The sequence below is a fragment of the Mesorhizobium sp. B2-3-12 genome (assembly GCF_006442205.1).
GTDB lineage: Bacteria > Pseudomonadota > Alphaproteobacteria > Rhizobiales > Rhizobiaceae > Mesorhizobium.
The window spans coordinates 1-57,671 of record NZ_VFVR01000011.1; the positions used below are offsets into that span (position 1 = coordinate 1).

At 64.4% G+C, this 57,671-nt stretch carries 50 protein-coding genes and 1 tRNA gene (1 of these 51 running past the window's edge); 29 read left to right on the forward strand and 22 right to left on the reverse strand.

The genetic code is table 11. The features are described from left to right. Positions 1–20 precede the first annotated feature (20 nt). The 4 genes from FJ948_RS25535 to FJ948_RS25550 all read right to left on the reverse strand — a co-directional run bounded on the left by FJ948_RS25535 (position 21) and on the right by FJ948_RS25550 (position 3,370). Positions 21–830, reverse strand: a complete 810-nt coding sequence (locus FJ948_RS25535; protein WP_140709358.1) for an ABC transporter permease — start codon at positions 828–830, stop codon at positions 21–23. Next, positions 830–1,495 (reverse strand): ABC transporter permease, encoded by a 666-nt coding sequence (locus FJ948_RS25540; protein WP_140709537.1) that lies wholly within the window; start codon positions 1,493–1,495, stop codon positions 830–832. The genes FJ948_RS25535 and FJ948_RS25540 overlap by 1 nt, the downstream gene beginning before the upstream one ends. Before the next feature lie 204 nt (positions 1,496–1,699). Next, positions 1,700–2,497 (reverse strand): transporter substrate-binding domain-containing protein, encoded by a 798-nt coding sequence (locus FJ948_RS25545; RefSeq protein ID WP_140709360.1) that lies wholly within the window; start codon positions 2,495–2,497, stop codon positions 1,700–1,702. A gap of 57 nt (positions 2,498–2,554) precedes the next feature. Further along, positions 2,555–3,370 (reverse strand): ABC transporter ATP-binding protein, encoded by an 816-nt coding sequence (locus FJ948_RS25550; protein ID WP_140709361.1) that lies wholly within the window; start codon positions 3,368–3,370, stop codon positions 2,555–2,557. A 213-nt stretch (positions 3,371–3,583) separates the two neighbouring features. Between FJ948_RS25550 and FJ948_RS25555 the strand changes: the two genes are divergently transcribed. From FJ948_RS25555 to FJ948_RS25570, 4 genes are all read left to right on the forward strand, one after another. Further along, positions 3,584–4,456, forward strand: coding sequence for a dimethylarginine dimethylaminohydrolase family protein (locus FJ948_RS25555; protein WP_140709362.1), 873 nt, complete (start codon positions 3,584–3,586; stop codon positions 4,454–4,456). Further along, positions 4,426–5,097 carry a TetR family transcriptional regulator C-terminal domain-containing protein gene (locus tag FJ948_RS25560; protein ID WP_140709363.1) on the forward strand — a complete coding sequence of 224 codons (672 nt, stop codon included), beginning with the start codon at positions 4,426–4,428 and terminating at the stop codon, positions 5,095–5,097. Before FJ948_RS25555 ends, FJ948_RS25560 begins: the two co-directional genes overlap by 31 nt. A gap of 15 nt (positions 5,098–5,112) precedes the next feature. Further along, on the forward strand, positions 5,113–6,693 hold the full coding sequence (locus tag FJ948_RS25565) for a 5-guanidino-2-oxopentanoate decarboxylase (protein ID WP_140709364.1): 1,581 nt from the start codon (positions 5,113–5,115) through the stop codon (positions 6,691–6,693). A gap of 234 nt (positions 6,694–6,927) precedes the next feature. Continuing rightward, positions 6,928–7,635 (forward strand): SDR family NAD(P)-dependent oxidoreductase, encoded by a 708-nt coding sequence (locus FJ948_RS25570; RefSeq protein ID WP_140709365.1) that lies wholly within the window; start codon positions 6,928–6,930, stop codon positions 7,633–7,635. On the opposite strand, the gene FJ948_RS25575 is transcribed toward FJ948_RS25570, so the two are convergent. The 4 genes from FJ948_RS25575 to aroA all read right to left on the reverse strand — a co-directional run bounded on the left by FJ948_RS25575 (position 7,620) and on the right by aroA (position 13,796). Continuing rightward, positions 7,620–9,596, reverse strand: a complete 1,977-nt coding sequence (locus FJ948_RS25575) for a hypothetical protein (protein WP_246677624.1) — start codon at positions 9,594–9,596, stop codon at positions 7,620–7,622. The two genes, FJ948_RS25570 and FJ948_RS25575, sit on opposite strands and share 16 nt — an antisense overlap. A gap of 28 nt (positions 9,597–9,624) precedes the next feature. Continuing rightward, entirely contained in the window at positions 9,625–11,322 is a 1,698-nt protein-coding gene (gene rpsA, locus FJ948_RS25580) for a 30S ribosomal protein S1 (RefSeq protein ID WP_140709367.1), read from the reverse strand. A 204-nt stretch (positions 11,323–11,526) separates the two neighbouring features. Then, the gene (cmk, locus tag FJ948_RS25585) at positions 11,527–12,177 is read right to left on the reverse strand and encodes a (d)CMP kinase (protein WP_140709368.1); all 651 of its coding nucleotides are present in this window, start codon (positions 12,175–12,177) and stop codon (positions 11,527–11,529) included. A 260-nt stretch (positions 12,178–12,437) separates the two neighbouring features. Then, positions 12,438–13,796: a 3-phosphoshikimate 1-carboxyvinyltransferase gene (aroA, locus tag FJ948_RS25590; protein WP_140709369.1), complete on the reverse strand. Its 1,359-nt coding sequence runs from the start codon at positions 13,794–13,796 to the stop codon at positions 12,438–12,440. A gap of 207 nt (positions 13,797–14,003) precedes the next feature. On the opposite strand from aroA, the gene FJ948_RS25595 reads away from it, so the two are divergent. Continuing rightward, positions 14,004–14,396 (forward strand): TIGR02300 family protein, encoded by a 393-nt coding sequence (locus tag FJ948_RS25595; RefSeq protein ID WP_140709370.1) that lies wholly within the window; start codon positions 14,004–14,006, stop codon positions 14,394–14,396. Positions 14,397–14,568: 172 nt separating this feature from the next. Then, positions 14,569–14,644: transfer RNA gene (locus FJ948_RS25600), tRNA-Ala, on the forward strand. A 176-nt stretch (positions 14,645–14,820) separates the two neighbouring features. On the opposite strand, the gene dgoD is transcribed toward FJ948_RS25600, so the two are convergent. Both dgoD and FJ948_RS25610 read right to left on the reverse strand, forming a co-directional pair. After that, positions 14,821–15,969: a galactonate dehydratase gene (gene dgoD, locus FJ948_RS25605; protein ID WP_140709371.1), complete on the reverse strand. Its 1,149-nt coding sequence runs from the start codon at positions 15,967–15,969 to the stop codon at positions 14,821–14,823. 8 nt (positions 15,970–15,977) lie between these two features. Next, positions 15,978–16,667 carry a FadR/GntR family transcriptional regulator gene (locus FJ948_RS25610; RefSeq protein ID WP_140709541.1) on the reverse strand — a complete coding sequence of 230 codons (690 nt, stop codon included), beginning with the start codon at positions 16,665–16,667 and terminating at the stop codon, positions 15,978–15,980. Between the two features lie 252 nt (positions 16,668–16,919). Here FJ948_RS25610 and FJ948_RS25615 point away from each other — a divergent pair, with 252 nt between their 5' ends. The 6 genes from FJ948_RS25615 (at position 16,920) to FJ948_RS25640 (ending at position 23,900) form a co-directional block, all read left to right on the forward strand. Next, positions 16,920–17,909, forward strand: a complete 990-nt coding sequence (locus FJ948_RS25615; RefSeq protein WP_140709372.1) for an arabinose ABC transporter substrate-binding protein — start codon at positions 16,920–16,922, stop codon at positions 17,907–17,909. Between the two features lie 71 nt (positions 17,910–17,980). After that, complete coding sequence (gene araG / locus FJ948_RS25620) at positions 17,981–19,504, forward strand: L-arabinose ABC transporter ATP-binding protein AraG (protein ID WP_140709374.1); 1,524 nt, start codon at positions 17,981–17,983, stop codon at positions 19,502–19,504. Continuing rightward, positions 19,501–20,451, forward strand: coding sequence for an L-arabinose ABC transporter permease AraH (gene araH / locus FJ948_RS25625; protein ID WP_140709375.1), 951 nt, complete (start codon positions 19,501–19,503; stop codon positions 20,449–20,451). The genes araG and araH overlap by 4 nt, the downstream gene beginning before the upstream one ends. A 25-nt stretch (positions 20,452–20,476) precedes the next feature. After that, a complete protein-coding gene (locus FJ948_RS25630; RefSeq protein WP_140709376.1) occupies positions 20,477–21,256 on the forward strand; it encodes an SDR family oxidoreductase in 780 nt (259 codons plus the stop codon). 14 nt (positions 21,257–21,270) lie between these two features. After that, entirely contained in the window at positions 21,271–22,983 is a 1,713-nt protein-coding gene (gene araD, locus FJ948_RS25635; RefSeq protein WP_140709377.1) for an L-arabinonate dehydratase, read from the forward strand. 11 nt (positions 22,984–22,994) lie between these two features. Continuing rightward, positions 22,995–23,900, forward strand: coding sequence for a dihydrodipicolinate synthase family protein (locus FJ948_RS25640; RefSeq protein WP_140709378.1), 906 nt, complete (start codon positions 22,995–22,997; stop codon positions 23,898–23,900). A 6-nt stretch (positions 23,901–23,906) separates the two neighbouring features. On the opposite strand, the gene FJ948_RS25645 is transcribed toward FJ948_RS25640, so the two are convergent. The 3 genes from FJ948_RS25645 to FJ948_RS25655 form a co-directional block, all read right to left on the reverse strand. Next, positions 23,907–24,653 (reverse strand): SDR family NAD(P)-dependent oxidoreductase, encoded by a 747-nt coding sequence (locus FJ948_RS25645; RefSeq protein ID WP_140709379.1) that lies wholly within the window; start codon positions 24,651–24,653, stop codon positions 23,907–23,909. Between the two features lie 57 nt (positions 24,654–24,710). Continuing rightward, entirely contained in the window at positions 24,711–26,222 is a 1,512-nt protein-coding gene (locus FJ948_RS25650; RefSeq protein WP_140709380.1) for an altronate dehydratase family protein, read from the reverse strand. A gap of 108 nt (positions 26,223–26,330) precedes the next feature. After that, positions 26,331–27,005, reverse strand: a complete 675-nt coding sequence (locus FJ948_RS25655) for a GntR family transcriptional regulator (protein ID WP_140709382.1) — start codon at positions 27,003–27,005, stop codon at positions 26,331–26,333. 334 nt (positions 27,006–27,339) lie between these two features. Here FJ948_RS25655 and FJ948_RS25660 point away from each other — a divergent pair, with 334 nt between their 5' ends. The 14 genes from FJ948_RS25660 to FJ948_RS25725 all read left to right on the forward strand — a co-directional run bounded on the left by FJ948_RS25660 (position 27,340) and on the right by FJ948_RS25725 (position 43,090). After that, entirely contained in the window at positions 27,340–28,842 is a 1,503-nt protein-coding gene (locus FJ948_RS25660) for a sugar ABC transporter ATP-binding protein (protein WP_140709383.1), read from the forward strand. After that, entirely contained in the window at positions 28,839–29,834 is a 996-nt protein-coding gene (locus FJ948_RS25665; protein WP_224536585.1) for an ABC transporter permease, read from the forward strand. The genes FJ948_RS25660 and FJ948_RS25665 overlap by 4 nt, the downstream gene beginning before the upstream one ends. Next, entirely contained in the window at positions 29,834–30,829 is a 996-nt protein-coding gene (locus tag FJ948_RS25670; protein ID WP_140709384.1) for an ABC transporter permease, read from the forward strand. Before FJ948_RS25665 ends, FJ948_RS25670 begins: the two co-directional genes overlap by 1 nt. A gap of 32 nt (positions 30,830–30,861) precedes the next feature. After that, complete coding sequence (locus FJ948_RS25675) at positions 30,862–31,797, forward strand: sugar ABC transporter substrate-binding protein (RefSeq protein ID WP_140709386.1); 936 nt, start codon at positions 30,862–30,864, stop codon at positions 31,795–31,797. Positions 31,798–32,026: 229 nt separating this feature from the next. After that, positions 32,027–33,214, forward strand: a complete 1,188-nt coding sequence (gene ssuD, locus FJ948_RS25680) for an FMNH2-dependent alkanesulfonate monooxygenase (RefSeq protein ID WP_140709388.1) — start codon at positions 32,027–32,029, stop codon at positions 33,212–33,214. Continuing rightward, positions 33,211–34,659, forward strand: a complete 1,449-nt coding sequence (locus FJ948_RS25685; RefSeq protein WP_140709390.1) for an FAD/NAD(P)-binding protein — start codon at positions 33,211–33,213, stop codon at positions 34,657–34,659. Before ssuD ends, FJ948_RS25685 begins: the two co-directional genes overlap by 4 nt. A gap of 161 nt (positions 34,660–34,820) precedes the next feature. Next, complete coding sequence (sfnG, locus tag FJ948_RS25690) at positions 34,821–35,924, forward strand: dimethylsulfone monooxygenase SfnG (protein ID WP_140709392.1); 1,104 nt, start codon at positions 34,821–34,823, stop codon at positions 35,922–35,924. 117 nt (positions 35,925–36,041) lie between these two features. Continuing rightward, positions 36,042–36,995: an ABC transporter ATP-binding protein gene (locus tag FJ948_RS25695; RefSeq protein ID WP_140709393.1), complete on the forward strand. Its 954-nt coding sequence runs from the start codon at positions 36,042–36,044 to the stop codon at positions 36,993–36,995. Next, on the forward strand, positions 36,992–37,891 hold the full coding sequence (locus FJ948_RS25700) for a branched-chain amino acid ABC transporter permease (RefSeq protein WP_140709395.1): 900 nt from the start codon (positions 36,992–36,994) through the stop codon (positions 37,889–37,891). The genes FJ948_RS25695 and FJ948_RS25700 overlap by 4 nt, the downstream gene beginning before the upstream one ends. A gap of 3 nt (positions 37,892–37,894) precedes the next feature. Continuing rightward, positions 37,895–38,935 (forward strand): branched-chain amino acid ABC transporter permease, encoded by a 1,041-nt coding sequence (locus FJ948_RS25705; RefSeq protein WP_140709397.1) that lies wholly within the window; start codon positions 37,895–37,897, stop codon positions 38,933–38,935. 72 nt (positions 38,936–39,007) lie between these two features. Continuing rightward, positions 39,008–40,345: an ABC transporter substrate-binding protein gene (locus FJ948_RS25710; protein ID WP_140709399.1), complete on the forward strand. Its 1,338-nt coding sequence runs from the start codon at positions 39,008–39,010 to the stop codon at positions 40,343–40,345. 66 nt (positions 40,346–40,411) lie between these two features. Further along, a complete protein-coding gene (locus tag FJ948_RS25715; protein ID WP_140709401.1) occupies positions 40,412–41,203 on the forward strand; it encodes an ABC transporter ATP-binding protein in 792 nt (263 codons plus the stop codon). A gap of 24 nt (positions 41,204–41,227) precedes the next feature. Then, complete coding sequence (locus FJ948_RS25720) at positions 41,228–42,475, forward strand: SfnB family sulfur acquisition oxidoreductase (RefSeq protein ID WP_140709403.1); 1,248 nt, start codon at positions 41,228–41,230, stop codon at positions 42,473–42,475. Positions 42,476–42,604: 129 nt separating this feature from the next. Then, the gene (locus FJ948_RS25725) at positions 42,605–43,090 is read left to right on the forward strand and encodes a hypothetical protein (RefSeq protein WP_140709405.1); all 486 of its coding nucleotides are present in this window, start codon (positions 42,605–42,607) and stop codon (positions 43,088–43,090) included. A 16-nt stretch (positions 43,091–43,106) separates the two neighbouring features. Here FJ948_RS25725 and FJ948_RS25730 read toward each other — a convergent pair whose 3' ends face one another. The 5 genes from FJ948_RS25730 to FJ948_RS25750 all read right to left on the reverse strand — a co-directional run bounded on the left by FJ948_RS25730 (position 43,107) and on the right by FJ948_RS25750 (position 48,800). Further along, positions 43,107–43,640 (reverse strand): hypothetical protein, encoded by a 534-nt coding sequence (locus tag FJ948_RS25730; protein WP_140709407.1) that lies wholly within the window; start codon positions 43,638–43,640, stop codon positions 43,107–43,109. Beyond that, positions 43,633–46,506, reverse strand: coding sequence for a sarcosine oxidase subunit alpha family protein (locus tag FJ948_RS25735; protein ID WP_140709409.1), 2,874 nt, complete (start codon positions 46,504–46,506; stop codon positions 43,633–43,635). Before FJ948_RS25735 ends, FJ948_RS25730 begins: the two co-directional genes overlap by 8 nt. Further along, positions 46,503–46,769: a sarcosine oxidase subunit delta gene (locus FJ948_RS25740; protein ID WP_140709411.1), complete on the reverse strand. Its 267-nt coding sequence runs from the start codon at positions 46,767–46,769 to the stop codon at positions 46,503–46,505. The genes FJ948_RS25735 and FJ948_RS25740 overlap by 4 nt, the downstream gene beginning before the upstream one ends. A 27-nt stretch (positions 46,770–46,796) precedes the next feature. After that, positions 46,797–48,050, reverse strand: a complete 1,254-nt coding sequence (locus tag FJ948_RS25745; protein WP_140709413.1) for a sarcosine oxidase subunit beta family protein — start codon at positions 48,048–48,050, stop codon at positions 46,797–46,799. Between the two features lie 90 nt (positions 48,051–48,140). Next, positions 48,141–48,800 (reverse strand): TetR/AcrR family transcriptional regulator, encoded by a 660-nt coding sequence (locus tag FJ948_RS25750; protein ID WP_140709545.1) that lies wholly within the window; start codon positions 48,798–48,800, stop codon positions 48,141–48,143. A 274-nt stretch (positions 48,801–49,074) separates the two neighbouring features. Between FJ948_RS25750 and FJ948_RS25755 the strand changes: the two genes are divergently transcribed. The 3 genes from FJ948_RS25755 to FJ948_RS25765 all read left to right on the forward strand — a co-directional run bounded on the left by FJ948_RS25755 (position 49,075) and on the right by FJ948_RS25765 (position 52,228). Beyond that, complete coding sequence (locus FJ948_RS25755; protein WP_140709415.1) at positions 49,075–50,514, forward strand: aldehyde dehydrogenase family protein; 1,440 nt, start codon at positions 49,075–49,077, stop codon at positions 50,512–50,514. A 60-nt stretch (positions 50,515–50,574) separates the two neighbouring features. Next, positions 50,575–51,150, forward strand: coding sequence for a DUF1349 domain-containing protein (locus FJ948_RS25760; RefSeq protein WP_140709547.1), 576 nt, complete (start codon positions 50,575–50,577; stop codon positions 51,148–51,150). Between the two features lie 79 nt (positions 51,151–51,229). Next, positions 51,230–52,228, forward strand: a complete 999-nt coding sequence (locus tag FJ948_RS25765) for a hypothetical protein (protein ID WP_181173824.1) — start codon at positions 51,230–51,232, stop codon at positions 52,226–52,228. Here FJ948_RS25765 and FJ948_RS25770 read toward each other — a convergent pair. The 4 genes from FJ948_RS25770 to FJ948_RS25785 form a co-directional block, all read right to left on the reverse strand. Next, positions 52,211–53,785, reverse strand: a complete 1,575-nt coding sequence (locus tag FJ948_RS25770) for a glycosyltransferase (RefSeq protein ID WP_140709417.1) — start codon at positions 53,783–53,785, stop codon at positions 52,211–52,213. The genes FJ948_RS25765 and FJ948_RS25770 overlap by 18 nt on opposite strands. A gap of 7 nt (positions 53,786–53,792) precedes the next feature. Next, positions 53,793–55,061, reverse strand: a complete 1,269-nt coding sequence (locus FJ948_RS25775; RefSeq protein WP_246677625.1) for a glycosyltransferase family 4 protein — start codon at positions 55,059–55,061, stop codon at positions 53,793–53,795. 164 nt (positions 55,062–55,225) lie between these two features. After that, the gene (locus FJ948_RS25780; protein ID WP_140709419.1) at positions 55,226–56,755 is read right to left on the reverse strand and encodes a mercuric reductase; all 1,530 of its coding nucleotides are present in this window, start codon (positions 56,753–56,755) and stop codon (positions 55,226–55,228) included. Next, positions 56,745–57,671: the 3' portion of a glucoamylase family protein gene (locus FJ948_RS25785; RefSeq protein ID WP_140709421.1), read on the reverse strand. The gene runs 414 nt beyond the window's last position; the window shows 927 of its 1,341 coding nt (coding positions 415–1,341); the start codon falls outside the window, past its right edge — the gene reads right to left on this strand; it ends in the stop codon at positions 56,745–56,747. The genes FJ948_RS25780 and FJ948_RS25785 overlap by 11 nt, the downstream gene beginning before the upstream one ends.

Here is a 57,671-nt window from a genome sequence, read left to right on the forward strand (position 1 = left end):
CCTACTCCCCTACTCCCCTACTAACCGATCTTGACCGGAATCCGCGCCTCGATCCGGCTGAAGGCGAAAACCAGAATGCCGGTGATCGCCATATAGATCAACGCCAAGAGCAGCAGGGGCTCGTAGGTGAGATAGGTGTCCTGCCGCACCTTGGACGAGACCGCGAAGATGTCGATCACGCTGATGGTCGCCACCAGCGGCGTCGATTTCAGCTGCAGCACGGTTTCGCCGGTCAGCGTCGGCAGCGCCCGGAAGAAGGCCTGCGGCAGCCAGATGCGCCGGAAGATCTTCCAGCGGCTCATGCCGAAGGCGCGGGCGGCTTCCAACTGCCCCTTGGGCACGCCGGCGAAGGCGCCGCGCATCACCTCGCCCTCGTAGCCGGCGAAGGACAGGGTCAGCGCCAGCACGCCATACGGCCAGGCCTGCCTGAGATAGGGCCACATCCAGGATTCGCGGATCCATGGATATTGCGGAAACAGCGAGCCCAGCCCGTAATAGAGCAGCCATAGTTGCAGAAGCAGCGGCGTGCCGCGAATGACGGTGCAGAAGACTTTTGCCGGTGCGGCGACCCAGATCGAGCCGGCCGCCTGCGCCAGCCCGACCGGCACGGCGATCGCGAAACCCAGCGCGCAGGTGACGGCCAGGATCCACAGGGCACGCCAAATGCCCATCAGCCCCATTTCCCAATATTGCGGCAGCCAGTCCCAGCGCATGAAGAAGGCGGCAGACGCCACCAGGCCCAGCGCGATCAGCATCAGCACGATGCGATGCGGCTGCAGCCACAGCGATGCACGCGCCACCGTGTCGATGATGGCTGTTTCGCTGGCCATCAGTGTGCCTCCTTGAGCGAAGGCATGCCGCGCCGCGCCCATTTCTCGGCGCGGCCGAGCAGGAAGTTCGAAACCAGCGTCACGCAGAGATAGAGCACGCCGGCGGCGAGGAAGAAAACCAGATAGGCCTTGGTGACGCCCGCCGCCTGTCGTGTCGCCAGCGTCAGTTCGAAGAAACCGACGACGGCCAGCAGCGCGGTGTCCTTGGTGGCGATCAGCCACAGATTGGCGAGGCCCGGAATGGCGAAAGGCAGCATCGCCGGCAGTGTGATGCGCCGCAGTAGAAGACCGGGAGACATGCCGAAGGCGCGGGCGGCTTCGATCTGGCCCTGCGGAATGGCGAGGATCGCGCCGCGGATGACTTCCGTCGAATAGGCGCCCTGGACGAAGCCGAGCACGGCGATGCCGGCCACCAGCCCGCTTATGTCGACACGCTGGTAACCCATCGCGGTCAGCACCTGGTTTATCAGGTCGGTTCCGGCGTAGTAGAGCAGCAGGATCAGCACCAGTTCCGGTACGGCGCGCACCACGGTGGTGTAGACCGCGAACAGGTCGCGCACCACGGGTCCGCCGTAAAGCTTGCCATAGGCACCCCAGGTTCCAATCAGCAGGCCGACGATGGTGGCGCCGACCGCAATCTCGAGCGAATGCAGGAGCCCGACCAGGAGCGTCCCGCCCCAGCCGACGGGCGCGGGCGAGAGAAGTTCGATGATGCCGGCCGCCGAGGCCGGAAGAAAGGATTCGATCAGCGTCGCCCCCGTATTGCTGGCTCGGTCCGCCGGTCCCTCACGGCCGGCGGCAAGCATGCGTGGACAGGCCGGCCGAAGAACAGGGCGTCAGCGCCCTGTCCTCCAGCCATGCGAGGGTCGTCAGTTCGACTGCGTGGCGCCGCCGTAAATGTCGAAATCGAAGTATTTCTTCGAGATCTCGTCATATTTGCCGTTGGCGCGGATCGCCTTGATGCCGGCGTTGATCTTCTCTTTCAGATCGGTGTCTTCCTTGCGCACGCCGGCGCCGACGCCCGGCCCGAGCACTTCGTCATCGGGGGCAACCATGCCCTTGAGGTCGCAGCAGGCCTTGCCCTGGTCGGTCTTGAGGAACTCCTTGAGCGCGATGGAATCGGCCTGCACCGCGTCGAGGCGGCCGGCGGCAAGGTCGTTGTTGGCTTCGTCCTGCGTCTGGTATTCCTTGATCTCGGATGCGGTCGGGCCGAAGTGCTTCTTGGCGTAGACGGCATGCACCGTCGACACCTGGACGCCGAGGACCTTGCCCTTGAGATCATCGGGCGTGGCGCCGAACTTCTGGTCCTTGGGGCCGATGATCGCGGTCGGCGTGTTGTAGTACTTGTCGGAGAAGTCGATGGTCTTCTTGCGTTCGTCGGTGATCGACATGGACGAGACGATGAGGTCGATCTTCTTGGTGGTCAGCGCCGGGATGATGCCGTCCCAGGCGACAGGGGTGATGACGCAGTCGAGCTTCTCCTCGGCGCACACGGCGTCGATGAATTCGATCTCCCATCCGACCCATTTGCCCGAAGCGTCGGGCGAGGTGAAGGGCGCGTAGGGTTCGGCGGCGACGCCGATCTTGACCGGATCGGCCTTGGCCACGCCCATGGCGGCGACGCCGAGCAGCAGCGCCGCGGCGAATGTCTTCAGAACAGTCTTCATTTTCAGAACTCCCAGTTTGTTGTTGGTTCCCGGTTTTCTTCCGTCCCGGCTTGTTCCCTAGCCGATGTTGCGGATGAACTGTTTGAGCCTTTCGGACTTGGGCGCGCCGAAGATCTGCTCCGGCGGGCCTTCCTCCTCGACCAGCCCGTTGTAGAGGTAGACGACGTGGGTCGCGACCTCGCGGGCGAATTTCATTTCGTGGGTGACCAGCACCATGGTGCGGCCTTCGCGCGCCAGGTCGCCGATCACCTTCAACACTTCCCCGACCAGTTCGGGATCGAGCGCCGAGGTCGGTTCGTCGAACAGCATGACGCGCGGATTGATGGCGAGCGCGCGAGCGATCGCGGCGCGCTGCTGCTGGCCGCCAGACAGATAGGCCGGATAGACATCGCGCTTCTCGGCCAGCCCGACGCGCGCCAGCAGCTTTTCGGCCTGGGCGATAGCTTCGTCGCGCTTCACGCCCAGCACGTGCACGGGAACCTCGATGACGTTTTCGATCAGCGTCATATGGCTCCACAGATTGAAGTTCTGGAACACCATGCCTAGCTTGGAGCGGATTCGTTCGATCTGCCTGCGGTCGGCCGGAATGGTGTGGCCGTGGCTGTCCGCCTTGAGCTTGATCTCCTCGCCATTGACCCGGATGATGCCGCTGGTCGGGTTTTCCAGGCAGTTGATGCAGCGCAGCAGTGTCGATTTGCCGGAGCCCGAGCCGCCGATGATGGCGATGACCTCGCCGTCGCGCGCCGACAGCGACACGCCCTTCAGCACATGCAGCTGACCGAATTTCTTGTGCAGGTTCTCGACATGGATGGCTTCTGCGGCGCCGTCCCGCGCCTCGCCGGATGGAACTTTGGCAGCTGCCACAGCGCTCACCAAATGACCTCCACATGACGGCCGCCGGTTCGTCGAACGTCTATCCGGCTAATCAACATACGCTGTACTGCCCCGCTCCAGACTTCAAGCATGGACCCAACAGAGCGAGCCCGTCAATCCCGCTCATTACGGCACTTGCGGGCTTGTTGTGCAAGTGTATAAATAGCCTCTCATGAAATTTTTTCGATTTTTTTCAGCTAAAAAAGGGCATCGATGAGCGCTTTCGGGTCACAGTCCATGGCGGCGCCGCTGCGGCGCGTGCTGATGCGGTCGGCGGCCAATGCCATGCGGGGCGCCGACAGGGCTCAATGGCATTATGGCCCGGGGTTCGATCCGGCGAAAGCGGCCTCCCAGCACGCGGCCCTTGCTGAACTGGTGGCGGCTTCCGGCGCCGAAATCGAGTGGATCGAGGACAAGGCCGACGGACTTTCGGATTCGGTGTTCACCCACGATCCCTCGCTGATGACCGACCGCGGCGCGCTGATCCTGTCCATGGGCAAGCCGTTGCGCGCCAGGGAGCCCTCGTTGCATGAGGAAACATATAAAAGACTGGGCATCCCGATCCTTGGCCGCGTCGAGGCCCCCGGCCAGGTCGAGGGCGGGGATTGCGTATGGATCGATGGCCGCACGCTGGCGATCGGGCGGGGCGCCCGCTCCAACCAGGAAGGCATCCAGCAGGTTTCCAACCTGCTGACGCCGCTGGGCATTTCCGTCTACGGCTTTGATCTGCCGCTGTGGCAGGGCGAAGAAGCGTGCCTGCATCTGATGTCGGTGATCAGCCCGCTGGCCGACGACCTCGCTCTGGTCTATTCGCCGCTCTTGCCGGCCCCCTTCTACCAGACGCTGAGGGCGCGCGGCATCCGGTTGGTCGAGGGCGACGCCGAGGAGTTCGCCGCGTCCAACGGCCTCAGCCTGAACGTACTGCCGACCAGCCCGCTCGAGGTCATTGCCGTTGCGGGCTTTCCCAGGACCAGGGCCGCGATGGAAGCCGCCGGCTGCACGGTTGAAATCTTCGAGGCGGATGCGCTCTGCATCGCCTGCGAAGGCGGGCCGACATGCCTGACGCGGCCGATCCTGCGCCGATGAATGCGCGCCGCAAGTTCCGTCGCGAGGGCGAGGGGCGGCGGCGGCAGGATCTGATCGAGGCTACTCTCGACAGCGTGGCGGAATATGGCCTGCAGGGCGCTAGCCTGCGCACCATCGCATTGCGTGCCGGCGTCACCGCCGGGCTGATCCGGCACTATTTTCCCGGCAAGGAAGAATTGCTGCAGGAGGCCTATACGGCGCTGGTCGGCCGCATGACCGAGCAGGCGAAAGCGGCATTGGTCATGGATGATGCCTCGCCGCGCCAACGCCTCGCGGCTTTCGTCACCGCCAATCTCAACGCGCCGATCATCGACGCCCGGGTGTTTTCGCTCTGGGCAACCTTCATCGGCCGCGCCAGTGCAGACCCTGCCTTGGCCCGTGCCCACCGCGACGGCTACCTTGGCTTTCGCAACGAGGTGGAAGCAGTCGTGGCCGAAGTGCTCGCCGCCGAACGGCACCAGCCGGACGCGAGCGCGCTGCGCCACCATGCCATCGCGATCAACGCGATCATCGACGGGCTCTGGATCGAAGGCTGCCTGGCCGGCGAGATGTTCTCGCCCGGCGAATTGGCGGCGATTGGCATCAAGGCTGTCGAGGCCGAGCTCGGCCTCGTGCCGCTGAAGCATGATGCCGAAAAGTAGGAAGGGGAGAAACCAATGACCACCATCGGGGAAGCGTTGATTTCGCTGCTCGAAGCCCATGGCGTCGACACTGTGTTCGGCATTCCGGGCGTTCACACCGTCGAACTCTATCGCGGCCTGGCGCGCTCGAAGATCCGCCATGTCACGCCGCGGCATGAACAGGGCGCCGGCTTCATGGCCGATGGTTATGCGCGCGCCAGCGGCAGACCGGGCGTCGCCTTCGTTATCACCGGGCCGGGGCTGACCAACACCATCACAGCCATGGGCCAGGCGCGCGCCGATTCGGTGCCGATGCTGGTGATCTCCGGCGTCAACGCCACCGACACGCTCGGCAAGGGGCTCGGCTTCCTGCATGAGCTTCCCGACCAGCATGGCATGATGGAGAAGGTGGCGCTGTCGTCGCAGCGCGTGACCGAGGCCAGCGAATTGCCGGGTGCGCTGGCGCGGGCTTTCGCGTTGTTTTCGTCCGCGCGTCCAGGACCGGTGCACATCGAAATTCCGACCGACGTCATGGTCAAGCCAGCCGACGGTCTTGCGGCCGCGCTGAGCAATGCCGCCCCGCCCGCACCGGAAGCTACGGCAATTACCGACGCGGCAAAGCTAATCAAGCTAGCGCGCCGTCCGTTGATCCTCGCCGGCGGCGGCGCCAGGAAAGCCGAATCCCCGCTGCGGCGCCTCGCCGAAAGGCTGGGCGCGCCGGTTGTCGAGACCACCAACGCACGCGGCCTGATGCATGGTCATCCGCTCTGCGTACCGGCGAGTCCCAGCCTGAAGGCGGTTCGCGCGCTGATGGCCGAGGCCGACCTGGTGATCGCCGCCGGCACCGAATTCGGCCCGACCGACTATGATGGTTACGGTGACGGCGGTTTCGTGCTGCCTTCGAACCTGATCCGCATCGACATCGGTGCCGACCAGCTTGCACGGCGCCCGGTGACGGTCGCCATCCAGGCCGATTGCGCCGAGGCGATCGAGGCCCTGCTTGCGGCGATCGGGCCAGCCGACGGCGCCGTCGAAGACGGCCATGGCCGGGCCGCGGCCGGGCGAAAGGCCGCCTTTGCCGAGCTGAGCCCGGCCTATGCGGCGCAGGTGCATGCCGTGGAAATGATCCGTGATACCTTGCCTGGTGCCATCATCGTCGGCGACTCGACCCAGCCTATCTACGCCGCCAATCTCTATTACGACCATGACCGGCCGGGCGGCTGGTTCAATGCCGCGACCGGGTTTGGCGCGCTGGGTTACGGCCCGCCGGCAGCGATCGGCGCCGCCCTTGCCATGCCGGGCACGCCGGTCGTCTGTATCACCGGCGATGGCGGTTTCCAGTTCACGCTGCCGGAACTGGGCGTGGCGCTCGATTCCGATGCGCCGGTCATCTTCGTCGTCTGGAACAACAGGGGCTATCGCGAGATCGAAACCTCGATGCTCGACGTCGGCGTTGAACCTGTCGGCGTGTCGCCGGCGCCGCCGGATTTCTGCAAGCTCGCCGAAGCCTATGGCATATCAGCCGAAAGGCTGGCCGACATCGATGCCTTGCCACGGGCGTTGAAACAAGCCCGGGCGACGGGACTGCCGCGCATCATCGAAATCACGGTCGTTTGAATCATCCAGGTCGGCCTTGGTTCCTCAAGCGGAAGCGACCATTCGCCGGCTTATTCTTGCGAGGCGCGAGCCGCGTCTACGCGGCTTTGCTATTCGACGGCGTCATGACGCATGCAAAGACGTGACGGCTGCCATGTCGAGATATCAGTTGAGTGATCGCTCAAAAGGGGCGACGCTTCGCGTCGGCGCGGCAACCGATGACAAAAATCATAAAAATGACAGGAGCGGTCCAGGATGACGGAAACACTTGAAGGCAGGCATATCGTTGTGACCGGCGGCACCGGCGCGCTCGGTGGGGCGGTGGTCGGCAGACTGCTGGAGCAGGGCGCGATCTGCCACGTGCCGAACGCGCACGCCGCGGCGCCTCAGCACTTTCCCTTCACCACGCATGACAATGTGAAGCTGGCGCACAATGTCGACCTGTCGGACTCCGCCAAGGTCGAAGCGTTCTACAGCCAGGTTCCTGGCTTGTGGGGATCGATCCATCTGGCCGGCGGCTTTGCCATGGCGCCGGTGGAAAAGATCGAATCGGCATCCTTTGCCGAGATGATGGACACCAACGCCCGCACCACCTTCTTGTGCAGCCGCGCCGCTATCCGTTCGATGCTGGCGTCGGACACACCAGGCCGCATCGTCAATGTCACGGCACGCGCCGGGCTCGACCCCAGGCGCGGCGCCGGCATGGTCGCCTACACCGCCAGCAAGGCGGCGGTGGCGGCGATGACGGTAGCGATGGCCGAAGAGCTCAAGGCGAGTGGCATCCTGGTCAATGCCGTGGCTCCGTCGACGCTCGACACGCCGGCGAACCGCGCCGACATGCCGGATGCCGATTTCACCAGATGGGTCAGCCTTGAAGCCGCGGCCGAGGCAATCGCATATCTCGCCTCGCCGGCCAACCAGGCGATGAGCGGAACGCTGGTGCCGCTCTATGGCCGGGCTTGAGCGGCGGGGGTCGAAGTCGGGCACACCGCGTCCGATCCATCGGCGTTGCGATAGCTGTAGATTCGCAGCGACGATGAAGCGTCCGTGGGGCACTCCCGCAACCATGTCGGCGGCCGGCCTTCAATCAGCCCCGCCGTGAATGGATAGGCGGCTTCCAGCCCCGGCAATGGCGGGCCTCGCCAGGCGCAAATCGCGACATGCGTTGCCTTGGAGGCATCGAGTATCGCGCGTGGGTCGGCGGTCGCCGGATCCAGAAAGCGATAGCTGCGCTCGATTCCCTTGGCTGACGGGTGATTGGGGATCGTCACCACCTTGGGCCCTTCGGCGAGCGCCACGAAACGCGCGCCGATCAGCGGGGGAGAAAGAACGACGGCGCCAGACGGCCAGTTCTGCTTCGGTTCAAAACGGCTCGAAAAGCAGCTATCGGCGAACTCGGCGGCGGGAACCGCCGCTTCGGACGGCTTTACCGATAGGTGATACAGCAGCATCGCCCCGGACAAAACGAGACCGGGCAGGATCAATGCGTATCTGTTCGATGCCGCCGGCACCGGAGATTTCAAATAGCGACCCAACCTCGTATTCGGCAGGAGGCTCGCCAGCGCGAAAATGAGGCCGATGCCTGAGAAGATCGGAAGGTAGGGGTAGTAGCGGACATAACCGATCGCAAGCGCCAGCGAGAGCAGCGAAAACAGCGCCAAAATGACGATGGGCCGACTTCGACCTTGCGGCTTGGCGCAGATGACGGCTGGCGCAAGCGCGCCGATAAACAGCAGCGCCATGCTGAAAAAATCTGTCGACAGGACGACATCAGGGCGCCGGAACAGGCTCAACTCCTGAAGAATCCTGTTGATCATGTTGTCACGAACATAGGCATCGAGCGGGGCATAGGGGCTGGCCAGGCATTGCGGGTACAACTTCGCCAGCGCCACCGCGCTGGCCGCCGCGAACGCCAGCAGAATGGCGGTGCGCATCGGCCATCCTCCACGCCGGCCCGCAAGCAAGGGCACGATGGCGAATGAGAGCCCGGCCGCGGCCAGTGCCGTCACATGCGGCGTCGAATAGGTGTCGCATCTGACCGCGTCATAGGCGGAGGGGGGCACGATTGCCGCGAACAGGCCGATTGCGCCGGCGGTCAAGGCCAGCCCGAAACCGGCGATCCTGTTTTCACCGCCCTCGCGGTCGAAGATCCAGTCAAAGGCATAGACCGCCATCACCAGGGCATAGAACGGCGCGAACTCGCTGCTGATGGCGATTGCCAGTGCCGTCAGCACCCCGTTGACGAAGGCGGAGAGGCGGCTCCGCGACAGCATCAACACCAGGGCCGCCAGCAGAAGCAGGATTTGCAGATTGTGGTAGTCGATCCGTCCGGGGGCGAATTCGAAAAAAGTGCGCGCGGCAAAGATCAAAGCCAACGGGAATGCAACGGCCGGATAGGCAAAGCCGACGGCGGTCATCAGCCGGTTGTAGAAATAAAGCGCGGGTGCGAGCAGAAGCAGCGGGCCGGCGAAGCATGCCAGCATCAAGGCCGGCTCTGAGCCGGCAAACGGGGCGAACAGGCGCACGAACGCCGCGTAGGGCAGGTCGACGATCCACGGCCAGTGTGAGACATAGGGTTCGGGCTGGACAATACCGGGCAGCGTGCGGTCGAAGATGTTGCCCGTTTCAAGCAAGGTACGGATTTCGTGCAGCTTGAGGAGATCGTCGGCGTCATTGTTGAGCCGGAAGCCCAGGGACCACAGAGCGGTCATCAGGATCGCCATTCCGAAAAAGCAGAACAGCACCGGCGAGCTGGTATAAAGGCCTGGCAACCACGAAGGTCGCGCAGCGGCGTCGGCGTCGGCGTCGCCATTGCTCATGGAAGTATTCCGTTGGACCGCCAGCAAATACGCGAGGAAGTTTATGTTCCCGTAAAGAAAAAGACCCGCCGGATCGCTCCGGCGGGTCTTTTTTGTAGGCGGCACGCGAGGCGTGCCGCCGATGGCTGACGCCTTAGCTGCCCTGCTTCTTCAGCGCGGCACCCAGGATGTCGCCCAGCGAAGCGCCGGAGTCGGTCGAGCCGTACTGTGCGACCGCTTCCTTCTCTTCGGCGATTTCCAGCGCCTTGATCGAGACCTGCAGCTTGCGGGTCTTCTTGTCGAAGGCGATGACGCGGGCGTCGACCTTCTGGCCGACGGTGAAACGCTCGGGGCGCTGCTCGTCGCGATCACGGCTGAGGTCGGAGCGCTTGATGAAGGTCTCAATGCCGCTGTCGACCAGCCGCACTTCCAGACCGCCATCCTTGACGCCGATGACTTCGCAGGTGACGACCGCGTTCTTGCGCAGTTCGCCTGAAGTCGCCGCCTCGCCGACCGTATCCTTGGCCAGCTGCTTGATGCCGAGCGAGATGCGCTCCTTGTCGATGTCGACGTCGAGCACCTGCGCCTTGACCATGTCGCCGCGATTGTACTCTTCGATGACCTGCTCGCCCGGACGGGTCCAGTCGAGGTCGGAGAGGTGAACCATGCCGTCCACATCGCCTTCGAGGCCGATGAACAGGCCGAACTCGGTCTTGTTCTTGACCTCGCCCTCGACCTGGCTGCCGACCGGATGGCTCGAGGCGAAAGCCTGCCACGGATTCTCCAGCGTCTGCTTGAGGCCGAGCGAGATGCGGCGCTTGGCCGGATCGACCTCGAGCACCACCACGTCGACTTCCTGCGTCGTCGACAGGATCTTGCCGGGGTGCACGTTCTTCTTCGTCCACGACATTTCCGAAACGTGGATGAGGCCTTCGATGCCCGGCTCCAGCTCGACGAACGCGCCGTAGTCGGTGATGTTGGTGACCGTACCCTTGATCTTCTTGCCGATCGGGAACTTGGTGCCGATCTCGGACCACGGATCGCTCTCGAGCTGCTTCATGCCGAGCGAGATACGGTGGGTTTCCTGGTTGATGCGGATGATCTGCACCTTGACCGTCTGACCGATATTGAGGATTTCGGTCGGATGGTTGACGCGGCGCCATGCCATGTCGGTGACGTGCAGCAGGCCGTCGATGCCGCCGAGGTCGACGAACGCACCGTAGTCGGTGATGTTCTTGACGACGCCTTCGACCACCTGGCCTTCTTCGAGGTTCTGCACGATTTCCGAACGCTGCTCGGCGCGGCTCTCCTCGAGCACGGTGCGGCGCGACACCACGATGTTGCCGCGGCGGCGATCCATCTTGAGGATCTCGAAGGGCTGCGGGTTGTGCATCAGCGGGGAAACGTCGCGGATCGGGCGGATATCGACCTGGCTGCGCGGCAAGAAGGCCACGGCGCCGTCGAGGTCGACGGTGAAGCCGCCCTTGACCTGGTTGAAGATGACGCCTTCGACGCGCTCACCCTTGGTGAACTTTTCTTCGAGACGGACCCAGCTCTCTTCGCGGCGAGCCTTCTCGCGCGACAGCATGGCTTCGCCCAGCGCGTTCTCGATGCGCTCGACATAGACTTCGACGGTGTCACCGACCTTGAGGGTGGTGTCCTTGCCCTTGACGCCGAATTCCTTCAGCGGCACGCGGCCTTCGACCTTGAGGCCGACGTCGATGATGGCCATGTCCTTTTCGATCGCGGTGATCGTGCCCTTGACGACCTGGCCTTCGCCGGAGTGGCCGGCGGTGAATGATTCTTCGAGCAGGCTCGCGAAATCATCGCGAGTGGGATTTGCAACTGACATTGTTTCTCCTGGAGTGTCCCGGGTTTTCGAGCGGGACGGGCGCCGTGGTTAGCGTTGCGTTGGCCTGCCGGCGTTCCGGGCTAAAAGGCCCTCGGCCGCTTTTCGAGCGGCAATTCCGGCGCATGAAGAATGCTGGCAGGCTGGTTCGTGCCCGATATGGGTATTTTCTTCGCCTCCGGCAACGGAAACGCGAGAAAACCTAGATCAGGCCTTGTTTCTCTTGGCCAGCACGTCGTCGATGACAGCCATGGCCGCGAGAAACGCGGCTTCTATAGCCATTTCGCTGGTATCAAGCAAGTGCGCGTCGGCGGCCGGCTTCAGCGGCGAGTCGATCCGGCCCATGTCGCGCTCGTCGCGGCGCACGATATCGGCGAGGATTTCGGCGAAATTGGCCGTGCCGCCGATGCTCTCGATCTCGGCCAGCCGGCGCTTCGCCCGCACTTCGGCGCTGGCCGTCACATAGAGTTTTATGTCGGCGTCGGGGCAGACGACAGTGCCGATGTCGCGCCCGTCAAGGACCGCGCCCGGCGGTGCCTTGGCGAAGTCGCGCTGCTTATCGACCAGGATGTGCCGCACGGTGGGAAACACCGCGACCTTCGAGGCAGCCTCGCCGACCGCATGCGCTGACAGCACCGCGCGGTCGAGCTTTGCCAGGTCGACCTGGCGGGCGGCGGTTTCGGCGGCCGAGACGTTGTCGAGCGGCAGGCCGAGCCGCAGCAGTGCATGGGCCACCGCGCGGTAGGTGAGGCCGGTGTCGAGGAGATTCAGGCGATAGTGATCGGCGAGACGCCGGGCCAGCGTGCCCTTGCCGGCACCGGCGGGGCCGTCGATGGCGATGGTGAAGACGTGGGTCATTGGCGGGCGGTCGATCCCAACACGTTCGTCATCCCAGGGCGGAGCAGGAGCGAAGCTCCGTCGCGGAGACCCTGGGATCCATGCCGTGTCGTCAGCCGAGGGATGCGGCGGAGCAGAATATTGAACCGTTGCGGAGCGTTTGTGTCACGGCATGTATCCTGGGGTCTGCGCCGCGTCGCTCCGCTCCTTGCTTCGCCCCAGGATGACGAAGGGAGGGATGTCGGCATCCAATCTCCGAGGTTTGCAATTGCCATCGACAATCACCCGATCTCCGCGCCCAGCCCCGTCATCAGCCCCATGAACTCGGGAAAGCTCGTCGCGATCATATTGGCGTCGTCGATGGTCACAGGTTTTTCCGTCGCCAGCCCCATCACCAGAAAGCTCATGGCGATGCGGTGGTCGAGATGGGTCTGCACGGTCGTATCCAGGCCGTTGGGATTGCCGCCCAACCCCTTGCCGCCGGGCTTGCCGCGCACGGCGAGTGAAGCTTCGCCCTCGGTGCAGTCGACGCCGTTGAGCTTCAGCCCGTTGGCCACCGCCGACAGCCGGTCGGATTCCTTCACCCGCAGCTCTTCCAGTCCCTGCATCAGCGTCTCGCCCTCGGCGAAACTCGCGGCAACCGCCAGCACCGGATATTCGTCGATCATCGACGGCGCCCGCTCCGGCGGGACGGTAACGCCTTTCAGCTCGGAGTAACGCACGCGCAGGTCGGCGACATCCTCGCCGCCGGCATTGCGGGGGTTAAGAATGTCGATCTGGCCGCCCATCTCCTGCAGCGTCAGAAGCAGCCCGGTGCGGGTCGGGTTCATCAACACGTTCTCGATCACGATGTCCGAGCCCGGCACGATCAGCGCGGCCACCAGCGGGAAGCCCGCCGAGGACGGGTCGCCGGGCACGGCGATTGTCTGGCCGGTCAGCTTGCCCTGGCCTTCGATGAAGATATGGCGCACGCCGCGCTCGTCGGTCTCGACCGACAGATTGGCGCCAAATCCCTTGAGCATCTTTTCTGTGTGGTCGCGCGTCATCACCGGTTCGATGACGGTGGTGATTCCAGGCGTGTTGAGACCGGCCAGCAGCACCGCCGACTTCACCTGCGCCGAGGCCATCGGCACGCGGTAGGTAATCGGAGCGGCGTGCTTGGGGCCATGCAGCGTGATCGGCATGCGGTCGCCGGGTGTCGCCTTCAGCACCTGCACGCCCATCTGGCGCAACGGTTCGAGCACCCGGCCCATCGGCCGGCCGGACAGCGAGGCGTCGCCGATGAAGGTCGTCTCCATGTCATAGGTGCCGACGAGGCCCATGGTCAGCCGCGAGCCGGTGCCGGCATTGCCGAAATCGAGCGGGCCTTCCGGCTGCAGCAGCGCGCCGTTGCCGGTGCCGCGGATCACCCATTCGTCGCCGCGCTTTTCGATATGCGCGCCCATTGCCTTCATGGCGGCACCGGTGCGCATCACGTCCTCACCCTCGAGCAGGCCGGTGATGCGGGTCTCGCCGGAGGCGAGCCCGCCGAACATGAAGGAGCGGTGCGAGATCGACTTGTCGCCCGGCACCCGTGCCGTGCCGGAAAGGGCGGATGATTTGCGGGCGGTGGCCGGCTTGGCAGCGGCGGCGTGAGACATGGAATTTCCCTGGACGGAATGCCGGCGTGCCGGCGCTTTTTCATTTGTTGCGGCGGTCTCGTATCACGGCGGGGCGAAATGGTCATCCCCATGCTCGTCACTTGGCGCGAGGCCTTTCAATGCATGGTTTTGTGACGCCGGCTTTTGGCTTTGACAGAGCCGCAAACAGTGGTTAAGGGGACCACTCTTTTATTGACGAGGCTTGCCGTGGCAAAAACCGAACTTGGCACAAAGCGTGTCGACCCTGAAACGGGTCGAAAATTCTACGACCTGAACAAGGACCCGATCGTCTCGCCCTATACCGGCAAGACCTATCCGCGTTCCTATTTCGAGGATGGCAAGGTCGCCGCCCTCGAGGAGGACGAGGAAGTGGCCGAGAAGGAAGTGGATAGCGAGGAAGAAGAGGGCGCCGAAGTCGTTTCGCTCGAAGAGGCCGATGACGAGGCCAAGGGCGGCGACGATATTCCCGATCTGGGCGACGACGAGGACGATGTCGATCTTGGCGACGACGAGGATGACACGTTCCTCGCCGACGAAGAGGAAGAAGACGACGACGTTTCCGACATGATCGGCGTCGGCGACGACGACGACGAGGTCTGACAAGGCCGCGAAAAGCGGGCATTTGCCCGCTTTCGCAACATCGGAATAAAAAGCCGGTATTCAGGCTTGATATCTGGGAAGGGCGGGGTTAGAAGCCGCCTGCACTAACGGCGCGGTCTTCCAACCCGCGCCGATCTCTCGCCGGAAACGGCGCCGGCTGACTGCCGGGAGTGGGGCCATAGCTCAGTTGGGAGAGCGCTTGAATGGCATTCAAGAGGTCGTCGGTTCGATTCCGATTGGCTCCACCAAGTCCTCTAGAGTTTCAGCTTTTTGTAACTGGCCCGTTGCCCTTTCGGCGGGGTGGCACAAGTCAATGCGACACGGTGGTCGGATTACACTCGCTCTTGCTGGGTTGGCGCTGGCGAACGGCGTCGGTGACGCGCCCGAAGATCATTGCTCGACAATGCTGAGAAGACCCGTCACATCACCACTCGGCGAAGGAGCCGTCCTTGTGACGCCAGATCGGGTTGTGCCAATTGTGGCCTTCCCTGGCCCGCTCCTTGACATACTCCTCGTTGATCTCGACGCCGAGGCCCGGGCCGTCGGGGATGGCGACATAGCCATCCTCGTAGCGGAAGACATCCTTGTTGGCGGCGTAGTCGAGCAAATCGTTGGCGGCGTTGTAGTGGATGCCCAGACTCTGTTCCTGGATGAAACAGTTGTAGCTCACGGCATCGAGTTGCAGGCAGGCGGCGAGCGCGATCGGCCCCAGCGGGCAGTGCGGCGCCACCGCCACGTCATAAGCCTCCGCCATCGCCGCGATCTTGCGGCACTCGGTGATGCCGCCGGCATGCGACAGATCGGGCTGGATGATGTCGACGACGCCTTCCTCGAACACGGATTTGAAGTCCCAGCGGCTGTAGAGCCTCTCGCCTAGCGCGATCGGCGTCGAGCCAAGAGCGGCGATTTCCTTCAGCGCCTCGCGGTTTTCGCTGAGCACCGGCTCCTCGATGAACATCAGCCGGTAGGGCTCCAATTCCTTGACGAGGATGCGGGCCATAGGACGGTGGACGCGGCCATGGAAATCGACGGCGATGCCGATATTGGGCCCGACCGCCTCGCGCACCATCGCGACGCGCTCGATGGCCGCATCGATTCTGTCGTGGCTGTCGACGATCTGCAGCTCCTCCGTGCCATTCATCTTGAGCGCCAGGAAACCGCGCGCGACCACTTCCTTGGCGCCCGCCGCCACCTCTGCCGGCCGGTCGCCGCCGATCCAGGAATAGACCTTGATGGTGTCGCGCAGCCTGCCGCCGAGCAGTTCATGGACGGGCACGCCGAGCGCCTTGCCTTTGATGTCCCACAGCGCCTGGTCGATGCCGGCGATGGCGCTCATCAGGATCGGCCCGCCACGGTAGAAGCCGCCGCGATGCATCACTGTCCAGTGATCCTCGATCAGGCGAGGATCCTTGCCGATGAGATAGTCGCCAAACTCCTTGACCGCCGCTTCGACGGTCAACGCGCGACCCTCGACCACCGGCTCTCCCCAGCCGGTGACGCCGGCATCGGTCTCGATCTTCAGGAACAGCCAGCGTGGCGGAACGATGTAGGTGGTGAGCGAGATGATTTTCATGCGCGGTCTCAGTTGTTCTTGAGTTTCTTGGCGCTGACGAGGTCGCGCGCCGCGAGGTCGAGGATCCGGTTGGCGGCACCACGCGCCGCCTCGGCCTCGCGCATGCGCAGTGCCTCCACCACTTCGCGGTGCGCCGCCACGGCTTCCATGCGGCGGTCGAGCGAAATGGTCGCCGTCGCTTCCAGCGAGAATTTCAGCCCGGTGTCGATCAGATTGCCGATCTGGCGAAAGATCGGATTGTGGCTCGCGGCATAGACGATCTGGTGGAAGGCAATGTCGCTGCGCGAGAAGGCGGCGAGGTCCTCGCCGGCATTGGCCATGCCACGCCACGCGGCTTCCAGGTCGGCGATCTCCTGCAGTGTCGCGCGCGTGGCGGCCAGTTCCGCGACCAGCGGCTCGATCGCCCGGCGTGTCTCCAGTATGGCATCGAACAGCTTGTCGTCCAATGCGTGCGGCGCATGCCAGGCCAGCACCTGCGGGTCGATGATGTTCCAGTCGTCCTCGTTGCACACGATGGTGCCGACGCGCGGCCGCGACAGCACCAGCCCCTTGGCGGCGAGAACCTTCAGGGCCTCGCGAATGACGGTGCGGCTGACGCCATACTCGACGCCGAGTTCGTTTTCGGTGGGCAGGGAGGAGCCGGCCGGATAGCGTCCGGAAAAGATGTCGGAGGCCATAGCCTTCGTCACATCGGGCATGACGCGCGGGCGGCGCGTGTCGGCTGAAGCCTTCTTAGACGTTTCGGTCACCTCAGCCCTCCTCCAAGGCGGCGAACCCACTGATTTCGCACAGCCGGCCCGGCCTTACCGGATGCGGATGATTTGCGCCAGCGATCCTTGGTCAGAGCATGTAGCTCAATTATCATACCAGATCAATTGACGAGTATGATGAAAGCGAATACAGACTCCGGCATCCGGGCCGAGCGTCCGGCCTATCGCTGGGAGGTAATCATGCGACTTTTGAAAACCGCGCTCGTCGCGGGCGCGCTTGCCGTGCTGTCCGTCACGACCATCGCTGCATATGCTCAGGACACCAAGATCGGCTTCATCGTCAAACAGCCCGAGGAGCCATGGTTCCAGGACGAATGGAAGTTCGCCGACCAGGCCGCCAAGGAAAAGGGTTTTACCCTCGTCAAGATCGGTGCCGAAGACGGTGAGAAGCTGATGTCGGCGATCGACAATCTCGGCGCCCAGGGCGCGCAGGGCTTCATCGTCTGCACCCCTGACGTGAAGCTCGGCCCCGGCATCGTCGCCAAGGCCGCCGCCAACAATCTCAAGCTGATGACCGTCGACGACCGTCTGGTCGGTGCCGACGGCAAGGCGCTGGAAGACGTTCCGCATATGGGCATCTCGGCCACCAAGATCGGTGAGGCTGTCGGCCAGGCGATCGTCGATGGGATGAAGGCGCGCGGCTGGAAGGCCGACGAAGTCGGCGCGATCCGCGTTTCCTATGACCAGTTGCCGACCGCCGTCGACCGTGTCGAAGGCGCCATCTCGGTGCTGAAGGCCAACGGCTTCAAGGCCGAGAACATTTTCGACGCTCCCCAGGCCAAGACCGACACCGAAGCAGCCCTCAATGCCGCGACCGTGGTGCTCAACGCCCATGCCGACATCAAGAAATGGGTGTCCTTCGGCCTCAACGACGAAGCGGTGCTCGGCGCCGTGCGCGCATCCGAAAGCGTCGGCATTCCAGCTGACGGCATGATCGGCGTCGGCATCGGCGGCGCGGATTCGGCGATCAACGAATTCAAGAAGCCGACCGCCACAGGCTTTGTCGGCACGGTGATCATCTCGCCGAAGCGCCATGGCTACGAGACGGCGCTCAACATGTATGACTGGGTCGCCAACAACAAGGAACCGGAGAAGCTGATCCTGACCTCCGGCGCGCTTGCCAAGCGCGACGACTACCAGAAGGTCCGCCAGGGCCTCGGCATCGAATAATCCTCCCTGTACAAACAGGCGGCGGCTCATGCCGCCGTCTGTTTGCCGTGGCATAAGAAGGATCGACGCCCGTGTCCTTTCTCGACTTCTCGCGCATCACCAAGACCTATCCGGGCGTCAAGGCGCTGTCGGATGTCTCGTTCGGCGTCGGCAAGGGCGCCGTGCATGGCCTGATGGGCGAGAATGGGGCCGGTAAATCCACCCTCATAAAAATCCTGTCCGGCGATCAGCATGCCGACGAGGGCGAGATCCGCATCGACGGCAAGGTCCAGGCCTATGCCTCTACAAGGGATGCCTTCGACAATGGTGTCATCGTCATCCATCAGGAATTGCAGCTCGTGCCGGAACTCACCGTCGCCGAAAACTTGAGCCTCGGCCGCTTTCCCGCCAGCGCCGGCGTCATCGCGCGCGGCAAGATGCTGGAGGATGTCGGCGCCAAGCTGAAATCGGCCGGCATCGACATCGATATCAGCCGCAAGGTCAAGACGCTGTCCATCGGCGAACGCCAGATGGTCGAGATCGCCAAGGCGATCATGCTCGATGCGCGTGTCATCGCGCTGGACGAGCCGACCTCTTCGCTGTCTTCTCGCGAGAGTGAAATCCTGTTTGCCCTGATCGATCGCCTGCGCGGCGAGGGCAAGGTCATCATCTATGTCTCGCATCGGCTCGACGAGGTGTTCCGTCTCTGCGATAGCCTGACCGTGCTGCGCGACGGCAAGCTCGCGGCGCACCACGCATCACTGAAAGGCGTCACCCGCGACCAGGTCGTCGCCGAAATGGTCGGCCGCGAAATCTCCGACATCTGGGGTTTTCGGCCACGCAAGGCCGGCGATGTCAGGCTGAAGGTCGAAGCGATCTCCGGAGAAAAACTGAAGGCGCCGGCCAGCTTCGAGGCCCGCGCTGGCGAAATCGTCGGCTTCTTCGGCCTCATCGGCGCAGGCCGCTCGGAACTGATGCGGCTGGTCTTCGGTGCCGACCCGCGCTCGGGCGGCACCATCATTGTCGATGGCAAGGCGATCCATGCCGCTGACCCGCATGGCGCGATCCGCGCAGGCATCGTGCTGTGTTCGGAAGACCGCAAGCATGACGGCATCATCCAGGGCCGTTCGATCGAGGAGAACATCAACATCTCCTCGCGGCGCCATCACGCGCGCTTCGGCATCCTGAACCGCGCCAGCGAGATCGCCACGGCCGAAACCTTCATCAAGAAGCTTAAGGTGCGCACGCCGTCGCGAAAACAGGACATCATCAACCTGTCCGGCGGCAACCAGCAGAAGGTCATCCTTGGCCGCTGGCTGTCGGAGCAGGGCGTCCGGGTGCTCATCGTCGACGAGCCGACACGCGGCATCGACGTCGGCGCCAAAGCGGAAATCTACGAACTGCTCTACCAGCTTGCCGAGGATGGCATGGCGATCGTCGTCGTCTCGTCCGAACTACCGGAGGTGATGGGCATCTGCGACCGCATCCTGGTGATGTGCGGCGGGCGCGTCAGCGCTGAACTTTCCCGCGACCAGTTCGACGAGAAGGCGATCCTGGCCGCGGCACTTCCCGACACCAAACCCCCGACGCCATCGCATCCTGAGGACCTGACATGACCGATCAGCTGAAGAAGATCCTGCTCGGCGAACAGGGCCTCGTCGTCATTTTCGTCGTTGCCTTCGCGCTGGTCTCGCTGCTGGTTCCCAATTTCCTCACAGACCGCAACATGCTTGGCCTGCTCCAGTCGGTGGTTACCGTCGGCATCGTTGCCTGCACCATGATGTTCTGTCTCGCGGCGCGCGACTTCGACCTGTCGGTCGGCTCCATCGTTGCCTTCGCCGGCATGGTCGCGGTGATGGCGTCGAACTACACAGGTTCGATCCTGCTCGGGCTGCTGGCGGCGATCGCCTGCGGTGCCTTTGTCGGCTTCATCAACGGTGTCGTCATCGCCAAATTCCGCATCAACGCGCTGATCACGACGCTGGCGACCATGCAGATCGTGCGCGGCCTTGCGCTGATCGCGTCCGATGGCCGCGCCGTCGGCATCAACAGCCCGGATTTCTATCAGCTCGCGCTGTCGAAATTCCTCGGCATACCGACGCCTGTCTGGGTGCTGGCACTTCTGTTCTGCATTTTCGGCTTCGTGCTCAACCGCACCGTCTTCGGCAAGAACACGCTGGCCATTGGCGGCAATCCCGAAGCGTCGCGACTGGCCGGCGTCAACGTAGACAGGACCCGCATCTGGATCTTTGCACTGCAAGGCGTCGTCTGCGGCATCGCCGGCATCCTGCTGGCGTCACGCATCACCTCCGGACAGCCAAACGCGGCAGTCGGGCTCGAACTCTCGGTCATCTCGGCCTGCGTGCTCGGCGGCGTGTCGCTTGCCGGCGGCCGCGCCACCATGTCCGGTGTCATCGTCGGGGTGCTGATCATGGGCATTGCCGAAAACGCCATGAACCTGCTCAACATCCCGGCCTTTTACCAGTATATCGTGCGCGGCGTGATCCTGCTGCTCGCCGTGCTGCTCGACAATCTGCGTTCGTCGGCCTTGGGCCGGCGTTGATCCGTCTTCCAGGGGAGTGACAGCGATGGCTGAGCGCCTGTCCGGCAAACGCATCTTCCTGACGGGCGCCGCGCAGGGCATCGGTCTTGCCATCGCCGAGGCCTGTCTGGCCGAGGGTGCGAAATTGTTCCTCGTCGACCAGGACGGTACGTTGCTGGACAAGACCATCGCGGACCTCGCGGCACCCGAGGGGCATGTCGGCCATGCGACAGCCGACATCAGGGACGAGGCCGCGATAAAAGCAGCCGTTGCCCGTGCGACCGCCCAGATCGGCCCGATCAACGCGTTGATCAACAATGCCGGGATGAATGTCTTCTCGACGCCGCTCGAGGCCACCGAAGAAGAGTGGAACCGCAATTTCGACGTCAACGTCAAGGGCGCCTGGAATTGCAGCAAGGCGGTGCTGCCGGGCATGCTGGCGAATGGCGGCGGGGCGATCCTCAACATCGCCTCGACCCATGGCTTCACCGTCATTCCGCACACTTTTCCCTATCCCGTGGCCAAGCACGCCCTGCTTGGGCTGACCAAGTCGCTGGCGCTCGAATATGCCGGGCAGGGGGTACGCGTAAACGCGCTGGCGCCCGGCTATGTCGAGACGCGGAAGGCCATCGACTACTGGAACAGTTTTCCTGATCCGGCGGCAGCGCGCGCCAACACCATGGCGTTGCATCCCAGCGGCCGCATCGCCTCGGCGGGCGAGATCGCCCTTGCCGCCGTGTTCATGATTTCCGACGAGTGCCCGTTCATGAACGCGGCGACCCTCGTCGTCGATGGCGGGCTTAGCCAGCTCCAGCATCCCGCCTGAATACGGGAAAGACCATGACCAAGAGACGATCGCAGCATTGGTTCGGTGGCCAAGGCAAGGATGCCTTCATCCATCGCAGCTGGATGAAGAACAACGGCCTGCCCGACGATGCTTTCGACGGCCGTCCGGTGATCGGCATCTGCAACACATTCTCCGAATTCACCCCGTGTCATGTGCATTTTCGCGCCCTGGTCGAGCACATCAAGGCCGGCGTGCTGGAGGCCGGCGGCCTGCCTCTGGAATTCCCGGTGTTCTCCTGCGGCGAATCCAATCTGCGGCCGACGGCGATGCTGTTCCGCAACCTCGCCTCGATGGATGTCGAGGAGGCGATCCGCGGCAATCCGATGGATGGCGTCGTGCTGATGGCCGGATGCGACAAGACCACGCCGTCGCTGGTCATGGGGGCTGCCTCCTGCGATCTGCCGTCGATCGTCATCTCCGGCGGGCCGATGCTCAATGGCCGCTTCCAGGGGCGCGCCATCGGTTCCGGCACCGATGTGTGGAAATTCTCCGAGGACGTGCGCGCCGGCATAATGAGCGAGCAGGATTTCGCCCATGCCGAGAGCGCCATGTCGCGCTCGCCTGGGCACTGCATGACCATGGGCACGGCTTCGACCATGGCCTCGATGGTCGAGGCGCTTGGGCTGGCGTTGCCCGGCAACGCCGCCTACCCCGCCGTCGACGCGCGCCGCAATCGCATCGCCCGCATGACCGGGCGGCGTATCGTCGAGATGGTCACTGACGATCTGCGCCCGTCGGCCATCCTGACCAGGCAGGCCTTCGCCAACGCCATCCGCGTCAACGGCGCCATAGGTGGCTCGACCAATGCGGTCGTGCATCTGCTGGCGATTGCCGGCCGCGTCGGCGCCAAACTTGGCCTCGATGATTGGGATGCCTTCGGCCGCGACGTGCCGACCATCCTCGACCTGATGCCGTCAGGTCGTTTCCTGATGGAGGATTTCTGCTACGCCGGCGGCATTCCGGCTGTCATGAAAGAGATCGCCGACATGCTCGATCTCGACGCGTTGACGGTCACCGGCAAGAGCGTACGCGACAACATCGCCGACGCTCGGAATGACAATCCCGAGGTCATCCGTCCGCGCGATAGGGCGCTGACGCCGCATGGCGGCATCGGGGTGCTGCGCGGCAATCTGGCACCCGATGGCGCCATCATCAAACCGTCGGCCGCCTCACCATCGCTGATGAAGCATCGTGGCCGCGCCGTCGTCTTCGAAGACATCGACGACTACAAGGCGCGCATCGACGATCCCGCGCTCGACATCGACGAGACCTCGATCATGGTGCTCAGGAATTGCGGCCCGAAAGGCTATCCGGGCATGGCCGAGGTCGGCAACATGGCGCTGCCGCAAAAGCTCCTGAGAAAGGGCGTCCGCGACATGATCCGCATTTCCGACGCCCGCATGTCCGGCACCGCCTTCGGCACGGTCGTGCTGCATGCCGCGCCCGAAGCCGCCGTCGGTGGTCCGTTGGCGCTGGTCAGGAGCGGCGACATGATCGAACTCGATGTCGAGGCGCGGAAGCTGCATCTCGACGTGTCGGAACAGGAGCTGGCGCGGCGGCGTCAATCCTGGCTGCCGCCCGAGCCGGCGATGCGCGGCGGTTATCAGGGCCTCTATGTCGACCATGTCCTGCAGGCCGACCGTGGCGCCGATCTCGATTTTCTGGTCGGCAACCGTGGCCACGCCATTCCGCGCGAAAGCCATTGAGGGTGCGTAAGATGCCAAAATTCCAGGCCGATGATTTCCACGGCATTCACGCCATCCTCTACGCCCTGTTTGACACCCAGGAAAAACTCGACCGCGCGGCGATGCGCAGGCAGGTCGATATCTGCCTGGCGAGCGGCGTGCATGGCATGGCGGCGCTTGGCCTCGCGACAGAAGTTGCCAAGCTGACTGAAGCCGAGCGCCGCACAATCATGGACTGGACGGCGCAGGATACCGCCGGCAAGGTGCCGCTCGCCTTCACCATCTTCGGGTCATCGGTTGCCGAACAGGTCGCGCAAATACGGCACGCGGAAAGCGTCGGCGCCGATTGGGTGATCCTGCAGCCGCCGCCAGTTGGATCCTATGGAGCGCCCGAATACATCCGCTTTTTCGGCCGCGTCGCCGAGGCGACGGACCTGCCGGTGGCGATCCAGAATGCGCCGGCCTTTTTCGGCCGTGGCCTGACATCGGATGAGATTCGCGAACTGGTCACGCTCCACCCCAACATAAGGCTGATCAAGGGCGAAGGCCCGGTCACCGACATTGCCGGCCTGATCGAGCGCACCGAAGGCCGAATCCCCATCTTCAACGGGCGTGGCGGGCTGGAATTGATCGACAATTTCCGCATCGGCTGCCGCGGCATGATCCTGGCGCCGGATTGCATCGACCACGCCGTACGCGCCTATCAGGCGTTCCGCGCCGAAGACGAAGCAATGGCCGAGGCGGCGTACGAAAGAATGCTGCCGGCGGCTGTCTTCGTCATGCAAGGCATCGAGAACCTGATCTGCTACGGCAAGCGGCTGTTCGGCGCCCGCGCCGGTATCCAGATCCACGATCGTGCACCAGCGATGCGGCCAAACGAGAGCGGGTTGGCAATGGTGCAGCACTTCGCCGCCAGCCTTGGCCGGCTGCCCGCCTGAACAGCGTCAGTAGGTCGTTCGCCCGCCGGAGAGATCGAAGGTGGAAGCAGTTGTGAAACTGTTCTCCTTCGAGACCAGCCAGGCGACCATGGCGGCGGCCTCGTCGACCTCCAGCAGGCGGCCGCGTGGGATACGCGAGCGCATGTATTCGATGTGCTCGGCCGTCAACTGTTCGAGGATGCGCGTCTGCGCAGTGGCCGGCGAGATGCAGTTGACCGCGATGTCGTATTGCGCCAGCTCCTTGCCGAGCGATTTGGTCATGCCGATGACGGCGGCCTTCGAAGCCGAATAGGCGGCGGCGTTGGGGTTGCCCTCCTTGCCGGCGACCGAGGCGATGTTGACGATGCGCCCGTAATTGCGCTCCTTCATCCCCGGCACCACGGCGCGGTTGACGTAGAAGGTGCCGTTGACGTTGACGTCGATGATTTTCTTCCACACATCGACATCGTAGGTATCGAGCGGGGCGGCGGGGCCGGCAATGCCCGCCGAATTGACGAGGATGGAGATCGTGTTCGCGATCTCCTCCGTCCTGGCACGGGCGGCGTCCACCGAATCCCAGTCGGCTATGTCCACGACCAGCGTCGTGGCCGCCTTGCCGAGTTCCTGCTTGGCCGTATCGAGACGGGCCTCGTCGAGGTCCCACAAGGTGACCGTCGCACCCGAGGCGACAAAACGCTTCGCCATCGCGAAGCCGAGGCCTTGCGCGCCTCCGGTAACCACGGCGTGTTGGCCGTCGAGATCGATCCTGTTCATGCCGGGAGTTCTTTCCGTCTGAGATAGTGGAGGGGTGCGTGTTGAAAGCGGGCGGTCCTACATCGTCGCGCCGAGGCTCCAGGGCACGAACTCGTTGTCGCCATAGCCGAGCGCTTCCGATCTGGTGCGTCCGCCCGATGCCACGCGCAGGATCTCGGCGAAGATCTCCCCGCCCTTGTCCGCCAGCGTCACGCCGTCGAGGATGTCGCCGCAATTGATGTCCATGTCGTCGCGCATCTGCTCGAAGACGAAGGAGTTGGAGGCGAGCTTGATCGAGGGCGTCGGCTTGCAGCCGAAGGCCGAACCGCGCCCGGTGGTGAAGCACAATATGTTGGCGCCGCCGGCCACCTGTCCGGTCGCCGAGACCGGGTCGTAGCCGGGCGTGTCCATGAAGACGAGGCCGCGCTCGTTGATTGGCTCGGCATATTCCAGCACCGCGCGCAGATTGGTCGTTCCGCCCTTGGCCGAGGCGCCCAGCGACTTCTCCAGGATGGTCGTCAGCCCGCCGAGCTTGTTGCCGGGGGATGGATTGTTGTTCATCTCCATATCGTGCCTGGCGGTATAGTCCTCCCACCAGCGGATGCGCTCGATCAGCTTTTCGCCGACGGCCCGGCTTTCGGCGCGACGCGTCAAGAGATGTTCCGCGCCGTAAATTTCGGGTGTTTCCGAAAGGACGGCTGTCCCTCCTTGCGCGACCAGCAGGTCCACCGCCGCTCCGAGCGCGGGATTGGCGCTGATGCCGGAATAACCGTCCGAGCCGCCGCATTGCAGCGCCAGCACCAACTCGGAAGCCGGCTGCGGCGTCCTTTCTGCTGCATTGACGACCGGCAGCATCTCGACGATGGCCTTCACCCCGGCATCGACCGTCTTGCGCGTGCCGCCGGTCTCCTGGATGGTCATCGTGCGGAAAATGGTGCTTTCCTCGATGTTGTAGGATTGCATCCAGCGCGGAATCTGGAAGGCTTCGCAGCCAAGTCCGACCATCAGCACGCCGCCGACATTGGGATTGGTGGCAAAGCCCCACTGCGTGCGCTTCAGGAGATCGTAGGCCGGGCCCTTGGTATCGATGCCGCAGCCGGTGCCGTGGACGAGCGAGATGACGCCGTCGACATTGGGATAGTCGCGCAGCATGCCTGAGCGGTTGACCTCTTCCACGATGAAGCGGGCGACGCTGGCCGAGCAGTTCACCGACGTCAGGACGGCGATGAAATTGCGCGTGCCGACTTTGCCGTTCGGCCTGCGGTAGCCCATGAAGGTCGCCCGTTCGTCATCGGGAAGGATCGGCGGTTCCCTGACGTCGGTGCCATGCCCGTAGTCGCGCTCGAAATCGCGCAGGTAGACATTGTGCTCGTGCACCCAGTCTCCGGCCGCGATCGGCCCACGCGCGAAGCCGATGGTCTGGCCATACTTCACGATCGGTTCATCCGCCCCGATGTCGAGCATGGCCATCTTGTGGCCGCGCGGGATGCGGGCCCTCGCGGCCACGTCGCCGGCCCTTTCACCGGCCGCCAACGGATCGACCGCAAGCAGGATGTTGTCGGCGTGCGATAGCTTGATGAAGCGCGTCATACCCAAACTCTGAAAAGCTCTGCCTGGAGGAGGAATCGAGAGCTGAAGGCAATAAGAATACTAATATAATAGAAGGCAGATAGTCAAGCCGTGGCGTTTCCGATCGCTTCAGCCGAGAAGGTCGGCGGCGACTTCGAGCGTGTTGCGGAAGGAGGTTTCGAGATGGTGCTCCATCGCCTGTGCGGCGCCCTCGGCATCGTGTCGTTTCAGAGCGTCGAGAATGGCTTCGTGCTGCTCGATCGTCTGTTCGCCATAGCCGGGCTTCGGAATGGCGAGGTAACGGCCGCGGTCCATCTGTGCCTTCGAGATGTCGACGGCCCGCCAGATCATCGGCAGGCCGCAGATTTCGGCGATGGTGCGATGGAAGACATCGTCGAGTTGGATCGCGGTGGCATATCGGCCGCGCGATATGGCAAGCCGATGCGCCGCCATATTGTCCTCCAGCAGTTCGGCCGATGCCGGTGTGAGCTTGACGGCCGCGCGTCGCGCGCTCTCCATCTCCAGCGCCCGGCGAATGACATAGGCCTCCTCGAGGTCGGCGCGGCTGATCGGCGCGACATAGGTGCCGGTCTGCGCCAGGATTTTCACCAGGCCCTCGTCGCTGATGCGCTTGACCGCTTCGCGCACCGGAGTACGCGAAACGCCGAGCGCTTCGGCGATCGCCACCTCATTGATCACTTCCCCCGGCTTCATCTGCCCGACGACGATCAGGTTGCGGATCTTCTGATAGATTTGATCGCGCAGCGGCAGAGCCCGATTGAGGGTCGAAGGGTCCAGGTCCATGGCAAATCCGTAGCTTCGTTCACTGGAAATGATCAGATTATATTAGAATGTAAATCGGAATGCACCCGATGCGAGGGGTGACGTCCTTCGAGAACGGAGTGGTCGCATAAGTTCATGAAATCCAGCTTGTCAGAACTGTTATATTAGTGCAATAGTCGATCTGACAATCGGAATTTGATCGGCAAAATGAGGTCCTGAACCAAGTCGCATGCCACGAGGCGAGCGTTCCGGGCCACCCTTGGTTCGCTTTTTACCGAGGAAGAATACTAAAATAACAATGCTGCCCAATGCCGAGGACAACGGGCCGCCCTGCCAGGGAGGAACCTAGCCAGACATGACTGCCGCCGCCGACTGCGCCTTGGACATGAGAGGCATCAGCAAGACCTTTCCGGGCGTGAAGGCCCTGTCCGACGTCAACTTCGCCGTCAGGTTCGGCACCGTGCACGCGGTCGTGGGCGAGAACGGCGCCGGCAAATCGACGCTGATGAAGGTGCTCAACGGTTCCTATGCACCGACCAGCGGCACCATCAAGGTCGGCGGCGCCGAGGTGCGCATGCGCCGGCCGGCCGACGCCCAGGCGCTCGGCATCCGCATGGTGCACCAGGAAATCAATCTGGTTCCCGACCTGACCGTTGCCGAAAACGTCTATCTCGGCCGCATGCCCGGCAGATGGAGCTTTCTGCGCAAGGGCGAGATGGTCAGGAAGGCCGCCGCCGTCCTCGACGAACTGGGCGCCGCCATCAATCCGCGCGAGCGGCTCGGCAATCTGTCGATCAGCCAGCAGCAGCTCGTGGAAATCGCCAAGGCCTACGCGGCCCAGCCCCGGATCATCGTCCTGGATGAGCCGACATCGAGCCTCAGCGAACATGAAACGGCGGCGTTGTTTCGCATCCTGCGCAAGATGCGCGATGACGGCATCGCCATCATTTACATCAGCCATCGGCTGAAGGAAGTTCTCGAGATCGCCGACGAGGTGACCGTGCTGCGCGACGGCTCCATGATCGAGACCCGTCCGACCGAAGGCATAACCGCCGCCCAGATGATCAGGCTGATGGTCGGCCGCGAGGTCAGCAACGTCTTCCCCAAAAGTCCGGCCGAGATCGGCGAGTCGGTGCTGCGTGTCGAGCGCATCGGCGACGGCACGCGCTTCCGCGATGTCAGCTTCGATGTGCGGGCCGGTGAAATACTGGGCTTGACCGGGCTGGTTGGCGCCGGCCGCACCGAGGTGGCGCGCGCCATCTTCGGCCTGTCGCGGCTGGTCGAGGGCACGGTCAGCGTCAACGGACGCAAGGTCTCGATCAACTCTCCGTCGCAGGCGGTCAAGGCTGGGATCGCCTATGTTCCCGAAGACCGCAAGGGCGACGGCATTGTGCCCGGCATGTCGATCCGGGAAAACATCAGCCTGCCCATCCTGCGTCGCCTCAGCCGTTTCGGGCGCATCAAGCGCGGCGCCGACCGGGCACTGGCGGCGGACTATGTGAAGCAGTTTTCCATTTCGCCGCCCGACGGCGAGCGGCGCATCAACCTCCTGTCCGGCGGCAACCAGCAGAAGGCGGTGATCGCCAAATGGCTTGCCGCCAAGCCGTCGGCGCTGATCCTCGACGAGCCGACGCGCGGCGTCGATGTCGGCGCCAAGGCCGAAATCCACAACATCATCGGCCAGCTCGTGGCCGGCGGCATGGCGGTGGTGATGATCTCCTCGGAACTGCCGGAAATCCTGGGTGTCTGCGACCGTGTCGTGGTCATGCGCGACGGACATGCCTGCGAGCCGCTGGAGCCCGCCGAACTCAGCGAAGAGCGCATCATGGCTCTGGCGACCGGCGAGGAAATGGCGTGACCGACGCGGCCATGGAGATCAGCGGCGTCACCCCCGACCGTTTTACGCGCGGCAGCAGGCTTGTCGACGCCCTGTCGAAGGCGGGACTCGCTTTCGCCATCCTGGCCGTGATGCTCTACGGCTCCTTCGTCAGCCCGGCTTTCTTCACCTCAGGCAATCTGCTCAATGTCCTGACCTCGATGTCCATCGTCGGCATCGTCGTCGTCGGCATGACCTTTGTGCTGGTGGTCGGCGGCCTGGCCGACCTGTCCGTGCCGGCCACCATTGCTTGCGGCGCCATCCTGTCGCTCGGGCTGCAGCCGATGATCGGGCCGCTGCCGGCCTTCGTCCTGGCGGTGGGCCTCGCCGGCCTGATCGGCCTGCTCAACGGCGTGCTGGTCGGCTATGTCGGCATCAACCCCATCATCGCCACGCTGGGCATCGGCACCATCGGGCTGGGCATCGTGCAGGCCGCCGTCGGTGGCGTCATCGTCTATGGCAGCAATCCGGCCTCAGCCGAATTCGCCAAGGGCCGCCTGTTCGGCATCCCGGTCGTGGTGCTGATCTTCCTGCTCATTGCCCTCATCGGCCATTTCGTCCTGTCGCGCTCCTTCTGGGGCAGATGGACGCTCGCCACCGGTGGCAATTACAGCGCCGCCGAGGCAAGCGCGGTGCCGGTGCAGGCCGTCAAGGCCGGCGCCTTCGTCATCACGGCGCTCGCCTCCGGCATTTCAGGCGGCCTGCTCGGCCTGACTTTGCAGAGCGCACGGCCGCTCATCGGCGCCGGCTATGAATTCAGCGCCATCACCGCGGTGGTGGTGGGCGGCGTGTCGATCATCGGCGGCTTTGGCTCCGTGCCGCGGGCGATCGCCGGCCTGATCTTCGTGCAGCTTCTGACCAACGTCATGGTGCTCGGCGGCGTGCGCACGCCGATCCAGGGTTTTGTCCTCGGCATCCTGATTGTCGGGGCCGTCGGCATGGATGCGGCATTGCGCAAGCGAGGGGTGGCGTGATGCGGTTTCTGGCGCTTGCCTCGCGGCACAGGGTCGTGATCATCCTCGGCCTGACCCTCATCATTTCCGCACTGGTGGTTCCAGGCTATTTCTCCGCATCGACCCTTGGCCTCGGCCTCGACCGCGCCGCGACGATCGGCCTGATCGCCATCGGCCTGACCGTGCTTCTGATCGCGGGCCAGATCGATCTTTCAGGTGGCGCCGTGTTTGCCCTGGCCGGCATCGTATCCGTCATCCTGCAGCGCGAGATCGGCATCCTGCCCGCCGCGATCGTCGGCATCCTGGCCGGCATGCTGGCAGGCGCCATCAACGGCGCGCTGGTCGTCGGGCTGAAGGTGAATTCCCTCGTCCTGACATTGGCGACGATGCTGATCTTCCGTTCGCTTGCGCACTGGATCACCAACAGCCAGCCGGTTTCGGGCGCCGACATCATGCTGTCGCTGGCGCTGGCCAAGATCTATCTCGATGTCTTCACCATCCGCAGCGCGCTGTTCATCATCCTGATCGTGCTGCTGCATGTCTGGCTGACGCGCACCATCCCCGGCCGCAACGTCTTTGCCGTCGGCTCCAATCCGGCGGCCGCCAAGGAGAGCGGCATCGCCTCGGACCGCATCGTCTTTCTCGGCTTTGTCTTTGCCGGCACGCTTGCCGGCCTGGCCGGGGTTCTCCAGAGCCTCGTCACCAACACCGGTTCGCCCGTCTTCGGCTCGGAACTGACGGTCGCCGTCATTGCCGCGGTCGTCGTCGGCGGAACCCGCCTCGGAGGCGGCAGGGGATCCGCGCTCGGCACGCTAGGCGGCGTGCTGACCATCGGCTCGCTGACCATCGCGATGGAGTTCCAGTCCGTTCCCGCATACGTCCAGCAGGTCGTATCGGGGCTCATCCTGATCCTGCTCGTCGTGCTCGATCGGGCCGTTACTACCAAGGGGAGGGCTCCGGGCACGCGCCCCGCGCTCGTTCGCGACAATCCAATCACTCAAGGAGGAAACACATGATTGGGAGGAAAAGCATGATTGGGAGGAAACACATGATTGGCAAGAGAAGCATGCTGCAGATCGCCGCCGTGGCGTTGCTGGCGTCGACAGGCTGGGCCAGTGCCAAGACGGTCTGCTACGTGACGGCGGCGGATTCGCATGCCTATGCGACGCCGGCCAACAAGGCGCTCGAGGCCCGCGCCAAGGAACCCGGCGTCGATATCCTCAGCCTCAGCCAGGACTTCGATGTCCAGAAGGGCACCGAGCAGCTCAACACCTGCGTGGCGCGCAAGGTCGACGGCATCATCCTGTGGCCGCTCGACCCGCAGGCCTACATCCCCGGTCTGGCCCGCGCGCAGCAGGCTAACATCCCGGCGATCCTCATCAATTCGCCGATGAGCGACGACGCCAAGCCGTTCATCAAGTCCTTCACCGGACCTGACGTCTATGAGGAAGGCAAGCTGGCGGCGGATTCGCTGAGCAAGGCGCTTGGCGGCAAGGGCTCCGTCGTCATCATCGCCGGCCAGGCCGGCAACGGCACGACGATCGGCCGTGTCAGCGGCTTCACCGACCGCCTCAAGGAAACCAACGCCGACATCAAGGTGCTCGATACCGTCAACGCCGACTTCGACCAGCAGAAGGCGCTGGTCGTGAGCCGCGACCTGATCACCCGCTTCGGTGACCAGATATCAGGCGTCTACGCCAATGACGACACCATGGCGCGTGGCTTCATCGATGCCTGGAAGGAGGCCAACCCGTCCAAGGCGGCGCCACCGATCGTCGGCATCAACGGCCAGAAGGACGCGTTCGAATCGATCCGCACCAACGAGATGTATTCGACCATCGTTCAGTCGCCGGTCGAGGACGGCCGCCTGGCGATCAACACCATGGCCGAGATCATCGACGGCAAGGAGGTCAAGGACCGGCTGCCGATCCCGCTGACCGTCGTGACCAAGGACAACGTCAACGCGGTCGAGCCGGCGTTCTGACGAGGCAAAAGGTCGGCCCGGCATGACGGGCCGACCCTGCCGTCGAGGAGGAATTTTCCAGTTTGGGTGGCATCTTTGGAATAAACTAACTCTACAGCATTTGTAGAATAAGCAATCTGCATCGGAGATCTGTTTCCGGACCGGACTCCGCCATGCCCAACCTTCTACGCCTGCCTGAAATCGCACCGGACATAGCCGGTCACCGCCGCCTGACAGCGGGAGCCGGGTCATGAGCAGCGATATCCCTGACCGGATCAAGGTTCTCTGGTTCCTGCCGACGCATGGCGACAGCCGCTATCTCGGCACGACGGAAGGCGGCCGGGCCGTCGATCTGCCTTATCTGACACAGGTCGCAAAGGCCGCCGACACGTTGGGCTATTACGGCGTGCTGCTGCCGACCGGCCGGGCCTGCGAGGATTCGTGGGTGATTGCCTCGGCACTGGCGCCGCTGACCGAGCGCCTGCGCTTCCTCGTCGCCGTGCGGCCCGGCCTGCAGTCCCCAACGCTTGCCGCGCGCATGACCGCCACACTCGACCGCATCTCCAACGGCCGCCTGCTGATCAACGTCGTCACCGGCGGCGATCCGCTGGAGAACAAGGGCGACGGCATTTTTCTCTCGCATGCCGAGCGCTATGAGGTGACGCAGGAATTCCTCCAGATCTACAAGCGTGTGCTGAGCGGCGAAGCGGTCGAGCACCAGGGCAAGCATTTCCGCATCGAGGACGGTCGCCTGCTGTTTCCGCCCGTGCAGACGCCCTATCCGCCGCTCTATTTCGGTGGCTCGTCGGACGCCGGATCGCAAGTGGCGGCGCAGGAAATCGATAAATACCTGACCTGGGGCGAACCGCCCGCCGACGTCGAACGCAAGCTCGACGCCGTGCGCGAATTGGCCGAGAAGGCCGGCCGCAAGCTTTCCTTCGGCATCCGCCTGCATATCATCGCCCGCGAGACGACCGAACAGGCCTGGGCCGCCGCCGACGGCCTGATCAGCCGGCTCGACGACGCGACCATCGCTTCGGCCCAAAAAGTCTTTGCCCGTATGGATTCGGTCGGCCAGGCGCGCATGAGCGCTCTGCATGGCGGAAGCCGCGACAAGCTCGAGATCGCGCCCAATCTGTGGGCCGGCGTTGGCCTGGTGCGCGGCGGCGCTGGTACCGCACTGGTCGGCGACCCGGACACGGTCGCCGAGCGCATCGACGAATACCGGCGGCTCGGCATCGACACCTTCATCCTGTCCGGCTACCCGCATCTGGAGGAAGCCTATCGCTTCGGCGAACTGGTGCTGCCGAGACTGCCGACCGATCATCCGGTCAAGTCGGCCAGCTCGTCGGTCAACACCGGACCGTTCGGCGAGACCATCGCCGGCGACCATCGGCCCAAATCACTGGGGCCAAAGTCGCTCGCCAGCGCCTCGTGAACGCGCTGCCCCCGGCCCACCGATTGCGCGTCGCCATCCTCGGCGGCGGCTTTTCCGGTGCCGCCTTGGCCTGGCACCTTGCGCGGGCAAATCGGCCGGAGGTGCTGTCGATCTCGGTCATCGAGCCGCGCCCCGCGCTCGGCGGTGGTCTTGCCTATTCCAGCGAAGAGCCGTCGCACCGGGTCAACGTCCCGGCCATCAGAATGAGCATGGCTCCCGAAGACCCGCAGCATTTTGCGCGCTGGTTGGCCGGCAGTGGTGAAATGGAACGGGACCCGGATGCCCTGTGGAAAAACGGCGATGTGTTTCCACGCCGGCGCGTGTTCGGCCGCTATGTCGCCGCCCACCTTGCACCTTGGCTCGACTCCGGCGCTGTCCGCCATGTCGAAGCTCAGGCCACGCGAGTAATACGAGAGACCGATGGCGCGGGCTGGACTGTGCAGACCTCGGCCGGACCTGTCGCGGCCGACATCGTCGTGCTCGCCGCCACGCATCCTCTGCCGGCGATTCCATCTCCACTTGCCTCCCTGGTTGAAGCTCCCGGCTTCATCGCCGATCCCTACGCACCGTCGGCACTTGCCGGGATCGAGCCGGAGGCGTCCGTCCTGATCGTCGGCTCCGGGCTGACATCGGCCGACATGGTGGCGGAGCTTGACCGACGGGGCCATCGCGGCCGTATCCTGGTCCTGTCGCGCCGCGGGCTGCGCTCGCGCGGCCATCCCGCTGTCAGGGGCGAGCCCTTCGGTGACTTTGCGTCAGTGCCGGCCACGACGGCGCTTGCGCTGCTGAAGACCATTCGTGCGACACTCGCGGCGGCGCGGGATGCCGGTCTCAACTGGCAGTCGGTCTTCGACCAGCTGCGCCTGCAGGGACCGGTGCTGTGGGCGGCCCTTTCTCCGCCGGAGCGGGCAAGGCTGGTCCGCCAGTTACGCGTATTCTGGGACGTGCATCGCTTCAGGATCGCACCGCAGGTAGCCGCCGTGCTCGACCGCCGCCAGACGGACGGCACGTTCGACACCATCGCCGCCAGGCTTGTCGCGTCGAACGACGAGGGCGAGAGCCTCGCGGCCAGCTTCCAACGGCGCGGACAGACGCGGATCGAAACGGCACGCTTCGACGCCGTCATCAACACGACGGGTCCAGCCCATGCGCAGGCCCTCCAGTCCAATCCGGCTTTGCAGTCGCTGGCCGAAGCCGGGCTGATCAAGGTCGATGCCTACGGGCTCGGTATCGAGACCAGTTTGGAAAGCCGCGCCGTCGGCCGGGACGGCAGGGCTTCTGCCGGGCTCTTCGTTGCCGGCCCCTTGGCGCGCGGCACATTCGGCGAATTGATGGGCCTGCCCGAAGTCGCCCGTCACGCCGAGTTGGTCGCCGCTGAAGTCGCCAAGCTGCTCGATGCGGTTCCCTTGGACAAGGCAACCAACGTCAACGCCGCATCGCACTGACAACCGAAAGCCGGTGCGGCTGTAAAAAATTGGAATTTCCGTCCTGCAAGCGCGCTAAAAACGGAAAAACCACCTTTGTATATAAATTCCATAAACATAATAAATATGGGCCACATCCGGCCGAGGCCGGGTCGATCAACGGCCTGAATGGGAGACAGTTCATGGCACATGCAGGAACCGACGCGGTCAAATTCGCCTATTGGGTGCCCAATGTTTCGGGCGGCCTGGTGATTTCCAACATCGAGCAGCGCACCAACCATTCGGCCGAGTACAACCGCAAGCTTGCCCAGATCGCCGAAAAGGCCGGCTTCGACTACGCGCTGAGCCAGATCCGTTTCACCGCCGGCTACGGTGCCGACGAGCAGCATGAATCGGTGGCGTTCAGCCACGACCTGCTGGCGGCGACCACGACGCTGAAGGTGATCGCGGCGATCCTGCCCGGTCCGTGGAATCCGGCGCTGGCGGCCAAGCAGCTCGCCACTATCAGCTACCTCACCAATGGCCGTGTCGCGGTCAATCTCGTCTCCGGCTGGTTCCGTGGCGAGTTCCATGCCATCGGCGAGCACTGGCTCGATCATGACGAGCGCTATCGCCGTTCGGAGGAATTCATCCGCGCGCTGCGCGGAATATGGACTGAAGACAGCTTCACCTTCCGTGGTGATTTCTATCGCTTCAACGAATACTCGCTGAAGCCGAAGCCGCCGCAGCCGCTGCCCGAAATCTTCCAGGGCGGCTCCTCGCGCGCCGCGCGCGACATGGCATCGCGGGTCTCCGACTGGTACTTCACCAATGGCAACACACCGGTCGAGATCGCCAAGCAGGTAGACGACATCAGGGGCAAGGCCAAGGCCAACAACCATTCCGTCAAGGTCGGCGTCAACGCCTTCGCCATCGTGCGTGAGACCGAGGAAGAGGCCAAGGCGGTGCTTGTCGAAATCATCACCAAGGCCAATCCGGAAGCGGTCAACGCTTTCGGCCACGAGGTCAAGAATGCCGGCAAGTCCTCGCCGGAAGGCGAGGGCAATTGGGCGAAATCCTCCTTCGACGACCTCGTCCAGTACAATGACGGCTTTCGGTCGAACCTGATCGGCACGCCGAAACAGGTTGCCGGACGCATCGTCGACCTGAAGCGCGCCGGCGCCGATCTCATCCTGCTCGGCTTCCTGCACTTCCAGGAAGAGGTCGAGTATTTCGGCAAGCATGTCATCCCGCTCGTTCGCGAGCTGGAAAACGCCGAGCAGGCGGCGTCGCTGGCCGCCGAATAACCATCTGCCCCAAGGCTGGTCGGGTTGCCCGGCCAGCACAGGTTTTCAAGCGCGCTCGATCCTTTCGGGCGGCATCGAGAATTCGTGCGCCTGCGGGCGAAATCGAGGACGATTGGAATGCCGTTGCCCACCTATGCCTTAGGAGCGATGGAAGCCTCGGTCTACGCGCCGGAAGTCTTTGCGCGCGGCCTGCCCTCCGTGCTCCAGCCTGCACACTTGTCCGAAGGCGACGCTGGGGCGGCCGGATCTACTGCCAATGCAGCTGCTCCGCTGCTGTCGCTTCACGGCATCGGCCTGGCATTCGGCGGTGTCGTCGCGCTGGCCGACATCGACCTGTCGGTCCGGTCAGGCGAGATTCGTGCCATCATCGGGCCAAACGGTGCCGGCAAGAGCTCCCTGATCAACGTCATCAGCGGCGTCTACCGCCCGGATCGCGGCCAGGTCCGGCTCGCCGGCGTCGGCTATGCCCAGGTGCCGACGCAGCGGCTGGCGCATCTCGGCGTCGCCAGGACCTTCCAGAACCTTGCCTTGTTCAAGGGCCTCAGCGTCCTCGACAATGTCGGCTCCGGCCTCGCCTACAAGGTCCGTTCCAACTTCGCCGGCCAGGTGCTCGGCATTGGCCGATCGCGCGGCGAACGATACGACTTCTTGAGCTGCACCGACCAGATCCTCGAATTCCTCGACCTCACCGCCGTTCGCGATCGTCTTGCCGGCACGCTGCCCTATGGACTGCAGAAGCGGGTCGAACTCGCCCGCGCGCTGGTCGCCGAGCCGCGCCTGCTACTGCTCGACGAACCGATGGCCGGCATGACACCAGGTGAGAAAAGCGAAATGGCTGATTTCGTGCGCGCCGCGCGCGACCGTTTTTCCACCACCGTCGTGCTGATCGAGCATGATGTCGGCGTCGTCATGGGCCTGTCCGACCGCATCGCCGTCCTCGACTACGGCCGCAAGATCGCCGACGGCACGCCCGACGAGGTCCGCAACGACCAGCGCGTCATCGACGCCTATCTCGGCGTCGCCTCCGACAATGAGGCCCTCTCCCGTGATGAAGCAAGGGCGGGCATATGATCGCCGACTTCGACTACCAGTTCTTCATCGAGGTGCTCGTCGGCGGGCTACTGTCCGGGGTCATGTATTCGCTTGTCGCGATAGGCTTCGTGCTGATCTACAAAACCTCGGGCGTGCTGAATTTCGCGCAAGGCGCGATGCTGCTGTTCGCCGCGCTCACCTTCGTCAGCCTTGTCGAACGCGGCGTGCCGTTCGCGCTGGCGCTGGCGGCCACCTTCGCCATCATGGTGGTCATCGGCATCGTCATCGAGCGCACGGTGCTCAGGCCGCTCACCAACAAGCCGCCGATCACCCTGTTCATGGCGACGCTCGGCCTCTCCTACATCATCGAGGGCGCTGCCCAGTTGATCTGGGGCACGCAGGTCCACGGCCTCGACCTCGGCATCGAGGACGTGCCGCTGGAAGTCGGCGGCGTGCTGATCAGCCAGTTCGACATCTTTGCCGCCGTGGTTGCCGCCGGCATGGTTCTCCTTCTGTCGCTCTTCTTCCGCTACACCCGCATCGGCCTCGCCTTCCGCGCCGTCGCCGACGACCAGTTCGCAGCACTTGCGGTCGGCCTCAGGCTGCCATTGATCTGGGCGACTGTCTGGGCGGCGGCCGGTCTTGTCGCGCTGGTCGCGGGGCTGCTCTGGGGCGCCCGCCTCGGTGTGCAGTTCTCGCTGTCCCTGGTGGTGCTCAAGGCGCTGCCGGTGCTGGTGCTGGGCGGCTTCGACTCCATCCTTGGCGCCATTGTCGGCGGGCTTCTGGTCGGCGCCAGCGAGAAGCTCGCCGAGGTCTATATCGGCGACTATTTCGGCGGCGGCATCGAGAGCTGGTTCGCCTATGTCGTAGCGCTGGTCTTCCTCTTGATCCGTCCCTCCGGCCTGTTCGGCCAGAAGCTCGTGGAAAGGGTCTGAGCCATGGCCGCCATTGCAGCCGACTTCTCCACCGCACCGGTGCTGCCGAAATGGATCGCGCCCGTGCTGCTGCTCGCCGTCGCCTATGGCGTCGTGCCGCTCATCGGATCGAGTTACCTGTTCGAGGCCATCCTGCTGCCCTTCCTGGCGCTCGGGCTCGCCGGTGTCGGCCTCAACATCCTCACCGGCTATGCCGGCCAGGTCTCGCTGGGCAGCGCCGCTTTCATGGCCGCCGGTGCCTTCGCCGCCTATAATTTCAACCTGCGGGTCGAAGGCCTGCCGCTGATCGGCAGCATCTTTCTGGCCGGGATCGTCGCCGCCGCGATCGGCATCGTCTTCGGCCTGCCGAGCCTGCGGCTGAAGGGTTTCTATCTCGCGGTTTCGACGCTAGCCGCGCAGTTCTTCGTGCAGTGGGCGCTGACCAAGTTCAGCTGGTTCTCCAACAACTCAGCGTCTGGCGTCATAGACGCACCAAAATTGTCGATCGGTGGCCTTGCGCTGGACGGCGCCGTCGGCCGCTATCTCTTCGCGCTGACCATCGTCAGCATCCTTACCTTCCTCGCCTACCGGCTGGTGTCCTCGCAGACCGGCCGCAACTTCATCGCCATCCGCGACAATGAAACCGCCGCCCGCATCATTGGCATCCCGGTGCTGAAGACCAAGCTGCTTGCCTTCGCCATCTCTTCCTTCATCATCGGCGTCGCCGGCGTCATCTGGGCCTTCGCCTATCTCAGGACAGTCGAGCCTGATGGCTTCGACCTCGACCGCTCGTTCCAGATCCTGTTCATCATCATCATCGGCGGCCTCGCTTCTATCCGTGGTGCCTTCTTTGGCGCCGCCCTGATCGTCGTGTTCCCGCTTGGCTTATCGCGCCTTAGTGGCTTCCTGCTTGGCGATGTCTTTGACTCGGGCGTGCTCGACATGAGCCAGCGCATCGTGCTGGGCGCCCTCATCATCCTGTTTCTGATCCTCGAACCCGATGGGCTGGTGGCCCTGTGGGACAGGATCCGAAGACGGCTCCTGTTCGCCTGGCAATCGACCTAAGCCGCCGCATTCACGCCTGAAAATGAACCAGTGGCCGAACGCAAGACGGCCCATACCGGGAGTACCCTAGCCATGACGTTCCTCAGCACCATCAAGGCGGCGGCTTTGTCCGCGGCGATGATCGTGTCGGTGGCCTTGCCATCAGCCCACGCCGACGAACAGTATTTTCCGCTGCAGAGCTATCGCGTCGGGCCCTATGCGGCCGGCGGCACCGGCTTCTTCGGCGGCTTCATCGACTATCTCAACCTCATCAACATCCGCGACGGCGGCGTCAACGGCGTCAAGCTGACCTGGGACGAGTGCGAGACCCAGTACGAGGTCGAGCGCGGCGTCGAATGCTATGAGCGCCAGAAGAGCCATGCTGGTGCCGCCGCCTGGAACCCGCTCTCGGTCGGCATCGCCTACGCCATGATCGACCGCATCACCGCCGACAAGGTGCCGCTGATCACGGTCAACCATGGCCGCACCGATTCCACCGACGGGCGCGTCTTCCCCTATGTCTTCCCGCTGCTGCTCAACCCCTACAGCGAGACTTCCGGCATCGTGAACTACATCGCCTCCAAGGAGGGCGGCATCGACAAGCTCAACGGCAAGAAGATCGTCGTGCTCTATCACGGCTCGCCCTACGGCAAGGAAACGATCCCGATCTATGAATTGCTGGCGCAGAAATACGGCTTCACCGTGCAGCAGATCGAGGTGCCGCATCCCGGCAACGAACAGCAGTCGCAGTGGCTGACCATCCGCCGCGCCAAGCCTGATTTCGTCGTCCTGCGCGGCTGGGGGGTGATGAACCCGGTGGCGCTGAAGACGGCCGTCAAGGTCGGCTATCCCGTCGACCACATCGTCGGCAATGTCTGGTCGAATTCGGAAGAGGACGTCATCCCCGCCGGTGACGCCGCGAAGGGCTACACCGCCATCACCACTCAGGCGTCGGGCAACAGCTACCCGGTAGTGCAGGAGATCGTGAAGACCGTCTACGGCACGGGCAAGGGCAACCTCGAAGACAAGTCGCGCATCGGCTCGGTCTACCACAATCTCGGCATCGTCAACGGCATCCTGAATGTCGAGGCGATCCGCGTCGCGCAGGAGAAATTCGGCCACCGCACGCTGACCGGCGACGAAGTCCGCTGGGGCTTCGAACACCTCAAGCTCGACCCGGCCAAGGTCGAGGCGCTCGGGGCCAAGGACCTGTTCCACTCGATCAATGTTAGCTGGGACAACCACGAGGGCGAGGGCTACGTGACCTTCCAGCAGTGGGACGGCAAGAAGTGGAATGTCGTCTCCGACTGGATCGCGCCGGACTGGGCGCTGCTGCGGCCGATGATCGAGAAGTCGGCGGAGGCCTATTCCAAGGAGAAGGGCATCAAGCTGCGCACCGCCGATGACGCCAACGCAGTGACCACCAACTGATTTCCGGGCGGGCGCCGTGGACACCGTCCTCGGCGCCCGGCGCATCCGCAAAGCACGGGAACAGCCATGCCGAACGACGACATCATTCTGGCCGTGGACGCGGTCCACGCCACCTATGTCAACGCCATCACGGCGTTGCATGGCGTCAGCTTCGAGATCAGGCGCGGGGAGATCCTGGCGCTGCTCGGCGCCAATGGCGCCGGCAAGACCACCACAATGAAAGCCGTCTCCAACCTGCTGCCGGCCGAGCGCGGCCAGATCAACGCCGGCACCATCCGCTATGATGGCTCGGATGTCGCGCGCCGCAAGCCCGGCGATCTGGTGCGCGCCGGCCTGGTGCCGGTGCTGGAAGGCCGTCACTGCTTCAAGAGCCTCACCGTCGAGGAAAACCTGGTCGCCGGTGGCATCGGCCGCAGCGGTCGCCGCGCCGAGATCAACGCGGATCTCGAACGGATCTATTCCTATTTCCCCCGTCTGAAGGAAAAGCGCCGGACCTCGTCGGGCCTGACGTCGGGCGGTGAACAGCAGATGACCGCGATCGGCCGGGCGTTGATGTCGCGGCCGCGTCTGCTGGTGCTGGACGAACCGTCGATGGGGCTCGCCCCGCTCATCGTCCAGGACATCTTCCAGACGCTGAGAAAGCTCAACCGGGAGACCGGACTGTCGATCCTGGTCGCCGAGCAGAACGCGGCGGTAGCGCTTCGCTATGCCGATCACGCCACTGTGCTCGAAAACGGCGTCTCCGTGCTCTCCGACACAGCCGCCGACCTTCGCCAGCGCGAGGATATCAGGGCGCTCTATCTTGGCCAGCAGCCGTCGCCCGCCGCCAAGCCATCGCATCTCCATGCCGTTGCCTGAACCGAAATTTGAAGGAGCAGTGAAATGACCGTCTCGACCGTCAAGACCGACCATGCTTCCGCCGCCGTCCCGCCTGTCGCAAGGCCATCGGCGCCGGCGCATATCATCAAGAACGATGCCGAAGCGATCGCCGTCGCCCATGCGCTTGCCGCCGAATTCGTCAAGGAATCGTCCAAGCGCGACCGCGAGCGCATCTGGCCGGTTGCCGAGCTCGATGCCTTTTCACAGAGCGGCCTGTGGTCGATCAACGTGCCCAAGGCATTCGGCGGGCCGGAAGTTTCCTATGCGACGCTGGCCAAGGTGATCGAGATCATCTCCGCGGCCGATTCCTCGATCGGCCAGGTCGCGCAGAACCATCTCGGCGTCGTCGCCGCCATCCGCACCGTCTCCGACATCGAGCAGCAGAGGCTGCTGTTTGCCGAAGCGCTGAAGGGCACCCGGTTCGGCAACGCCTTTTCCGAATTCGGCTCCAAGCGCGCCGCCGATTTCGAGACCCGCTTCACCGACGCCGGCGACCATGTCGTCGTCAACGGCCGCAAATTCTATTCCTCAGGCGCGCTGCTCGCCCATCTGGTGCCGATCGTCGCGCTCGATGACGAGGGGCGAGCCTGGTACGCCATTGCCGACCGTGGCGCGCCGGGCCTGACCGTCATCGACGACTGGTCGAGCTTCGGCCAGCGCACCACGCTGTCGGGCACCGTGATCATCGACAACGTCAAGGTGCCGAAGACCCATCTGGTGCCCGGCTACAAGGGCTATGACCGACCGACCGCCGACGGCGCCATCTTCCAGATCATCCAGGTGGCGGTGGACACCGGCATTGCCCAGGCCGCGATCGACGAGACGGTTCACTTCGTCAGGACGAAGAGCCGCGCCTGGATCGACAGCGGCGTCGACAATGCCTGGGACGATCCCTACACCATCCAGGCGGTCGGCGACCTGACGCTGCGCCTTCACGCGGCGCAGGCGCTGCTCGAAAAGGCCGGCCATGCCATCGACCGCGCGGTCGCCGAGCCGACCGCCGAGACCGTCGCGCACGCCCAGATCGTCACCGCGGAAGCAAAAATCCTGTCGACCGAGGTCGCCATCGCCGCGACGAACAAGCTGTTCGAACTGGCCGGCACGCGCTCGACACTGGCCGAGCACAATCTCGATCGCCATTGGCGCAACGCCCGCACACACACGCTGCACGATCCGGTGCGCTGGAAATATTCGATCCTCGGCAAATATTTCCTCAATGGCGAAAATCCGCCGCTGCACGCCTGGAGCTGATTTGTCCAACGGCGGTCGGCGCCGCCGCCCGCTATCCCTTTCGGGATGCCGGCGGCGGGGAAAGCTTACCCGCAATTTACGACCGTCGGTTACACCGGTTCCTGTCTGATTCGCCGGGACAGGAACATCATGAGCAAAGCCCTCACATCCTTCGCACTCGTCGCCGTGCTGACCGGCTTGCTCATGGCGTTGAGCCTGGCGGTGGCAAGGCACGGCTATCCCTATGGCGCGATCGGTGTAAGGCGCCTGGACGGCATTGCCGATGCCGCGACCTTCATCCCGCTGGCGGCGGTCTATTTCTTCAGCGCGATGCTGATGATGATCCTGCCGATAAGGGCCGCCAGCATCGTGCTCACCCATGCCGCCGATGCGATCTTCTGGACGGTGATCGTGCTGTTTGCGACCATTGTCGGCGGCCTACTGGCAAGATGGGCCTTCGACCAGAGCGGAGTCTTGGGAGCGCTGCTCAACTGGCGCTTCCTGTTTGCCGTGGCCATCATCGGCAGCCATTTCGTCATGAACGAGCTGCGCCGCAACGTGCTGCTGCGCAGCCTGTTCTTCGTGGTCTTCGCCGCCGCGACGCTCGCCTGCCTGTTCTGGTCGTTCACGCTCTGAGCGTGATCATCGCCAGCTAATCGTCGGCGGCGATATGGCCGGCGGCCTGCTCCATCCATGTCCAGAGATAGGCTGCAAGGCCGCGATCGACATGGATGCGCAACTTGCCGTCATGGCGATAGACGATGGCGCTGATGCCGGCGAAGGACAGTGCGGCGCTCGCGCTTGACTGCCTGGGATCGAGCGTCGTTCCGCGCGCAATGAACGCGTCGAGCGCCGGGCCTTCGGCCTCGAACACCTGCAGCCCGGCGCTGATCGCCGTCACCGCGAAGCCTTCCGCGTGCCAACCGGCGGCAATGGCGAGCGGCGCGTTCGACACGACGAGCAGCCGGTCGCGCGCCAGCCGCGCGGCATAGCGGTCACCCTGAGCCGCGCCAAAGGCACCCACGCCAGTTCCCTCCATGCCGGACAGGCGCGCCCAGGGGTCGAGGTCGCCACTGACCAGCAGCTGGTCGAGCCCGAGGACAGCGCTCATCACGAAGCCGGGTGCATTGATGGTCGCCGACTGCCAGTCGGGCGCGGCAGACCATTTTTCCGCGAGATCACGCATTGAGCCGGCCTCCCGCCGGGTCGTAGGCGCAAGGGGCGGCGATCGTTGCCGACCTATGCTTGCCGAGATGTTGGATTTCGATCGTTTCGCCGTGCCGCGCCGCACCCCGTTCGATCAGGCCAAGCGCGATCGGCTGGCCAAGGGTGGGGCTCTGGTAGCTGGAGGTGACAAAGCCCTGGCTGTACAGCCTGCCATCGCGCCGCTTGATGCCATGCGCGCCGGTTGGCAGCGGCGCTTCGCCTCGCGGCACCGTCAGGCCGACAAGCTGCAGCCGGTCGCCGCGCGACGCCTCTTCGGTGAACAGCGAACGGCGGCCGACATATTCGGTCTGGCGTTTGGCGCGAGGCCCTTCGCTGCCGAGATCATGCGGCAGCGTGGTGCCGTCAGTGTCCTTGCCGATGACAATGAAGCCTTTCTCGGCACGCAGGATCATCAGTGCTTCCAGCCCGATGAGAACGGCATCGAACTTCTGGCCGGCCTGACGCAGATGCGCCCATAGCGGCTCGGCGCGATCGGCGCGGATCGAAATCTCGTAACTCCTGTCGCCGGTGAAGCTGACGCGGGCAATGCGGACCTCGTCGCCGGCATAGACGCCGCGGCCGATCGCCATATGCGGCAGGCTGGCATCGTCGAGCGAAAGCCCAAATCCCACGGTTTCGAGCAGCTTGCGGGCATTCGGTCCGGAGACCGTCAGCGTCGCCATCTCCGATGTGGCGTTGTGGATGTAGACGGCGTTGCGCCCGAACCGATCCTGGCGCCATTCCTCCAGCCGGGCATGCACGGCGGCGACATGCGAGGACGAGCACGAAACGACGAAGCGATGCTCGTCCAGCCGCACCAGCACGCCGTCATCGAAGACCACGCCGTTCTCCGACAGCATGAAGCCGTAGCGGCAGCGGCCCGGCTTCAGCGTCGACATGGTGTTGTAATAGAGGAAATCGACGAATTCGGCCGCCTTCGTCCCGATCACCTCGATCTTGCCGAGCGTCGAACCGTCGAACAGCGCGACGGACTGGCGCGCGCGCAACGCCTCGTCCTGGATGGCGCGGTCCGCATCGGCGCCACGACCGCCATAATGAGCAGGCCGCAGCCAGCCGCCATATTCCTGGAACACGGCGCCGCTGGCGCGGTGCACATTCTCCAGCGGCAGCCGCCGCACCGGCGCCATCAACTCGCCAACGCGCGCGCCGGCAACGCTTGCCAACGGCACCGGCGTGAAGGGCGGGCGATAGGTGGTGGTACCGACCTCCGGCACCGTGCGGCCGGTGATGCCGGCCATCAGTGCCAGGCCAGGCAGATTGGAGGTCTTGCCCTGGTCGGTCGCCATGCCGAGCGTGGTGTAGCGCTTCAGGTGCTCGACCGAGACGAAGTTTTCGCGGGCCGCCAGTTCCACGTCCTTCACCGTGACGTCGTTCTGGTAGTCGATCCAGACGCGGCCTTTTGAGCCTGGCACCGGCCAGGCGGCTACGATGCCGGCTGTCGTTTCCGGCCCGGTACTGCGCGGGGCCGCCACCTTCGCCTGGCCGAGCGATGCGACGGCTCTCTCCGCGCCGGCGAATACGTCGGACAGGGAGACCGCGCCGGCGGCGGCGCCTGCCACCGAAATGCACTCGACCGGGTCGCCCGGCAGGAAGGCGGCGCGCGCCTCGCTCCAGGCGAGCTTGCCCCTGGCCTGGCCGAAGAGATGGATGGTCGGCGTCCAGCCGCCCGAGACCAGCACGCAATCGGCATCGAGCCTGGTGCCGTCGTCCAGCGTCACGCCCTCGACGCGCAGCTTGCCGGCGGCGGAGGCCAGCGCACGCCCTTTGATCGTCCGCACCTTGGCGTCTGGCATGCCGTCGCGCCTGATGTCGACAAGTGTGACCTCGGCGCCCGCGTCGGCGACCGCCTCCGCCACTTCATAGGCGCTGTCATTGTTGGTGGCGACGACGATGCGGCGGCCGGCCAGCACCGCGTGGTGCCTGAGATAGCAAAGCGCAGCATCGGCCGACAGGATACCGGGCAAGTCATTGCTGGCGAAAGGCAGCGGCCGTTCGATGGCGCCGGTGGCCAGCACGATCCGGCGTGGCCTGACCCGCCACAGCGTATCGGGCCGGCCATCGAAATGGCGCTGGTTCAGCCCGACCAAATTATGGTCGTAGATGCCGAAGGCGGTGGTCGAAGGCAGGATCAGATGGCCGCCGCCGACAAGCGCCGCGAGCGTCTCCTCGATCCACAGGGCAGCCGGCCTGCCGTCGATCTCGCTGGCCCGGTGGCCGAGCGACCCGCCCGGCTTCCGCTGGTCGTCGACCAGCGTGACGGACAGCCCCGCTCCGGCCGCAAGCCCTGCCGCCGCCAGTCCGGCCGGCCCGGCGCCCACCACCAGCACGTCGCAATGATGATTGATCTGGTCTGATGTGCCTTGCGAGGTCCAGTCCGTGTCGACCTTGCCCAGTCCGGCCATGGCACGGATGCGCGGCTCGAACATGTGCCAGTCCGGCCACATGAAGGTCTTGTAGTAGAAGGCCGCCGGAATGAACCGCGAGAAGCGGTCGAGGAAGGCGTTGCGGTCGCTCAATGCATTGGGCGTCGCGTTGACGCTTTTCGCCACCAGCCCCTCGCGTGCCGGCTCCGTCGTCGCGCGTGTGTTCGGTGACGCTCCGCCGATATCGACGAGCGCGTTGGGCTCCTCGACGCCGGCACCCCAGATGCCGCGCGGCCGGTGGTACTTGAAGCTGCGGCCGACGACCGCGACATCGCCGGCGAGCAGCGCGGAGGCAATGGTGTCGCCGGAAAAGCCGTCCACGCTTGTGCCGTCGAAGCTGAAGCGCAGCGGGCGCGAGCGGTCGATGGCGCTGCCGCCGGTGGCAAGGCGCGACGCGGTCATGCCGCATGCTCCCCGCCGAGCTCGGCCGACGAGAGGACTGTGTGCGTAAGCGTGTCGCGCTCCATGACGAAGAACTCGCCGCAGTTCATATGCACCCAGATTTCGCGCGCCGCGCCTTTCGGATTGGAGCGCAGGTAGAGATATCCGGCCCAGCGATCGATCGGCACATCGCCGCCGTCCGGCCTGGCATTGCCGGCATCGCCGCCATAGTGGAATTCGGTCTCGTCGCGCGGGCCGCAGAACGGGCAAGGAAAGAGCTGCATGACGGCTAGTCCTGGTCTTTGTGCATGTCAGTGCGCGATGCCGGAGCCGGCCGCTTCGTCGATCAGCCGGCCACTGGCGAAACGATCGAGGTCAAAGGGCCGGCTGATGTCGTTGTGCTTGCCGGTCGCCAGCAGGTTCGCCAGCAATGTGCCGCCGGCGGGGATCGCCTTGAACCCGCCGGTACCCCAGCCGCAATTGAGGAACAGATTGGGCAGCGGCGATTCGCCGATGATCGGCGAGGAATCCGGCACGACGTCGACAATGCCCGCCCATTGCCGCATCAGCTTCAACTGGCCGAAGATCGGGAACATTTCCAACAGGCCTGATATGACGGTCTCCAGCGTCGGCAAATTGCCGCGCTGTGCATAGGAAGGGATGCGGTCGAGGCCGCCGCCGATGACGATCTCGCCCTTGTCCGACTGACTGACATAGACACCAGTGCCGGGCGACAGGACCACCGTGTCGAGGACCGGCTTGACCGGCTCGGACACGCAGGCCTGCAGCGCGTAGGAATTGATCGGCAGCCGGAAGCCGGCCTTTGCAGCCAGCACCGAGGAATGCCCGGCGATAGCCATGCCGATGCGCTCGGCACGGATCGCGCCACGCGTCGTCTGGACGCCGCGGCAACGGCCGCCCTCGATGATGAAATCGGTGATCTCGCAATTCTGGATGATGTCGACGCCGAGTTGGCTCGCCGCCCGCGCATAACCCCAGGCAACCGCGTCGTGGCGCGCGGTGCCGGCGCGGCCCTGCCAGATGCCGCCGAACACCGGGAAACGCGCATCCGAGGAGAAATTGTAGATCGGCGCCACCCGGCGCACATCCTCGGGCGAAAACAGCTCCGCATCGATGCCGTTGATCTGCATGGCGTTGACGGTGCGCGCGCCGATCTCCATCTCGGCGGTCGAGTGGCACAGATTGACCATGCCGCGCTGCGACAGCATGACATTGTAGTTCAGGTCCTTCGACAGGCCCTCGTAGAGCCGGTGCGCCAGACCGTAGAGTTCGACGCTTTCGGGATAATAATAGTTGGAGCGCACCACGGTGGTGTTGCGGCCGGTGTTGCCGCCGCCGATCCAGCCCTTCTCCAGAACCGCCACCCGGGCGATGCCGTGATTCCTGGCCAGATAATAGGCCGTCGCCAGCCCATGACCGCCGCCGCCGATGATGATGGCGTCGTAGGATGCTTTCGGCTCGGGCGAGCGCCAGGCTTGCTTCCAGCCGGTCTGGCCGGTGAGGCCCTCCTTGAACAGCGACAAAGCGGAATAGATTCGGGTCATGGCGCGCGCGAAAGGCCTGGTTGGTCAGAGGTAGCCTAATGGCAATGTACACATATGTCTAGTTATCGCGCGGGGCCGCGGCTGCCGTCCCTAACGGTTGCGCGAAATCGTTTCCTCGACATAGCGCGAAAAGTCCTCGACATCCCCAGCCGAAGGCTCCTGACCGGTGAAGCTGCGCAGATACGCGGCGACATGCGGCAGGCGGCTGCTCATCGGCTCGTCGAGTTCGAGCGAGTAATAGCCGATCTGCATGAAATAGAGCACGCGGGCGCGCACGAACGCGTCTTCCTCATCATAGCCATGGCGCATGAACATGCCGCGGATCGCATTGACGCGTTCTTCGTCGGCCTCGTCGAGCGCGCGCCGGATGGCGGGCGAGCGGCGAGCCCAGGCCCGGATCGCGAAATCAAGCCGGGGATCGAACAGCCTTTCGTCCACCCAGCATTCGAAAATGCTCATCACCCCGCGTATGACCGTCGCGGATGGGCGCTCGGCGCGTTCGACGATGAAGCGGGTATTGGTCTGCCGCCAGTGGTCCAGCAACTGGTCGAGCAGGTCCTGGCGGCTCTTGAAATACCAGTAGAAGCTCGAGCGCGAGACGTCGAGCTGCTGGCCGAGCGTCAGCACGCGGACGCGTTCGACGCCGTCCGAGATCAGGGTTTCAAGCGCGAGCTTCAGCCAGTCTTCGCGCGTGGCCTTGATATTGCCGGTGGCGCCGGCGCGCTGGGGTGTCGTGTCGGTGACTGCCATTGCACGACGCATGACACGCTGTCCCGGGCAAATCAAGGCCATGTACATATGTGTACATGGAGCCATGCAACCGAAACTGGACGATATCGGTTGAACTTAGCCGGATCAGCAGTCGATGTGTCACGATACCGGTCGTCATCCTCCGCGTGGAAGCGGGGGAGGATTTTGTCGCGGCGAGCGAGCCCAGACTTTGCTTCCCCGCAAGGCATTTGTCTGGCAAATACCAATCCGACCGAATGCCGCCGCGCGGCCAAGCAGCAAGAAAGAGACCGACATGACCCTGTTTCGAAAGAACCTCATCGATGGCGAATGGACCGGGGATGCCGGCTCCCGCAACATCAACCCTTCCGATACGGGCGACGTTGTCGGCGAGTACGCCTCGGCCGATGTGGAGCAAACCAGGCAGGCGATCGCCGCGGCCAAGGCAGCGTTCCCCGCATGGTCCCGTTCGGGGCCGCTGGCGCGCCATGCGGTGCTGAAGAAGGCCTCGGACGAGATCCTGGCGCGCAAGGACGAGATTGGCCGCAACCTGGCGCGCGAGGAAGGCAAGACTCTGGCCGAAGGTATTGGCGAGACCATTCGCGCCGCGCAGATCTTCGACTTTTTCGCTGGTGAGACCTTGCGCCTCTCGGGCGAGGTCGTGCCGAGCGTGCGGCCGGGCGTCGGCGTCGAGATGACCCGCGAAGCGGTTGGCGTGGTCGGCATCGTCACGCCGTGGAATTTCCCGATCGCCATCCCCGCCTGGAAGATCGCTCCGGCGTTGGCCCATGGCAACACCATCGTCTTCAAGCCGGCCGAGCTCGTTCCCGAAAGCGCCTGGTCCATCGTCGACATCCTGCATCGCGCCGGCCTGCCCAAAGGCGTGCTCAACCTCGTCATGGGCAAGGGCTCGGTCGTCGGCCAGGCAATGCTCGACAGCCCCGAGGTCAACGCCATCTCCTTCACCGGCTCGGTCGGCACCGGCAAGCGCGTCGCCGCGGCAAGCGTGGAGCACATGCGCAAGTTCCAGCTCGAAATGGGCGGCAAGAATCCGCTGGTCGTGCTCGACGATGCCGATCTCGCCGTCGCTGTCGATTGCGCGCTGAACGGCGCCTTCTTCTCGACCGGCCAGCGCTGCACGGCCTCGTCGCGTTTGATCGTCACCAACGGCATCCACGACCGTTTCGTCGACGCGCTCAAGGAACGCATGGATAAGCTGGTGATCGGCGACGCGCTCGACGCACAGACCCAGATCGGGCCCGTGGTCGACGCGACCCAGCTCAAGCAGGACGAAGACTATATCGCCATCGGTGTCCGCGAAGGCGCCACGCTCGCCTTCGGCGGCGAACGGCTCGACCGCAAGGCGCCGGGTTTCTATCTGAAGCCGGCGCTGCTGACCGAGGCCACCAACGACATGCGCAGTTCGCGCGAGGAGATTTTCGGGCCCGTCGCCAGCGTCATCCGCGTCAAGGACTTTGACGAGGCGCTTGCCGTCGCCAACGATACGCCGTTCGGCCTGACGTCGGGCATCTGCACCACGAGCCTCAAGTACGCCACGCATTTCAAGCGCAATTCCGAAGCCGGCATGGTGATGGTCAATTTGCCGACGGCGGGCGTCGACTTCCACGTTCCCTTTGGCGGCCGCAAGGGGTCAAGCTATGGTCCGCGCGAACAGGGCCGCTATGCCATGGAGTTCTACACCACGGTAAAGACCGCCTATACGTTCGCGGGATGACCAGGCGCCGGCTGATGCGCCGGCGAACTGTCACCTCTCCGAAATCGACCGGTGCAAATGATGACATTGCAGGACCTGACCTGGCTCAACCCGCCACCGCATCACGCCATCGACGGTGATGTCGTGCGCGTGCGCACCGGCAAGGAGACCGATTTCTGGCGCGAGACGTTCTACGGGTTCTGGCGCGACAACGGTCATTTCCTGTATCGGCCGGTCGAGGGCGATTTCACCGCCGAGGTCACCGTCAAGGGCGACTACAAGGTGCTTTACGATCAGGCCGGGCTGATGGTGCGGCTGAGCGAAACCCACTGGATCAAGGCCGGTATCGAATACACCGACGGCCTTGCCTATGTCTCCGTCGTCGTCACCAACGACACCTCGGACTGGTCGCTGGTGGCCATAGCGGCCGGCCCGGACGGCGTCAGCATCCGCCTGACCCGCCATGGCGAGGCGATCCGCGTCCAGTATCTCGACGCTTCCGATGGTCGTTGGAAGCCGGTGCGGCTCGCCTATTTCCCGGTCTCGAAGGCGGTCGATGTGGGCATGATGTGCTGTTCGCCGCAGCGTGAGGGTTTCGAGGTCGCGTTCACCGGCTTTTCCGTCTGTCCGCCGATCGCGCGCGACCTGCACGACTGAGGCCATGAGCCCGTATGGCCTGTGCGAACAGGCCCGCAGGACGTTGCGGCCCTGACGGCGTCTGGGCTAAGCGTTGTCCATGGGCATGTCGCGTTGGCGGGCAACACTGAAAAAAACCGTCCGTTCCAGGGCGCTGCGGTTTCTCAGCGTCCCGTCGGTGCTTTGGTCACAAGGGATCGGGCTTTTCTGCGATTTCGCCGGGCCCGGCTGGTATCGCTGGGCGCCCACCGAATCCACGCAAAGCGAGGCTTTTTTCCGCGACCACTACAGCGGCGCGCATGGCATCGTCTGGGTGCGCTTGAGCACCTTGGCCAGGATCCCCAGAAATTGCGATCTCGATACATTCGCCAGGGTAGCCTTGCCGACCATCAAGGCTCCTTTCGTCCTGATCACGACCGACGGTGATTCCTCGGTGCCTTCGGATCTGGCCAGGGACACTGTCGAGCGGCTTCTCGCCAACCCCTATCTGGTCTCCTGGTACAGCCAGAACTGCGATGGCGGTCATCCCAGGATCAAGCCGTTCCCGATCGGGCTGGATCTCCACACGCCACGTTCCCTGGCGACGCCTGCCGGGTTGGTGCGACAGCTGAAAACACTACGCGGCCGGCAGGGGAACGCGGATCGGCGTCCGGCCAGGATATTCTGCGACTTCAGCATCAGCAATGGCTCCAGCCAGCGTCGGGAGTTGCTCGATGCCCTGGACGGCTGCCCGCATGTCGACTTCTTGAAGAAACGCGTGTCGCAGCGCGCGATATGGGAGCTGTATTCGCAATACCCGCTTGTGCTGTCGACCGTCGGAAACGGCCTCGACTGCCACCGGACATGGGAGTTGCTTTACCTCGGCTGCATCGTGGTGACCAAGACCTCGCCGCTCGATCCGCTCTACGAAGGCCTGCCTGTCATCATCGTCGAGGATTGGCGCGAGGTGCGGGATCCCAATGCACCGGAACGCTGGATCAGACAGGCCGCGCGTTTGACGGATCGGAATTACGTGTGGGAGCGTCTGCGCCCGCAAACCTATCTGAAACCTCTGCGCGAGGAGCTTCGGCAGGCAGCCGCCTCACCACGGGACGTGTAGAATTTCCAGCTTGGGCAAGCCGACAGGCTGAATGCCGAGGTCGTTGGCAAGAAGGCCAAAGGCTTCCGTTTCGATCAGATCGCGGTAGGGGATTTCGGGAAAGCGAAGGCCGCCGCGATGCAGGGCGGCATCGACCAGGAGCATGGTTCCGCCCACCGCATCGAGGCCGATCATGTCGAGATGCCTGACATCGCCCAGATGATACCGGCTTGGCGTTTGCACGGGTGGCTGGTGAAGGCCGCCGCGTATCTCGCGGTAATAGCGATAGTCCTTGGTCTGCCGTCTGATGACAAAGCTGTTGAGGTCGAAACTGGCGCCACCGGCGATCTTCACGCAGTTGGGCACCGCGATGCGATGCCCCGTGGCGATCAGGCGGTTCAGCGCATCACCGGGAAAGCGCCAGACGTCGATGTCGATCCACAGTGCCCAGTCGTCGTCCCTGTCCAGCCCGTGATCGATCAGATAGTTGCGAACCTTGGCGATTGCGCCGCGCCTGACGCGCTGCATCCTGGGCTTCGCCCGTTTAGCCCTGTCGAGGCGGGTGCCGACCTGTCTCTGCAAGAGGACGATGTCACGATATTTGCCGGCCAACCCAGCGGTTGCGGCCTGCAGCCGCTCCCAGCTTCCGTCGAGGCTGTCGCCTTCGCAAAAGACCAGCTTGATCCTGTCCTTAGGGTAGTCGAGTCCGTCCAGCGCATCGAGGAACGGCTGGATGAGGTCTGCGGCATCGCGAAGCGGCACCAGGACGGCGACGTTTCGGCCCGACGGCGGTGGCGCTGACAGTACCGCCCTGTCGACGCCGGCTTTCGCCTCCGCTTCATCCAGATACGTGCCGCGCGACAAGTGATATCGGAGCCGGTAGGCCCAGTTGCGAAGCCTGGTGCCCCATTTTGGCGGCGGTTCCGGGGTCCACCATGTGCCGGCCCAGTGATGGATCGAAAGCGACGCCGTGTCGTCGCCGGCGTCGCGCTCCGTGCTCCCGGCCGACGTCACCGGCACGAACAGGCCGGAAGGATGAATGGCGAGGGCTGCCTGGTCACGGTACCCGCGCTGCGCGGAAGTGAGCAGGCAAGGGCCGGTCGCGTCGAGCACGTCCTTGGCGGCGGCGAGCCCGGGCATCATCGACAGGAGATGGATCCAGAAGGGATGACGGGGCGGGCTGGCTATCGTTCCATTGAACAGGAGGTAGGGCAGGCCTCGGAAATCCGCCTGGACGGCCGCATGCGAAGCCGGCTCCTTGCACATCACGACCCGGGTCTCGTTCATGATCGCGTCGAAGGGCGCGACGCATTCGCAGTCTATGTCGGCATAGACCCCGCCAAAGTGATGCAGAAGCATGTAGCGAGCCGCATCCGACCGCTGCACGCCATTGGTGTAACCACAGAACATCGGTAAGAAATCGGGATAGTGCTCGGCGACGAATTCGAGCAGCATCCGGTCGCTCCAGAACATGACCGTCCAGTGTGGATTGTGCCGTTTCCAGCTCTCGGCGTACGCCTGGAAGCGTACGGGAACGCTGTCGGTCTTCCATGTCTGGTGCAGGATCGGCGGGATCATTGGCGGCTCATGGGGTGACGGGAGATGGCTGGTCGTCATTGCCGTCATTGTCCAGTGCAAGCCCGGCGCGGACGGCATCGCGGATCGCTTGCGGGCCAAATCTTGCCCATACGGCCTGATGCGCACGCAGGCGCTGCCGTGTCCGGCGCTCGGCGTCGAGACAAAGGTCGACGGCCATGTCGGCCAGTCTCTCGTCGCTGTCCGACAGCAGCACCTGGTCATTCTCGATCAGGCCCAGGCCCTCGGCCGCTAGCGGTGTCGCGATCACCGGCACTCCCCAGGCCATCGCCTCCAGAATCTTGATGCGCGTGCCCCCGCCCGCCCTGAGCGGGATGATGCTGAGATGCGCGCCGGACAGGAGCGGCGCCACGCTTTCGGGATTCTCGACGAGTTCCACATCGGGCAACCCAGCCAGGGCCTGCACGGCCGGGTTCGGACCGCGTCCGGCGAGAACGAGTTTCGCGCCGGGCAAGGCCTGGCGGATACGGGGCAATATGGCCCGTGCCAATCGCCCGGCGGCATCGACATTCGGAGGATAGCCGAGATGGCCGATGAAAAGGATCACCGGAAAGCCGCTGTCGGCCGGCGCTTCCGCGGGCAGCACGGCGGGAATGGCCTCGACGTTGGGAATCCCATTGGGAACGACGTCGATTGGCATCTTCCGTCCGGCAAGCGCCATCAACCTCTCGCGGTCCTCGTTCGAGCAGACCCAGACTCTGTCGACAAGGGCGAGCGCCTTTCGTTCGAGATGCCTGATGCCGGGCGCGGATACGACGGTGGATAGGCGCGATGCGGTCGTGACCGCGCGTTTCATCTGCGCGGACAGGTCGGACTCGACATTGTGCATGTCGAGGATGAGCTGCCTGGCCAGTGGTCGCAAGGGCCGCAGCAGCTTGAACAGGCCGATGCTCTCGACCACGACGGTGTCCGGGCGGAATTCTAGGATCAGTGCTTCCAGCCGCGCCAGGGCCGCGCGCGAAATGCGATGCTCCGCCCTCATGCGCCACCATCCGATCGAGGCCGTCCGCGGCCCACCCTCGATTGACAGCGCCTCGGCGCGGATCCGCGGATCGGGCGCGGCCGCCGCGATCGCCTTGGGCAGCACCGAGGCCAGACAGACCGGTCCGAACGCGGCCGCCGCCACGGCATTGCGATAATTGCGAAGATCCGCGCCGGAGGTCGGCGGAAACGCCGGCTCGTGGGACACGATCAGCACGCGTCGCCCGGTGCCGCGCGCCGGCATGTCGACACCGGCCCGCGTGCTCAAAGCGGACACCCGACGCTTCGCGCCAGGAGAGACGGCGCAAGCTCTGTTGCAGACGACATTCACGAGGCCCCCGAAGCCGCAGAAATCAGCCTCGACTTGTTCAGCCGAACCGGGCTTTCGTCAAGCACTGGATCGTATTCCAACGCGGGTCCGGCCCGACCCGGACGCAAGGCTTATCGCCTGGACCACGCCAGCCAGTGCGCCGCCAGGCGCCTGCGCAACGAGGTGAGGCGTGTCCGCCTGTAGGCGTCGCCCGCCATCTTGATGCCTTGCGCCTGTGTCGGGAAGGGATGGATGACGTCGGCCAACGCATGCAGTCCCATGCCCGATCTGATGGCCAGCGTCACCGCGTTGATCATCTCCCCGGCATGGCTGGCGACGACCGTCGCTCCAAGGATGCGGTCGGACCCTTCCCTGACATGGATCTTGACGAACCCTTCCTCCTCGCCATCCATCACGGCGCGGGCGACATCGTGCATCAGCACCGTATAGGTCTTGACCGGAATGCCGTTGCGCCGCGCCTCCAGGGGATAGAGGCCGACATGGGCGATCTCCGGATCGGTATAGGTGCACCAGGGAACGACGAGTTCGCTGAGCCTTTCGCGGCCACGAAACAGGGCATTGCGCACGACGATGCGCGCCGTTGCCTCGGCGGTGTGGGTGAACTTGTATTCGAGGCAGACGTCGCCCGCCGCGTAGACATGGGGGTTGGTGGTTCGCAGATGATCGTCGACCTTGATGCCTTTGGCGTCATGGGCAACGCCGGCCTCGTCGAGGCCCAGCCCATCGACATTGGGCGAACGGCCGACGCCGGTGATGATCTCGTCGACGGAGATCGTCGTCGTGTCGCCGTCCCGCATCAGGTCGGCGACCTTGGCGGCACCTTCCCTGCGCACCGCCACCACTTCGGTGTTCAGGCGGACCTCGACCCCTTCGCGGGCCAGCGCGTCGGAGAGGATCTGCGCGGCGTCGCGTTCCTCGCCGGGCAGGAACATCGGCTCGCTCTGCGCCAGTATGACCTTGGCGCCGAGCATGCAGAAGGCCTGCGCCGTTTCGCAGCCAAGCGGCCCGCCGCCGATGACGAGTAGCCGCGGCGGGCATTGCGTCAGGTCGAACATCGTCTCGTTGCTGAGGTAACCCGCTTCGACCAGCCCCGGAATGGCGGGGAAGGCCGGACGGGCTCCCGTTGCAATCAGCGCCTTCTTGAAATGCAACGTGCTCTGCGCGACCCTGACCGTGTCGGGTCCGGCAAACCGCGCTTCGCCGAAATAGAGGTCGATCCCCTCCGAAACCAGGCTCGCGGCGGAATCGGCTCGGCTGAGCCGCCGCCGGATTTGCCGCATCCGTGTCATTGCCCGTTGAAAGTCGACGCGAAGATGGTTCGGCGGGTCGCCGCCGAAGCTCTCGGCATCGCGCATGTCGGCATAGAGCCTGGCCGTGCGGATGATCGACTTCGACGGAATGCCGCCGACATTGATGCAGGCGCCGCCGAGCAGCCCGCGCTCGATCAGGGCCACCTTCGCGCCAAGGCTCGCGGCGTCGCGCGCGGCGGTCAATCCGGCCGGCCCGGCACCGATGACGACGAGATTGTAGGGACCGTTCGGGGTCGGGTTCTTCCAGCGCGGGGGATGCGCGCTCCTGATCAGTTCGACGTCGTTGCGGTCGACCGGGAAGGCGGCGGCTCTCGTCGGCTCAAGCGCCATCGCGCCCTCCTGATGCCGGCCGCGACAGCCATCCGCCGGTGAAGCCGGCCTTGTCCAGGCCGCGGCGGATATGGGGATTGGAACGCATCAGCTCCCAGATCAGGCCGGAACGGTGGTTTTCGATCATCATCACCGCTATGCCCTGGTCCAGACCGTAATGGCCTTCCGACACCCAGCCATCGCGGCCGAATTTCCGCCGGTTGGCCAATGTCGGATTGAACCCGCTCGGCAGCCGGAAATTGTCCATCACCTCCGGGTAACGATCGGCGAGGTGGCGCATCGCCGCCAGGCAGATGTCGGGCGCGAAAGGCAATGACGCCGGATAGGACCATGGCGCGATCGTCCCGTCATCCGGCCCAAAAGGCGCGCCGCGGGCGGCATAGCCGGAAAAGCGGTGGGTCCGCCGCTCAACGCTGGCGCGGAAGCCGCCCGGTCCGTCCCCGGCTGAAAGGCCCCACAGGTTCTCGCCATAGCCGTCAAACCCGTAAGGATTGTGCCTTGCGTAATCACGGTGAAGGTATGTCGCGCGGCGGCTGTTTTCGAAATAGTCCGAATTCTTCTCGCGCATGAAAGCGTCGCGGATGCCGGCGAAATCGATCCAGGCATGCGAGAACTGGTGCATGAACAGCGGCCCGCCATAGAGCACGTCGTGGCCGTAGATGTTTTCCCACTGGTAGGTCGCCGTCCAGGCCTCGTAGCTGTCGTCCGACGTCGGGCGATCCGGTGAGGCCATGGACAGCACATAGAGGATCGTCGCCTCGTTGTAGCCTTCCCAGCCATAATGCAGAAAGCCGCTCCTGGGCTTCCAGCCTTGGCGGAGCGTCGGGCTGCTGCCTTGCGCCCATCGCCAGTCGACGCGCCTGTAGAGCGCCTCGGCCAGCTGGCGGATTTCGGCCTCGTCGTCATTGTCGCCGGA

Bases quoted from the DNA above. Each gene is read 5' to 3' on its own strand.
- FJ948_RS25780 (WP_140709419.1), bottom strand. From the start codon at position 56,755: ATGGCGCTTGAGCCGACGAGAGCCGCCGCCTTCCCGGTCGACCGCAAC.
- FJ948_RS25675 (WP_140709386.1), top strand. From the start codon at position 30,862: ATGATTGGCAAGAGAAGCATGCTGCAGATCGCCGCCGTGGCGTTGCTG.
- FJ948_RS25655 (WP_140709382.1), bottom strand. From the start codon at position 27,005: ATGGACCTGGACCCTTCGACCCTCAATCGGGCTCTGCCGCTGCGCGAT.
- FJ948_RS25735 (WP_140709409.1), bottom strand. From the start codon at position 46,506: ATGACCGCGTCGCGCCTTGCCACCGGCGGCAGCGCCATCGACCGCTCG.
- FJ948_RS25760 (WP_140709547.1), top strand. From the start codon at position 50,575: ATGACATTGCAGGACCTGACCTGGCTCAACCCGCCACCGCATCACGCC.
- FJ948_RS25545 (WP_140709360.1), bottom strand. From the start codon at position 2,497: ATGAAGACTGTTCTGAAGACATTCGCCGCGGCGCTGCTGCTCGGCGTC.
- FJ948_RS25695 (WP_140709393.1), top strand. From the start codon at position 36,042: ATGCCGTTGCCCACCTATGCCTTAGGAGCGATGGAAGCCTCGGTCTAC.
- FJ948_RS25660 (WP_140709383.1), top strand. From the start codon at position 27,340: ATGACTGCCGCCGCCGACTGCGCCTTGGACATGAGAGGCATCAGCAAG.
- dgoD (WP_140709371.1), bottom strand. From the start codon at position 15,969: ATGAAAATCATCTCGCTCACCACCTACATCGTTCCGCCACGCTGGCTG.
- FJ948_RS25640 (WP_140709378.1), top strand. From the start codon at position 22,995: ATGCCAAAATTCCAGGCCGATGATTTCCACGGCATTCACGCCATCCTC.
- FJ948_RS25715 (WP_140709401.1), top strand. From the start codon at position 40,412: ATGCCGAACGACGACATCATTCTGGCCGTGGACGCGGTCCACGCCACC.
- FJ948_RS25765 (WP_181173824.1), top strand. From the start codon at position 51,230: ATGGGCATGTCGCGTTGGCGGGCAACACTGAAAAAAACCGTCCGTTCC.
- FJ948_RS25670 (WP_140709384.1), top strand. From the start codon at position 29,834: ATGCGGTTTCTGGCGCTTGCCTCGCGGCACAGGGTCGTGATCATCCTC.
- ssuD (WP_140709388.1), top strand. From the start codon at position 32,027: ATGAGCAGCGATATCCCTGACCGGATCAAGGTTCTCTGGTTCCTGCCG.
- FJ948_RS25560 (WP_140709363.1), top strand. From the start codon at position 4,426: ATGCCTGACGCGGCCGATCCTGCGCCGATGAATGCGCGCCGCAAGTTC.
- FJ948_RS25645 (WP_140709379.1), bottom strand. From the start codon at position 24,653: ATGAACAGGATCGATCTCGACGGCCAACACGCCGTGGTTACCGGAGGC.
- FJ948_RS25700 (WP_140709395.1), top strand. From the start codon at position 36,992: ATGATCGCCGACTTCGACTACCAGTTCTTCATCGAGGTGCTCGTCGGC.
- FJ948_RS25535 (WP_140709358.1), bottom strand. From the start codon at position 830: ATGGCCAGCGAAACAGCCATCATCGACACGGTGGCGCGTGCATCGCTG.
- FJ948_RS25570 (WP_140709365.1), top strand. From the start codon at position 6,928: ATGACGGAAACACTTGAAGGCAGGCATATCGTTGTGACCGGCGGCACC.
- FJ948_RS25740 (WP_140709411.1), bottom strand. From the start codon at position 46,769: ATGCAGCTCTTTCCTTGCCCGTTCTGCGGCCCGCGCGACGAGACCGAA.
- FJ948_RS25750 (WP_140709545.1), bottom strand. From the start codon at position 48,800: ATGGCAGTCACCGACACGACACCCCAGCGCGCCGGCGCCACCGGCAAT.
- araH (WP_140709375.1), top strand. From the start codon at position 19,501: ATGACCGATCAGCTGAAGAAGATCCTGCTCGGCGAACAGGGCCTCGTC.
- FJ948_RS25555 (WP_140709362.1), top strand. From the start codon at position 3,584: ATGAGCGCTTTCGGGTCACAGTCCATGGCGGCGCCGCTGCGGCGCGTG.
- FJ948_RS25730 (WP_140709407.1), bottom strand. From the start codon at position 43,640: ATGCGTGATCTCGCGGAAAAATGGTCTGCCGCGCCCGACTGGCAGTCG.
- sfnG (WP_140709392.1), top strand. From the start codon at position 34,821: ATGGCACATGCAGGAACCGACGCGGTCAAATTCGCCTATTGGGTGCCC.
- FJ948_RS25565 (WP_140709364.1), top strand. From the start codon at position 5,113: ATGACCACCATCGGGGAAGCGTTGATTTCGCTGCTCGAAGCCCATGGC.
- FJ948_RS25710 (WP_140709399.1), top strand. From the start codon at position 39,008: ATGACGTTCCTCAGCACCATCAAGGCGGCGGCTTTGTCCGCGGCGATG.
- FJ948_RS25745 (WP_140709413.1), bottom strand. From the start codon at position 48,050: ATGACCCGAATCTATTCCGCTTTGTCGCTGTTCAAGGAGGGCCTCACC.
- cmk (WP_140709368.1), bottom strand. From the start codon at position 12,177: ATGACCCACGTCTTCACCATCGCCATCGACGGCCCCGCCGGTGCCGGC.
- rpsA (WP_140709367.1), bottom strand. From the start codon at position 11,322: ATGTCAGTTGCAAATCCCACTCGCGATGATTTCGCGAGCCTGCTCGAA.
- FJ948_RS25725 (WP_140709405.1), top strand. From the start codon at position 42,605: ATGAGCAAAGCCCTCACATCCTTCGCACTCGTCGCCGTGCTGACCGGC.
- FJ948_RS25770 (WP_140709417.1), bottom strand. From the start codon at position 53,785: ATGATCCCGCCGATCCTGCACCAGACATGGAAGACCGACAGCGTTCCC.
- FJ948_RS25615 (WP_140709372.1), top strand. From the start codon at position 16,920: ATGCGACTTTTGAAAACCGCGCTCGTCGCGGGCGCGCTTGCCGTGCTG.
- FJ948_RS25610 (WP_140709541.1), bottom strand. From the start codon at position 16,667: ATGCCCGATGTGACGAAGGCTATGGCCTCCGACATCTTTTCCGGACGC.
- aroA (WP_140709369.1), bottom strand. From the start codon at position 13,796: ATGTCTCACGCCGCCGCTGCCAAGCCGGCCACCGCCCGCAAATCATCC.
- FJ948_RS25650 (WP_140709380.1), bottom strand. From the start codon at position 26,222: ATGACGCGCTTCATCAAGCTATCGCACGCCGACAACATCCTGCTTGCG.
- FJ948_RS25720 (WP_140709403.1), top strand. From the start codon at position 41,228: ATGACCGTCTCGACCGTCAAGACCGACCATGCTTCCGCCGCCGTCCCG.
- araD (WP_140709377.1), top strand. From the start codon at position 21,271: ATGACCAAGAGACGATCGCAGCATTGGTTCGGTGGCCAAGGCAAGGAT.
- FJ948_RS25630 (WP_140709376.1), top strand. From the start codon at position 20,477: ATGGCTGAGCGCCTGTCCGGCAAACGCATCTTCCTGACGGGCGCCGCG.
- FJ948_RS25705 (WP_140709397.1), top strand. From the start codon at position 37,895: ATGGCCGCCATTGCAGCCGACTTCTCCACCGCACCGGTGCTGCCGAAA.
- FJ948_RS25755 (WP_140709415.1), top strand. From the start codon at position 49,075: ATGACCCTGTTTCGAAAGAACCTCATCGATGGCGAATGGACCGGGGAT.